Origin of the sequence: Flavipsychrobacter sp. (assembly GCA_041392855.1) — a bacterium.
In the GTDB taxonomy this organism is placed as follows: domain Bacteria; phylum Bacteroidota; class Bacteroidia; order Chitinophagales; family Chitinophagaceae; genus UBA5543.
The window spans coordinates 1-57,671 of sequence record JAWKLD010000002.1 but is presented as its reverse complement, the minus strand read 5'-3'; the positions used below and the strand labels follow the sequence as shown (position 1 = coordinate 57,671).

The following is a 57,671-nucleotide window of genomic DNA, read 5'->3' as shown; positions in this document are numbered from 1 at the left end:
CTTTCAAGCTGGCCGATATGAAGGTGAAGATAGAAGCTGCTGAAGCGCTTATCTATCAAGCTTCTGATATGAAGAATAGAGGGGTGAAAATGACAAAAGAATCAGCAATGGCTAAATATTATGCATCTGAAATTTGTGTAGAGATAGCTACAGATGCGGTACAGATATTTGGTGGTTACGGTTATACTAAAGACTTTCCTGTAGAGAAATTCTACCGCGACAGTAAGTTGTGTACTATTGGAGAAGGAACTTCAGAAATACAGAAACTGGTTATCTCCAGAGATATTCTAAAATAAATTATAGCCTCGCATTGCGAGGCTATTTTATGTTGTAGGTATCACGGATTTATATGTTTATTTTTAATGTATGAGAGCGGTTGCCATATCCTTAATTATTAGCGGAAGCTTATTGTGGTCTGCTTGTGGCACACCCTCTAGGTTTCCACTTACGGAGGTTAGCATGTCTCCATCAGATGATCTTATAGTTGGTAATTGGAAAATGGAAGAAGACACGAATAAACATAACTTTTATGAGATTACTCAAAGTGTAGAAGAAGGTAAGTACCATGTGCGTTTTTTCAACCGTGGAGGTACTAACCCTACTTTCGAGGCTAATATATTCTTCTCTGAACTAGAAGCTGCTGATAAATCTAAGGTGAAGTTTCTCAATGTTCCTTACTGGGAAAAGACACTTGGTAAGTGGGGTGATATGGGTTATTTCTTTGTAAGAATATTAGAAACATCAGCTGAATTCAGTCATATTACAACTGCTACAGTTAATAATACTGAAATCTACAATAAGCATACAGGAAGTGAGGTTAGAGCGTATGTGCTTGAAAATATTGATAATCCAGAGATATACTCTGATACAGTACACTTTTATAAAGTCAATAAGACTACTGCGGAGTTAAGACAACCGTATAAACAATAAAGCCTCGCATTGCGAGGCTTTTATTTATTTGATATTTGTAAAGTCAGATTAGTAATCACCAAGTGTTTCAGCAACTTGACCAAGTGCATTTGCTAATTGCTCATCGTTAGGTGCAATGCCATGCCATTCGTGCGTGCCTTCCATAAAGTCTATACCACTACCCATTTCGGTATGCATAAGTATTACAACCGGCTTGCCTTTGCCAGTTTCCGCCTTAGCAGCTTCAAGTGTCTTTACAACTTCTGCCATGTCATTACCTTTCTCAAGAGTAATGGTATGCCAGCCGAATGTATCAAACTTAGCTTTTAGATCGCCAAGGTTCATTACATCTTTGGTTGCACCATCTATTTGCTGACCATTCCAGTCTACTGTAGCTATAAGGTTGTCTATTTTATGATGAGCTGCAAATAGTATTGCTTCCCAGTTTTGTCCTTCTTGCAATTCACCATCGCCATGAAGTGAGAATACAAGTCTGTCATCACCATTCATTTTTTTACTTAATGCAGCACCTGCAGCAACACTAAGCCCTTGTCCTAAAGAACCGCTTGCTATACGCACACCAGGCAGTCCTTCGTGAGTGGTAGGGTGCCCTTGCAAACGAGTGTTAAGCTTTCTAAAAGTGTTTAATTCCTCTATTGGGAAGTAGCCGGAACGAGCTAATACACTATAAAATACCGGAGATATATGACCATTAGACAAGAAGAAAATATCTTCACCTTTGCCATCCATGTCAAACTCTGGATTACGTTTCATGATGTGGAAATACAAGGCTACAAGGTATTCTGTACAGCCTAGAGAACCTCCTGGGTGTCCGCTTTGTACAGCATGAACCATACGTACTATATCTCTGCGCACTTGAGACGCAGTGTCTTTTAGTTGTTGCAACTCCATATCAATAGTATAATTATGCTGCAAAAGTAGGGTATCTCATAGACTTTTTATAACGTAAAATAATGCTCGTTGATTTCATGTGTATATTGCAGCATAATGAAGTTGACCGCTCAAAAAACTAAATATTTCACAGAGCAACTCATGCATTGGCATGAGTATGAGAATGATAGATCGCTACCTTGGAAGGAAGAGCGTAACCCTTATAAAGTGTGGCTCTCAGAAATAATATTGCAACAAACAAGAGCAGAGCAGGGATTGCCGTATTTTTTAAGGTTTACAGAGCAGTATCCCACTATAGGTAGCCTAGCTGCAGCCAAAGATGACGATGTGTTTAAACTTTGGCAGGGGCTAGGGTATTATAACAGGTGTAAGAATATGCTGGTAGCAGCAAGGTATATAACAGCGGAGCTGGGTGGTGTATTCCCTAACACATATGAAGAGTTGTTGCAATTAAAAGGGGTGGGGGCATATACTGCAGCCGCTATCAGCTCCTTTGCTTTTGGACTGCCTCAAGCAGTTGTAGATGGCAATGTATATAGAGTGCTATCCAGATTTTGGGCTATTGATACTCCTATAGATACTACTGAAGGGAAAAAACTATTTACAAACCTTGCAGAGCAACTGCTGGACAAAAAAAATAGCGCTAAATATAATCAAGCGATAATGGATTTTGGGGCAACTGTCTGCACTCCTAAGCTTCCAAACTGTGCTCTTTGTCCACTGGCTGGTAAGTGCGCAGCCCAAAAACAAAGTATGATTCACTTATTACCTATAAAATCTAAAAAGGTAAAAGTGAAGAACCGCTTTTTTCATTATGTGATTTTTCACCACCAAGATGATATATGGATAACTAAAAGAGGTACAGGTGATATATGGGAGAATCTATATGAACCCTATTTAATAGAAGGTGCTAAAATACTGGATGAGAAAGAAGTTGTAGCAGCACTAAATAAAGGTAAAATAAAGGTAGGTGACTTGGTGTATGAAGGCACTTTAAAACAAAGGTTGACACATCAGTTGATACAGTTTCAATTCTACACCTGTAGGGTTGCCAAAAAAGAAAATATAGAAGACGGGGTATGGGTTAAAAAAGAAGAACTCAAAGCCTATTCTTTTCCTAAAACCTTGGTTTCTTTTTTTGAAAAAAAGTTATATTTTTAAAGTTACCATAGGTGAATTTGTATTAAACTGAGTAAACTAGAAAACTGAAATGAGAGGAGTTAATAAAGTAGTATTGATTGGCAATTTAGGTCGCGACCCGGAATTACAATATTTAGAGGGTAATATAGCAGTAGCAAAATTCCCATTGGCTACTACAGAGACGTTTAAAGACAAGAACGGTAATCTAGTTTCACAAACAGAGTGGCACACTGTGGTTTTATGGAGAGGGCTCGCAGAATTGGCCCAGAAATATCTACACAAAGGAAGTTTAGTATATATAGAAGGGAAGTTAAGAACGAGAAATTGGGAGGATAAGGATAAAAACAAGCGATTTAGTACTGAGATAGTGGGAGATAATCTGGTAATGCTGGATAAAAGGAAAGATGGGCATAGCGAGCATGGGGATAGTTCCTATAAAACCGATGCTCCTGACATGGATGGCGATGACGATAAAGATCTGCCATTTTAAATTATATTGAAATATTTGTAGTTGGAATTGTTACTATCATTTCACTTTGATATTTTTGATACATAAATAAAAACCTACAGTATTGGACAGTCCATCAGACGGAGAGGTCGGATTCTCGACATTATTATTACAAGCGTCAGTTGAAGCATTTTCGGCTTCCAATATGACTATTCTTATTATTGTAGTGCTATTGCTTCTTTTGATGACAGCAATAACCGCAGGTGCCGAAACGGCTTATTTCTCCCTAACAGGAAAGGATGTTAATTATCTAAAGACGAAGGATCAAGCTTCGGCAAGGCAGGTCATACGTTTACTGGAAAGACCTAAAATGTTGCTGGCTACCATTGTCGTAGCTAATAACTTTATCAATATTGCTATCGTTATTACTACTAATTTGATGGTCAGTCAAATTGTATCGCCAGACGTGAGCCCTGTGATGTGGTTCTCTATACAGATAGTAGCAGTAACATTTTTATTAGTGCTTTTTGGTGAGGTATTACCTAAGGTGTATGCTACGCAAAATAATATGCGTATGGCCTTGTTCTCTGCACCCGTACTAAACGTCTTGCAGAGTATTTTTCGCCCTGTGAGTAATATGTTGGTGTCTTCTACAAATTATATAGAAAAGAGACTGGGTAATAAACCAGCCAGCAATATAAGTAATGAAGATTTTGAACACGCTATAGAACTGACGGTAGGTCATACAGCTACTAAGCAAGAAGTAGATATATTTAAAGGTATACTCAAGTTTGGTAACATTACTGTTACTCAGATCATGCGTACAAGGCTTGATGTAGGTGGTATCCCTAATGATATTAATTTCGGCGAAGTGCAAAAAATGGCGATTGAATTAGGTTATTCAAGATTGCCTGTATATCAAGATAGTTTAGATAAAATTGTGGGTGTCATCCATACCAAAGATTTCTTGCCGCATGGAGAAGATGACAATTTTGACTGGCACAAACTTATAAGACCTGCCTACTTTGTGCATGAAGGGAAATTTATTGAAGACTTGTTGAAGGAGTTTCAACAAAAGCGTATGCACATGGCTATTGTTGTAGATGAGTTTGGTGGTACTTCGGGTATTGTTACCCTAGAAGATATAATGGAGGAGATAATAGGGGATATACGTGATGAGTTTGATGAAGAAGATGCATTACACAAAAAAATTGATGACAATAACTATATAGTAGAGGGTAAGACCTTGATCAATGATGTTTGTCGTCTTATGGGGTTATCTCCCGATACTTTTGATGATATAAGAGATGAAAGTGATTCGGTAGCAGGGCTGATACTAGAGATATCAGGCAAGTTTCCTTCTGTAAATGAGGTAGTCTCTTATAAGAATTTTGACTTTACAGTACTCAACTTAGATAAGATGCGTATACAAAGAGTAAAGGTGACCATCAATCAGGTTGAAGAAGAGGAGGAGTAATACTTAAATTGAAAATATGGAAATACACCTCAAAATAATAGGAGCTTGTTTACTCTTATTAGGTATTGCCCATATTGGTTTCCCAAGGTATTTTAAATGGAAGCAAGAGTTAATGAAACTAAGCCTTATTAATAGGCAGATGTTTGGTTCGCACACATTTTTCATTGCCCTTACCGTGACATTGATAGGTGCCCTTTGTTTAACTTATGCTGACGATCTGATACATACGGCTTTAGGTAATGTATTGTCACTTGGCTTGGGTATATTTTGGTTATTACGTTTATACTTCCAGTTGTTTGTTTATTCCTCGGCTTTATGGAAAGGAAAGGCTTTTGAAACACTAACACACATCGTATTCTCTTTGTTTTGGGGATATATGAGCTTTGTTTTTCTGTCCATATATTTTCAATAATAGTAAAGGCTACCTAATAGGTAGTAGTAAAGTACAAATGTAGAGACTCTATTGCTATGTATATCATATGCAAAAAAATCTTTAATTTAGTATTACCATGCTAAAGAAACCCCTATCATTATTACTCTTATTATTCATTACTTCTATGGCATGTGGGCAAAATTTGGTGCCTAACGGAAATTTTGAATATTATACTAGGTGCCCGGCGCATTTCAGTCAGATAGCAGATGTGCCTGCGTGGAGGCAGTATCATAAAGGTACAGCCGACTTTTATCATGAATGTGGTATATGGCCAGTATCGGCACCTTATTCTGTACATGGATACCAAATGCCAGCAAGCGGAAAAGGATATAGTGGTATAATATCTTTTACAAACGTTGGTGGAGTATTAGATACCTTTAGTTATACAGAGTATATCACCACTCCAATTACCCCAATGGTCAAAGGCAATTTCTATAAGGTTTCTATGTCCGTGTCACTAGCCAATATTTCAAAGTGGGCCTCAGATGGGCTTGGAGTTTTCTTTTATGATGTAGGGCCTTCTGCAACTGTAGCTGGTTCGGCTGCATTTTTACAAAATAAACCACAGGTCTATTTTGATACATATGGTCCAATAGCAGACACTCAAAATTGGGTGCGTTTATCCTCTATTGTTTATGCAGACTCTGCATACGATAATATTGTTATAGGAACTTTTATTCCCCAAGGAGGCCTTAAAGTGCAATATGTTAGTATTGCTGGGTCTCCTATGAGTTATTATTTTATAGATTCGGTAGTTGTAGCAGAATTTAAAGAACCTACTCTAGAGTTATCTGGTAAAGATTCTTATTGTGAAGGAGAGTTGTTTAATTTAAATTATACTACAAATGAGCCATACTCTCTTGGAAATATATTTACAGTAGAGCTGTCTGATTATAATGGAAGCTTTGCTAATAATACAAAAATTATTGGCTCAAAGTTAGCTACAACAAGTGGTAGTATAAAATGTACAATTCCTACATCTATTATACCTAGTACAAATTATAGATTGCGATTATTATCCAGTAGCCCTTCTTACAAAACACCACATAATAACAAAAAAATAAGTATAGGTATTTATCCCCAAGGGTTAAAAGCTACTGTGAATTCACCTTTGTGTTCTGGAGAAGTCATAAAAATGAATGTGAATTCGAATACACAAGATGTTATTTATACATGGACTGGACCTGTTAATTTTATAGGGTACGGATCTTATGTTTCTATTGCTAATGCACAAACAGTCAATGCTGGTAAATATACGGCCACGGCCTCGGTATTGGGGTGTGAGGCTAGCAAAGTACTTGATGTTTTAGTTAATAGCTACCCCGAGATTAATGTCAGCAAAGATAGCTTTGTATGTATTGATGACTCATTAGCATTGATAGCTACTACTAATATATCATCAGCAACATCTGAATGGAAGGGGCCAGCAAACTTTATAGCTTCTGGTCTTGTTGCAATTATTCCAAACGTTACAAAAAAAGACGCAGGAAGGTATATTGTAACCGTTGATAATTTTGGTTGTAAGACAAGCAAGAAGGTCAATATGAGTGTTATAGATTTGAATATTGATATAGGTAATGATATAGTATTATGTAATGGTGAAGAAAAAATATTGAATGCAGAAGTCCCCTCACAAGTAGATCCATTTTATCGTTGGCAAGATGGTAGTAGTAATAGTGAATATCTAGTAATGCATTCAGGCATGTTCCATGTTTCAATATCGACAATGTGTGGTTTTTATTCAGACACTATTAATATTGATTATCAAGTTTGTAAATGTACCCCCTTTATTCCAACTGCATTTACACCCAATAATGATGGACGTAATGATAAAATTGGTGTGACATATATTGATTGCGATGTTAGTCAATATAAGTTCCTGATAGTAAACCGTTTTGGTGAAGTAGTATTTGAGTCCACCGATGTAAAGCAAAAATGGGATGGGGTTTATAAAGGTGTAGAAGCTGAATTAGGAACATACTATTACCTTTTGCAACTAACAGGACCTTTTGAAAAGAAGTATTTATTTAAGGGGGATATTGTATTAATAAGATAAAAACTCCCTGCTAAAATAATAGCAGGGAGTACTCTATATTTTTAAAATCAGTTGATTAAAACTCTGCGTTACCCGGAGTACGAGGGAAAGGTATTACGTCGCGGATATTGGTCATGCCAGTAACAAATAGTACCATACGCTCAAAACCTAACCCAAAACCGGCATGTGGTGCAGTACCAAATTTGCGAGTGTCTAAATACCAGTACATCTCGTCCGTTGGTATGTCCATCTCATTCATACGTTGGGTTAGTTTATCTAAACGCTCCTCACGTTGAGAGCCTCCTACTATTTCACCAATGCCAGGTGCTAATATATCCATTGCAGCTACAGTTTTACCATCATCGTTTTGGCGCATGTAGAATGCTTTGATGTCTTTAGGATAGTCGGTAACTACAACGGGCTTTTTAAAGTGTTTTTCAACAAGGTAGCGCTCATGCTCACTTTGCATATCTATACCCCATTTCACTTCGTATTTAAACTTCTTTTTCTTGTATGGTTTTGATTGCATCAATACATCTATTGCTTCTGTGTAAGTAATGCGCTCAAAATCATTGTTCAATACAAATTCCAGCTTCTCGATCAAAGCCATTTCACTACGCTCTGCTTCAGGTTTGCCCTTTTCTTCATTAGCCAAACGCTCTTGTAAGAATTCTAGATCCTCACGGTTGTTATCCAGCGTGTATTTTATCAAATACTTCAGAAGGTCTTCCGCTAAGTCAGCATTGTCATTCAGGTCGTTAAACGCCACCTCTGGTTCTATCATCCAAAACTCTGCCAAGTGGCGGGTAGTATTAGAGTTCTCTGCACGGAAGGTTGGTCCGAAAGTATATACCTCACCCAATGCCATAGCGGCTAGCTCTGCTTCCAGCTGCCCGCTAACGGTTAGGTTAGTAGCGCGTTCGAAAAAGTCTTCCTTGAAATTTACAGCACCATCGTCATTACGAGGGGTATTGTCGAATGGTAGCGTCGTTACTTTAAACATTTCACCTGCACCCTCTGCATCACTGGCAGTTACTATAGGGGTGTGTAAATACACAAAACCTCTATCGTTGAAAAACTTATGAATAGCATAGGCTAAAGAGTGACGTACACGGAATACTGCTCCGAAAGTATTGGTACGGAAACGTAAATGTGCGATCTCGCGCAGATATTCTAAGCTTGGCCTATTCTTTAATTGTAGCGGATATTCTTCAGCATCACAAGTGCCTAGTATTTCTATACTATCAGCTTTTACCTCTACTTTTTGCCCTTTACCTTGAGATGCGATAACAGTACCATTAACATTAATAGCAGCACCTGTAGTTATATTATTAAGAACAGCATCGTCTGTCTGTTCCATATCTATTACCACTTGTACATTGCTCATGCAAGAGCCATCATTTAAAGCAATAAACTGATTATTACGAAAAGAGCGAACCCACCCTTTTACATTGATCGCATAATCTGTTTTCTCGCTTTGTAAGATGTCTTTAATCTTTGTGCGTGCCATTATTGTTTATTATTTATCAAAAAATAGATATTTAAGGGCTATTACCATTAATAATATGCCGAAAAACTTTTTTAATACTGCTGGGCTTATGCCCAAAGCTACTTTGCTGCCAAAGAAGCCTCCAATTACAAAGGTGCTGGCCAGCATTAGGGCAATTTTCCAGTTGACCTCGCCAGCCTTATAATAATTAAATGCGCCAATGAATGCTACAGGAAGTGCTAGCATGGCAAAAGAGGTTCCTTGTGCCATCTTTTGATTGAAGCCGAATAAGAATACCAAAGCGGGTACAATAACAATACCGCCGCCTACGCCAGCCATGCTCGATAAGAACCCGGCAGCAAGCCCTATTAGTAGTACCCCTATAATATATCCTGTACTCATACGCATTTGTTTTAGTTATTAGCCGCTATCATAGTTTTATAGTCGTTGATGCTGTGCTGTAATATCTTTTTAGCCAAACGCTCTCCTTGAAAGTCTTCGATCTTTACCACCTTTTGTTCCAATGTTTTATACTCTTCAAAGAAATGGCGCATTTCTTTAATGAAATACGAAGGTAGCTCACTAATATCATTAATATGTGCAACACTCATATCATTGGCACATACTGCTATTAGCTTATCATCAGCCTCACCTTGGTCTAGCATTCGCATTACACCTATTATTTTGGCTTCTACCAAAGTCATAGGTTGCATAGTTATCTGAGATAGTACTAATATGTCTAGCGGGTCTTTATCATCACAATAGGTTTGTGGTATAAAGCCATAATTAGCTGGGTAATAAAGAGATGAGTATAATACTCTGTCTAGTTTCAGCATACCTGTCTCCTTATCAAGCTCATATTTAGCTCTTGATCCTTTAGGTATCTCAATTATTGCATTTACGGTTTCCGGTACATTATCTCCATAGCTAACCGTATGCCATGGGTTGAAATATTGGTGTTTTTTGCTCATTGGCTGCAAAGGTAAATCTTAAATATTTCATAAACTCCATAGATTTCATAAATAGCTGATACTAATTTGAAGGTTTCCCTGTTTCTTTGCTACCCAATACAATTGAGCGCTTTAGAAGGTTGTCAGAGAGTTGTCACGCCTGTGTAAACGTCTATTAACTTTACAATAAAAAACTAAAACGCTGGTTGTTTTTTTAAAGTGTACTTATATCTTTGTAGGCACACATTGTTCATATTATAGTAATTAATAAACTAAACCAAAAACAATAAAAACAGAGTTATGGCAGATGTTAAAACAGCCGCAAAGAAACCTCAAGGTTCAAAAGCAGGTGCACCTAAGAAGGCGAACGATTTGATGAAGAACTTTTTAGTGATTGTACTTCTAATAACAATAGCAGAGCTTATTTTCCATGTTATCTTCGGAAGTGCATCTAACTTTAAAGATGCAGAAATGCACACACCAGCAAACCTTATGGGTACTATGTATCAAGGTGGATGGGTTGTACCTATATTGATGTCAACTTTCTTAGTATTGTTGTATTTCGTTATTGAGCGTGGTTTGACCGTGTTCAAAGCAAAAGGAAAAGTAAATGGTGGTGAGTTTGTACGTAGAGTACAATACCATCTTGCAAATAAAAACATCGATGCTGCAAAAGCTGAGTGCGATAAGCAAGCAGGTTCTGTAGGTAATGTAATGCGTAACGGTCTTAACAAGTATGAAGAGATGATCAAGGATACTGAGCTGGAAACAGAGCAAAAAATTGCTAGTATCCAAAAAGAGATCGAAGAAGCTACAGCGCTTGAGTTACCAATTTTGGAGAAGAACATGGTATTCTTATCTACAATTGCATCAGTAGCAACACTTATCGGTCTATTCGGTACGGTATTGGGTATGATCCGTGCATTCTCGGCAATGGCAGAAGCAGGTGCTCCAGATGGTGCTGCACTAGCTGCAGGTATCTCTGAGGCACTTATTAATACTGCATTAGGTATTGGTACTTCAGCTATCGCAATTATTGCATATAACTTCTACACTACTATTATAGATAACATCACATTTGGTATTGACGAAAGTGGTTTCACTTTAACTCAAAACTTCGCATCTAACTATAAGTAATAGTTTTTTGCGAAAATGTTGTGGAAAAAAGGCGGAATCCCGTCTTCATATTTATAACAGGTAGAAATTATATACAATGGGAAAGCATAAAATGCCACGGAAGAGTACGAATGTAGACATGACAGCGATGTGTGATGTTGCGTTTCTACTACTTACTTTCTTCATGTTGGCTACACAATTTAAGCCCGATGAGCCTGTAACGGTTGTTACCCCGAATTCAATTTCGGAAATTCCGATACCTGATAATGACATCATGCTGATCACAGTAGACCCTGATGGTCGTGTATTCTTTACGATCGATAATAAGCTTGTACGTAAAGAACTGATAGAGAAGCTTGATGAGCAGAAAGGATTAAACCTAACGGAACAAGAAAAAACCAATTTCGCAATTGGTGCTTCTATAGGTGTGCCTTTCAATAAATTGAAAGCTTATCTAGGATCGGACGGTAACCAGCAAACTGAAATAGACAAAGTAACTGCTGGTATCCCTACAGATACTACCAATTACTCTGACAGAAATGAGCTGGCGTTATGGATCAAAGAAGCTAGATATTCAAATCCTAAATTGCGTATCACTATCAAGGCAGACGGTAAAGCGGCTTACCCTGATATCGCAAAAGTGATCAATACACTTAAAGGATGGAAGATATTTAAATTCAACTTGATCACAGGTCTAAAAGCTGTGCCTGAAGGGTCTGCAGCTTATAGAAAGCAGCAAGGCGAGGGCTAGTTGAAATATTAGATTAGAAAAAACTATTTATAAAACTTAAAACTTAGTTCCATGGCAGAAATGGAAGTCGCCGATAAGGGCGGGAAGAAAGGTCCTGGGGTCAAAAAGTCGAAAAAGCTGTCTACGCGTGTTGACTTAACACCGATGGTGGATTTAGGTTTCTTGTTGATCACGTTCTTTATGTTTACGACAACGTTGTCTAAACCAAAGACGATGCAGATCAACATGCCGTTTGACGATGAGAAGATTGAAGAAGACGACCAAACTAAGATCAAAGAAAGTACAGCCTTAACAGTTTTGTTAAGTAAGAAACATAGAGTGTATTACTACGAGGGAATGGGAACAGACCCTGAAACTGCACCGGATGTTCAGGTGACTAACTTTGATCCTAATGATGGTATCAGAAAGGTAATTATTGATAAACAAGAGAAAGTAGAAAAACTAAGACGTCAAGGACAACTGGGCGAAAAAGATAAAACTACTATTCTTATCAAACCTGACAGTACCAGTACTTATGAAGACATGGTAAACATACTTGACGAAATGGCTATCAATGACGTTAGGGTATATGCTATTGTTGACATTACTGATGTAGATAGGGAGTTTATCAGCGCTACCGAGCAAGGGGCTGGAGAATAACAAGATTTATGGAAAATCTTGTTTTAAACATCTTTAAATAAAATATTATAAACAATGGATATCAATAAAATACTATCCAGCGATTACTTAGATATAGTCTACGAAGGTCGTAATAAGCAATATGGTGCTTATGAGCTTCGTAAGAATTATCCGAAAAGGATGATGAGGGCGCTCTATGTAATACTTGGTTTAGGTGTTATAGCTGCGGGTACTGCTGTTGTTGCTAGTATGAAGCCTGCTGAAAAGGTGAAGGTAGCAATGACACAGGAGGTTACTTTAGCAGAGCCACCGCCAATAGATCCTAATGAGCCACCACCACCGCCGCCACCACCACCACCGCCGCCACCGGTGAAACCAACGGTAAAATTCACTCCTCCTGTAATTAAGAAGGATGAGGAAGTGGCAGAGGAGGAGAAACCACCAGAACAAGAAGATCTTAAAGATGCTTCTGCTGGTTTGGAAACAGTGGAAGGTGATCCAGATGCAATTGATCCAGGTATAGTAGATGAAGGAGATGGTGTAGTTGAAGCTCCGCCACCACCACAGATATTGAAGTACGTGGAACAAATGCCGGAATCTCCATACGATGTGACGGCTTACTTAAGCAAGAATATTAATTATCCACCTCAAGCAAAGGAGAATAATATCTCAGGTCGTGTTATCGTACAGTTCGTTGTTAACGAAGACGGAGGTATCTCAGGAGCTAAGATCATGGGTAATCGTAGACTAGGTGGAGGGCTTGAAGAAGAAGCACTACGTGTGGTTAATAAGATGCCAAAATGGAAGCCTGGAAAACAAAATGGACGTGCAGTAAAGGTTTACTTTACATTGCCGATCTCTTTCCGCTTAGAATAATTTGAAATAACAATTTTGATATAAAAGGCTACTCAATAGAGTAGCCTTTTTGCATTTGTGATGTAAAAGTGAAATGATAGTTTGATGACAAAAAATGTATAGAAATGCTATGTAATATTCTTTTTCGTGCATCTTATTTACAAAGACCTTATTATGAAAAAGAACAAAATTTTGCAAAGCGATTACTTAGACATTTTATTTGATGGTCGTAATAAAGGCTATGGTGGCTATGCGTTACGAAAAAGCCAAGACAAGCGATATGCAAGATCTATGGCTGTCATACTAGGTTTGTGTATCTCTATTATTACCTACTCTGTTATAGGTAAAACGCCAGTTGAAGTAAAAGATAACCCAAGGATGATAGAGACTACTATTTGTGATTTAATAGTTTCTATTCCTGAAGTAAAACCTCCAGTAAAAGAAGTGAAACCTCCAGCGCAAAAGAAACAAGAAGTGAAGACGGTTAAAAATACCCCTCCTGTAATAACTAAGGATAATGAAGTGAAAGAAGATGAAAAACCACCAGAGCAAGATGAATTGAAAAATGCTGTAGTAGGTAATAAAAATATTGACGGTGATAGTACAGATATAGATGTATCAATAGTAGGTACAGGTAAGGGAGAAGTGCTTGGTACGGAGACAAAGGAGGTAGAAATTCCTAAATATGTAGCCAATATGCCTGCTGCTGAGTATGATTTAATGGCATATCTAAACAAGCATATTAGTTACCCAACTATGGCTAGAGATAACAATATAGATGGACGTGTAATGGTAGAGTTCGTAGTTAATGAAGATGGTAGTATATCAAGTGCTAAAGCTGTGGGTAACAGAGTGTTGGGCGGAGGGCTTGAAGAAGAAGCCGTAAGAGTGGTAAGCGCTATGCCTAAATGGAAACCAGGTAGCCAAAATGGAACTCCAGTAAAGGTTTATTTTACACTGCCAATCAGTTTTCAACTGCAGTAAATGCTCCTACATGAAATGTAATAAGTGGGTAATCTTTAGGATTACCCATACTTTTTAAGAAACTATTATAGATATGCTAGTTAATAGATATTACTTTTGTGTCAACCTTGTAATTATCAGTAAACATTAAATAGATGAAAAATATCTCAACAATATTAAGCGCTTTAGCCTTTGTTGGTGTTATCGTACTCTTTGGTATGAAATTCTCTGGAGGAGAAAAAGCTACGGTAAATACCTCTAATGAAGATAAAGGCGGCTTGACGATCGCTTTTGTTAATATAGACTCTTTGGAGGCACAAGACGTATACTTAAAAGCTAAAATGGAAGACCTTGAGCAGCGCCAAGAGAAAATGAGTGCTGAACTTCGTAAGTCTCAGCAAAAATTACAAGATAAATATGTTGCTTTCCAACGTAAAGCTCAGTCTGGGGCATTTACAAGTCAGGCAGAAGCTGAGGCAGCAGAAAAACAGATCTATCAAATGGATCAGAGTTTGAAGACTAGAGAAGCCTCTATGACAGAAGAGTTGTTGAAAGATCAGGAGAAGTTTCAGAAAGGTTTTCAGAAAAGATTAGACGATTTCTTTGCAGCATATAATAAAGACCATAAATACGATTATATCCTTCCGTATAGCAACTCTGTAAAGACTATCCTATGGGCAGATGGTGCGCATGACATCACCAACGATGTGATAGAAGGGTTGAATAAAATCACAGAAAAGGAAGGAACGACTGAGCAGAAGGAAAAATAAATAGTATTTTTCTAGAAAATCTCTCTTCGTGGAAAATAATAAAGAAGAATTTCATAGGTCACTCACATTACTCGATGGCACATTGTTGGTCATAGGTTCTATGATCGGCTCTGGTATATTTATTGTTAGTTCTGATATCGCACGCAATGTAGGTAGTGTAGGTTGGCTTATTGCAGTTTGGTTGATATCAGGTTTTATCACCTTGTCAGCAGCACTAAGTTATGGAGAGCTTAGTGGTATGTATCCCAAAGCTGGCGGACAGTATGTATACCTTAGAGAAGCCTTTGGTAAGATATGGGGTTTCTTGTATGGCTGGGCTTTTTTTGCAGTAATACAAACTGGTACAATAGCAGCAGTAGGCGTAGCCTTTGCCAAGTTTACAGGCTATTTCATCCCTGCCCTTGGAGAGGGAAATATTATAATAGGTAGTGCCGATGGTTTTAGCATATCGGCAGCACAGCTATTAGGTATTGGTATGATCGCTCTACTTACCTATATCAATAGTAGAGGAGTGGAAAATGGTAAGTGGATACAATTCTTCTTCACCTTTGCTAAGGTTGCTGCCTTGGTAGGGCTTATTGTGTTTGGTGTGCTCATGTTTGACGATGGTAGTGTGTGGACAAACAATTGGGCGGACGCATGGAATGCTAGTAAGCTGAATATTACTGCTGAAATGATCTCTCGTGAGAGTCTTACAGGGTTGACATTGGCAGCAGGAGTAGGTGTAGCCATGGTGGGAGCTCTGTTTTCAAGCGATGCATGGAACAATGTAACTTTCATAGCAGGAGAAATAAAAAAGCCGGAGCGTAATATAGGTTTAAGCTTGTTCATAGGTACAATGGTAGTAACACTGTTGTATGTATGTATGAACCTAATGTATGTGAATACGCTGACCATAAATGAGATGGCAACAGCACCTTCGGATAGAATAGCAGTGGCTGCGGCAGAAAAAGTATTTGGAGGTATTGGTGCTGGTATTATTGCAGGCTTGATCATGGTATCAACTTTTGGTTGTAATAATGGTTTGATACTATCAGGTGCTAGAGTGTATTATACAATGGCAAAAGATGGCTTCTTTGTGCCATCGGCTGGTAAACTGAATAAAAAGGGAGTGCCTGCCAGAGCATTATGGATGCAACTGATATGGGCATCTATTCTTTGCTTAAGCGGTACATATGGTCAGCTATTAGACTATCTGGTATTTACAGCATTGCTGTTTTATATATTGACTATCTCAGGCATATTTGTATTAAGAAAGAAGCAGCCGGATATGGCCAGACCATATAAAGCCTTTGGCTATCCTTTTATACCAATGCTTTACATTATTATGGCGGCAGTTATCTGTGTTATACTTTTGATATATCGTACAGAAACAGCAGGAATGGGCTTGATTATAGTGCTAATTGGTATTCCAATATATTTCTACTTAAAAAAGCGTGGATTACAAACCGATGAATAAGGAAGAGTTGATAAAGATGTTCGACAAGATGAACCAACTACATGTAGTAGTTGTGGGAGATGTAATGTTGGATAATTACTGGGTGGGTGATGTAGATAGAATATCTCCAGAGGCACCTGTGCCTGTTATTAGGTTGAAGACAAGAGAAAGCAGACTTGGAGGAGCAGCTAACGTTGCAGTAAACTGCAAGGCTTTAGGCGCAAGGGTAACTTTAGCAAGTATTGTAGGTAATGACCATGAAGGCAACCAGCTGAAAGAGCTGGCTAAAGAAGCCGGTGTAGGTACGGAGCTGCTAGTGAAGAGCAAGGATAGGATAACGACCTCGAAGACAAGAATTATTAGCAGAAGTCAGCAAATAGTGCGTTTGGATGATGAGCAGACAAATGATATTAGTACAGAAGAAGAACATCCGTTTTTAGAAAAGGTGCTGAAGTTTTTACAAATTGAAAAACCAGATGTACTCATTTTTGAAGACTACAATAAAGGTATATTAAAGCCTAATGTGATAGAGCGTATTACCAGCCATTGCAAAGAAATTGGTACTATAACATCAGTAGATCCTAAAAAGAATCATTTCTTGGATTATAAGTCTGTAGATATTTTCAAACCTAACCTCAAAGAAGTAAGAGAAGGGTTAAATATCCGGTTAGATAAGGTGGATGTGTCGGGAATGGACGAAGTGCACCAAAAGCTGAAAGGTATATTGGGCCATCAGGTTACGTTTGTAACATTGTCAGAGCTAGGAGTTTATTATAATAATGGTAATTCTGCTATTATTCCATCGCATTATAGAAGAATAGCTGATGTGTCAGGCGCAGGAGATACTGTTATTGCTACAGCAAGTATGGTTTACGCATTGACTAAAGACGCAGCGCTTATGGCAGCTATCTCTAATATTGCTGGCGGTTTGGTTTGTGAATCAGTAGGTGTAGTCTCTATTGATAAAGAACAGCTGGAAAAAGAAGCAGTCAAGGTCTTGAACGCTCAATAGTTTAGACCTTTTTTACATTCTCTTTTAGCCAGTTTTCCCATTTTTCAAGTGCTTCTCCTTTTAGTACTCTAGGAAACTTATTCATACCTCCATGCTTGCCAATAGCGCGCATGTAGTCATAGAACGTCTCGTTAGGAATTACTTCCACGAATACTTCTTTAAGAGCAGAAGTACGTTCTACAGCATAGTCGTCGTTCAGCTCACTTAAAGTATCGTCTAGTAGCTTCTTTATGGCCAATGGGTCTGCATCACTATCTGTACCTATATACCATCTATGAGCAAATAGGTTTTCGTATTTGAAACCAGCTACAGTAAACTCATTGATCTCAATGTTCAGCTTTTGACCAACTAGATCTATAGCCTTATTCATATTGTCTACAGACAAGTGCTCACCACACAGGCTTAAGAACTGCTTAGTACGCCCTACTATAGCTATTTCATATTCTTTGGCGTTCGTAAAACGGATAACATCTCCGATGATATAACGCCAAGCACCGGCACATGTACTTATCATTACTGCGTAGTTGGTGGTTTCATCCACCTCATGTATCATGCATGATTCTGCATTAGGGTTCGGCATGCCGTCTTCATCAAAGTTCTCTTTGTTGAATGGAATGAACTCATAGAAGATGCCGTTGTTTAATACCAGCTTGATACCATGCCCTCCAGGACGAGCCTGAAAGCCAAAAGAACCCTCGGAAGCCATATAGGTTTCTATATAGGTAATCTTTTTGCCTAATAGCTTTTTAAAACTTTCTCTGTAAGGTTCAAAAGCTACACCTCCATGAATATATACGTGCAGGTTAGGCCATATTTCATGTATGTCTTTTACACCATGATATTTTATCACCTCCTCCATTACTATTTGTACCCATGCAGGTACACCACATACAGTACCTACATCCCATTGTTTCGCTTTGCGAACAATTAGTTTGATACGATCTTCCCAAAGAGGTTTTTTTGATATTTTTTGTCCGGGTTTGTAAAATAGTGAAGATAGCCAGCGGGGCATATTCTTAGCACTAATACCACTCATGTCTCCTTCATAGTATTCCCCTTTCTCAAAAAGAGAGGTAGTGCCACCTAACATGAGCACTCCTTTTTCGAAGGCAACAGAAGGTATATCAAAATCAGTCATGCTGTAGAGTTGTTTGAACCCTACTTTTTTGACTGCCTTTATCATGTCCTGAGTAACGGGTATATGCTTACTAGCCGACTCTGATGTACCAGAGCTAAGCGCAAAGTATTTAACCTTGCCTGGCCATGTTACATTTTCCTCCCCATTATGGCAACGGTGCCACCATTCTTTATGAATGTCATTGTAGGTATGTATAGGTACATGGTCTCTAAAGGTCTTTACAAAGTCAAAATCTTCACTCAACATCTCTGAAAAGCCATAATGCTTGCCAAAGCTTGTGTATTGACCTCGCTCCAGTAGCTGGTGTAATGTATAGCGCTGATATGTTTCAGGGCTAGCTACAGCTAGTTTGAACTGTTTCCTAATACGAAGTGAGCGTGATATAAGATTACCCAACAATGCCATTACAGAATAAGGTAGTTATTTTATGCCGTTAGTAGCTAAGCTATTGTCGGCATTTCTTGTTTTTAAATGTTTATGAAGCAGTTACAGATAACTAGCACTGCTATTTGATATCAGGTTGCCTCCTATATCAGGTGCAATTTAATCACAATTTTGTACTATTTCTACGTTAATTAATTCCCAAATATTACTACTACAGCAAAATGGTACGTAAGGGACATCCTTAGAGTGATAGTTTTTAATAAAGGGTTATTACCTTTGCGCAGCGTATGACTAAGATAAATATCGTTAATAAGTCTCCTCATCAACTACCGGCATATCAAACTGTAGGGTCTGCAGGTATGGATATAAGAGTTTGGTTGCCAGAGCCTATGACGCTACAGCCTATGGAGCGTAGACTAGTGCCGACGGGTTTGTATATGGCACTACCTGTGGGGTACGAAGCTCAAATACGCCCGAGAAGTGGTATGGCAATAAAAAAAGGAATTACTTTGGTCAATAGTCCCGGTACTATTGATAGTGATTACAGAGGAGAGGTAATGTTGCCTGTTATCAATTTATCTCAGGAAGTGCAAACTTTAGAAGATGGGGAAAGGGTAGCACAAATGGTAATAGCTCAATACGCACAAATAGAGTGGACGGAAGTAGAAGTATTAGACGATACAGAAAGAGGAGCTGGTGGTTTTGGACATTCAGGAACTAAATAGCATTTTAAAACATAGAAAAATAAAAATATGAACATCATTATACCAATGGCAGGAATGGGAAAACGTATGAGACCTCATACGCTTAAAACAGCAAAGCCATTATTGCCAATAGCTGGTAAGCCAATAGTACAGAGACTAGTGGAAGACATTATAGCTACTTGCAACGAAAAAGTAGAGGAGATAGCATTTATCATCAACCCTGCTTTTGGTAAAGATGTTGAAGAGCATTTGGTAAAAGTAGCGGAGAGCCTTGGTGCAAAAGGTAGAATTTGTTATCAAGAAGAGGCGTTGGGTACGGCTCATGCTATCCTTTGTGCTTCTGAAAGCTTAACGGGTAATGTGTTTATTGCATTTGCAGATACATTATTTAAAGCTAGCTTTAGTATTGATACCAGTAAAGATGCAATTGTTTGGACACAAAAGATCGAAGACCCTTCGGCTTTTGGTGTAGTAAAGTTGATGGGCGATGATCAAATAGAAGCTTTTGTTGAAAAGCCTACAGAGTTTGTGTCTGACCTAGCCATTATAGGGGTGTATTATTTTAGAGATGGAGATCGTCTTAAGAAGGAGTTGCAAAGATTGATCGACGAAGACATTAAACAAAAAGGAGAATATCAGATCACAGATGCTATGGACAATATGTTAAAGCATGATGTGAAATTCTACACAGACCAAGTAGAAGAATGGCTAGACTGTGGTAATAAAAATGCAACGGTATATACCAACCAAAGAATACTGGCTATTAAACATGGTAAGGAAGAACTAAGAGCTGCTACAGCCAAAATAGAGAACTCTGTTATCATAGAGCCGTGCTTTTTGGGAGAAGGTGTTGTTGTTAAAAATTCTGTAGTTGGTCCTTATGTATCCTTAGAAGCTGGTGTGACTATTGAAGATGCTAGAATTACAAATAGTATTATCCAAGAAGATACTGTTGTTAAAAATGCATGCTTGGAAAACACCATGTTAGGGAAATCCGTAAATTACGTAGAAAATCCGCAGGTATTAAGCCTGGGAGATTACTCTACTAAATAATGACAATCATCGGTACCAGAACCAATTTTGTATATATACTTGCCTTACTATTATTAGTAAGTAGTAATAGCTATGCCCAAAAAGACAAAACAGAGTATGCTGATAATAAAATATTAGAAGCTCAGTTTGTTTATTTTGATGCTACACGTGCTAAGCTGAAAGGGGATGTTGAGGAGGCCGAAGATCTATTACTAAAAGTAATAGATATGGATCCTAAAGCGGGAGGAGCTTATTATGATCTAGCATATATAGAAGTGCAGAAGAGTAATATACCCAAAGCCAAGGAGTATATAAAAAAGGCTATGGCTGTAGATGAGGATAACAAATGGTATCAAGAGCGTTATGGGCAAATTCTTATCCAGCAGAATAAATATAAGGAAGCCGCAGAAGTTTTTAAAGCTTTAGCAGCTAAAGAAAGACGCAATAGAGATTATCTGGAACTTGTGGTTCAGTTATATCAGTCAGCCAATATGCATGATGAGGCTATGGCTGTGCTTGATGAACTCATGGAGTTTCACGCCAATGATGAAGAGTTATTGTTAAGAAAACAGCAATTATATCTTAAAACAAATCAATTAGATAAAGCTGCAGAAATTGCAGATCAGCTAATAAAGAACAATCCCGAAGACGGTAGATATTATGTGCAGTTGGCAGAATTGTATGCCAACAATAAAGAGGATGAAAAAGCAATAGCCCTTTACGAAAAAGCTGAAAAGCTATTTCCCAACGACCCAGGCTTGAAATTGAGCATGGCGGAGTTTTATAAAAGAAAAGGGAATAAGGAAAAGTATAATGAATATGTAGGTAAGATATTTGATATTGAAGATATCTCTGCCGAAACTCAGATCGCTGTATTAGCAGCTTTTTTACAGTCTGCAGTAGATTTTGAAAGTATAAAGGAGCAAGCCATAGACTATGCAGGCAAAATAGCAAAGAAAAGTCCTGATAATGCGGCAGCACTCGCAGTGTATGGTGATATGTTGGCTCAAGATAATCAGAAAGAGCTGGCGGCAATACAATATAAAAAGTCGTTGGAAATAGATCCTGCAAAATATATTGTGTGGCAAAACCTGTTGTTCACTTATAGTGGGCCGAATGATTCGGATTCGTTACTGAAGTATAGCGAAAAGGCCCTGCAATTATTCCCTAACCAAGCAATACTACATTATATGAGTGCGTTAGGTTATGTTAATAAAAAGAACTTTAAAAAAGCAATAGCTGCGGGCAACAGAGCAGTAGAAATGCAGCCTGAAGAAAATGTGCAATTGCTTTCCGATATGCATGCACTATTGGCTGATGCTTATAATAGTGATAAGCAGTATAAACTATCTGATGAGAATTTTGACAGAGCTCTGGAATTAACACCTGATAATGCAACCACGCTGAATAACTATAGTTACTATTTGTCGGAAAGGGGAGAGCAATTGGCGAAGGCAGAGCAGATGTCTAAGAAGTCATTAGAACTAAGCCCTGATCAACCCACTTTCTTAGATACTTATGGATGGATACGCTACAAGCAAGGTAAGTATGAGGAAGCCAAGGAGTATGTTCAAAAAGCAATAGATGCTATGGGTGCTGCTGCTGATGGTACCCTATGGGATCATCTTGGAGACATACAATATAAATTAAAGGATATCAACGGCGCTGTATCGAGCTGGAAAAAAGCCAAGCTGAAAGGTGCTGATGCTATAGAAATTGATAAGAAAATAAAAGCATGTACATCGTAATGAATAGAAGTAGCAGAATTCTACTCTTATTACTGGCGGGAATGGTGCTTTTTGCTTCTTGTCGTACAGGTAAGAAGGTAAAAGGTGGTAATGAACCTATTGAAGATAGCACTACTGTTGCGGCAGTAGATACGGTTGCAGCGCCTGCAGTACCCCCTCCAAGTTTCCCTAAGCCCATTATAGGTAAGGATAAACAGGCTATGATAGCAAATGCTATGCCTTATTGGGAAAGGATATTGCAGTACAGTACATTTTCGGGCAAGGCAAAAATGCACTATGAGGACGATGGGCAGAAACAAGATTTTATTGCCAATTTCAGAATGGTGAAAGATAGTGCCATATGGGTATCGGTAAGTGCTCTGGGGGGTATTGTTACCGTAGCACGAGCTTTGGTAAGGCCTGATAGTATTTTTGTATTGAACTATTTACAGAAGGATGCTTATGTGATGAGTGCTGCCCAGGCAGGTGAGTTACTACCTGTGCAAATGGATTTTAGTGTATTGCAAAACTTAATAATAGGAGAAGCATTGAGTAGAGATGGTATGGTGGTAGATGTTGCAGATTTTGGTTCTGCCATCAACTTGCATGTAATGGATGCCAGAACGATACAACAGATCAACTATTCTAAAGCAGATAGTGCTTTACGTACTTTACAGATGATCGCTAACACAGGTAATGGTAGTGTGGCAGCTTATATACAATATGGTAGTTATGAGGAAGTGAAGCAACGTTACTTCGCCAATAAAAGAGCGATAAATATTAACAATAACGGCAAGCTTATATATATGGATATGAGTTTTAGCAATGTTGATTTTGATGAAGAATTGTCTCTGCCATTTAGAATACCAAAGAGTTATACACTCAATCCCCCAATGAGATAACCTAAATGCCTGTTTTGAGGCAGTTTTTAGCATCTTAACTTTTAATTATTTGATATAAAACCTAAATTGCCTAGCAATATGAAAGTAGTAATATTTGCAGGCGGAAGAGGTACTAGAATAGCGGAAGAGTCGGCACTAAGACCTAAGCCTATGATAGAAATTGGTGGTAAGCCTATCTTATGGCATATCATGAAGATATATGCGGCTTATGGGCATACAGAATTTATCATCTGTTGTGGCTACAAAGGGTGGATGATAAAAGAGTACTTTACCAATTATTTCCTTCACAATGCTGATGTTACGGTAGACCTCTCTAAAAACTCCATGGAGGTGCACCAGAATAATGCAGAGCCTTTTAAAATATCTATGATAGACACAGGCTTGGATACTATGACTGCTGGTAGACTGAAAAGAGTACTTCAGTATACGAATAACGAGCCTTTTATGCTGACTTATGGTGATGGCGTAAGCGATGTGGATCTGGATGAACTACTAAAGTTTCATAAAGAGAGTGGTAAGATATGTACCATGACTGCGATACAGGCTACAAGTCGTTTTGGTGTTATTAAAATGGAAGGCGACGGAACTATTAACAGTTTTGAAGAAAAGCCTGCAGATTCTGGAACTTGGATCAATGGTGGCTTCTTCGTTATAGAGCCTGAAATAAAAGATTACCTGCCTGACGATGCCGACGATATTATGTGGGAGCGTTATCCTATGGATAAATTGGCGGCAGACAGACAAATTACAGCATACAAGCATAATAACTTCTGGAAGTGTATGGATACACTTAGAGACAAGGAAGACTTGGAGCATCTTTGGGCTACAAAACCTCATTGGAAGAAATGGTAACGGCAACTTATCTACAGTCTATATTTAAAGATAAGCGAGTATTTGTAACAGGGCATACGGGCTTTAAAGGCTCTTGGCTGATACAAATACTAAAATGGCTGGGTGCAGATGTAAAGGGTTATGCATTAGCTCCTGAAAAGGATAATGACCTATACCGTCTGATCAATGGAGATGAGCAATGCTATGCATCAGTTATAGCTGATATAAAAGATATTAAGCAGTTGAGAGGAGAGATGGTGCGTTTTGAGCCGCATTTTGTGTTTCACTTAGCAGCACAAGCATTGGTGCGCAAGAGTTATGATGAACCTGTAGATACTTTCATGGTCAATGCGCAGGGTACAGCTCATGTGCTGGATGCTATAAGAAGCTTAGAGCAGCCATGCGTTGGGGTGATGATAACCACAGATAAGGTATATGAAAATCCTGAGCGTGGTATAGCCTTTAAAGAAGATGATAAGCTAGGTGGATATGATCCATACTCGGCAAGTAAAGCAGCTGCGGAGATTGTGATAGAGTCTTACATTCGTTCGTTCTTCAATAATGATAGCTACGACAATCATCATAAATCTATTGCAGCCGCAAGAGCAGGTAATGTAATAGGTGGTGGCGACTATGCAGATGACAGGATAATCCCTGATATAGTACGAGCGCTTGATAGAGGAGAGAACGTAGGTCTTAGAAACCCTAATTCTATCCGCCCTTGGCAGCATGTATTAGAGCCATTGAGTGCCTACTTGCTTTTGGCAGCTAAGATGAGTGAAGCGCCCACAAAATATAATACTGCATTTAACTTCGGGCCCGATGTGGCAGATAAGAAAACGGTTGAAGAGCTAACGCAGATATTCTTAGATAGATACCAACAGGGTAGCTATACAATAGTAGAGCAAGAAGGTGCGCTGCATGAAGCTAAGTTGTTGATGCTGGATAGTAACAAAGCTAAAGAGCAACTAGGCTGGGTACCTCAACTATCGGCTAAGGAAGCAATAGAGTGGACGGCAGACTGGTATGTCAATAAGGAAGAAGACGCAGGCACTAAGTGCTTGAATCAAATAAAAAAATACTTTGGAGATATAGTATAATGTGGCAGTTTGAATCCATACTGAACGGAGCATACATCATTACACTTCCCGCTTTTTATGATGAAAGGGGTATTTTTGTAAAGACATTTCATGATACAACCTTGAAGGATAATGGTGTTGACTTTCAATTAAAAGAAAGTTACTTCTCCTTCTCAAAAAAAGATGTGATTCGTGGTATGCACTTTCAAACACCACCACACCAGCATGCAAAAATTGTATCCTGTCCGCAAGGGGCAATTCTTGATGTGATAATAGATTTGAGAAAAGAGTCTGCAAGTTTTGGGCAGTATATAGCTACAGAGTTGAGTGCGGATAATCATAAAGCGTATTATATACCAGAAGGTTTTGCACATGGTTTTAAGTCTTTGACTGATGATGCTATTACGTATTATTTAGTATCATCAGAATATAGTCAAGGGCATGATACAGGTGTTATTTATAATAGTTTTGGTTTCGATTGGGAAACGGAACAACCAATAATATCTGCAAGAGATCTATCCTTCCCTAGCATTAAAGAATTTGAAAGTCCATTTTAAATAAATTGATAAAAACAGTTTATGAAACTGAATAGAAATGTCCTAACAAAATTGGGCGTCAACAAAGAAAACGAAGGTGTATTTACAGGCACTAAATGGAGAAAAGCAAAAGGTGAGAAGATCACTTCTTTTTCTCCGGTAGATGGTAAAGCTATAGCTGCTGTAAATGCGGTAAACAGAAGAAATTACGATGATGTAATAGAGAAAGCTCAAGAAGCTTTTGAAGAGTGGCGCATGTGGCCTGCCCCTAAGCGCGGCGAGGTGGTAAGACAAATAGGCGAAGCGCTTCGTAAAGAGAAAGATGCGCTTGGTCGTTTGGTGTCTTTTGAGATGGGTAAAAGCCTGCAAGAGGGACTAGGTGAAGTGCAAGAAATGATAGACATTGCTGATTTTGCAGTAGGTCTATCTCGTCAGCTATATGGTTTAACCATACATAGTGAGCGCCCTAATCACCGTATGTATGAGCAATGGCATCCACTAGGTGTTGTGGGCATCATTAGCGCTTTCAACTTTCCTGTAGCGGTATGGAGCTGGAATGCTTTCATCGCTTGGGTATGTGGTGATACTTGTGTTTGGAAACCGTCGGAAAAAGCACCACTATCGGCTGTGGCTTGTATGAATATTGTGGCAGATGTATTTAAAACCAATAAAGTACCGGAAGGAGTTTGTGGGCTTGTAGTGGGCGGTAGAGAGACAGGAGAGTGGATGAGTAATGACGAGCGTATTCCTTTAGTATCAGCAACAGGATCTACCCGTATGGGTAAAGCGGTGGGTGCTGCAGTAGGCGCGCGTTTAGGCAAGTCTTTATTAGAACTTGGTGGTAATAATGCAATTATTATTACAGAGAAAGCAGATATGGATATTGCTTTATTAGCTGCCGTATTTGGTGCTGTGGGTACTTGTGGTCAGCGCTGTACGTCTACTCGTCGATTGATCATACACGAGAGTATGTATGAAGACATGAAGAAGAAATTGGTAGCAGGCTATAAGCAACTGAATATCGGTAACCCCCTTGATGAAAAAAATCATGTTGGTCCATTGATAGATACTGATGCCGTTGATAACTACTTGAATGCCATTGCCGCTGTGAAAGAGCAAGGAGGTAAGGCTGTAGTTGCAGGAGGTGTTTTAAAGGGTAAAGGTTATGAAAGTGGCTGCTATGTGAAACCATGTATTTACGAAGCTAGCAATGATATGGATATTGTTCAAGATGAGACATTTGCGCCAATACTATACATTATGAAGTACAGTACAATGGAAGAGGCCATTGCGATGCAAAATGGTGTGAAGCAAGGTTTATCTTCTTCTGTAATGACGCTAGATATGCGCCAGGCAGAGCAGTTCTTGTCGCATAAAGGTAGCGACTGTGGTATCGCCAATGTGAACATAGGTACTAGTGGTGCAGAGATCGGAGGAGCTTTTGGTGGTGAGAAAGAAACAGGTGGTGGTAGAGAAAGTGGCTCTGATAGTTGGAAAGCTTATATGCGTAGACAAACGAATACTATCAACTGGAGTACTGAGCTTCCATTAGCACAGGGCATTAAGTTCAATTTGAAATAAGTAACTATAGTTTAAAAACGAGAAAGGGTAGCCATTGGCTACCCTTTCTTATAATGCATTAATGAGAGTCCGTCTGCATATACTTTGTGGTGTATAAGTTGAAGCTTTTCCATTTTTTTTAGGTTGGGGAAGAGCTCAATACCTGCTCCTAATATTACAGGTACATAGGATATTATATATTCGTCAATTAGATCTGCATCATGTAGTTGTTGGATAATATTACCACCACCAACCAGCCATATATCACCTCCTTCTTTTGCTTTCAGCTCTTTAGTGAATTGTACAATATCGCTGGTGACGAGGCTAGCATCCTCTACTACGCTTTTAGACGAGTCTCTTGTAAATACATGAGTGGGTTTGCCTTTGTAAGGCCAGTCGCCAAGGCTGATGCATATTTCATATGTTTTATATCCCATTACTAGCTCATCTATAGAATCGTAAAAGCTGTAATAGCCATAATCTTCTCCTTCAGGCGGATGGGGCAGCCAGTCTACATTTCCGTCTATTCCTGCTATTTTGCCGTCAATGCTGCAGGCTATATATAGTTTTACTTGTCGCATAGTTTTTAGGATGGTTAACTTGTGAAGTATAAGACTAAGCTAAAATAATGTAACCTTAAGCTTAAAAGCACACATTATAATAATATTTCCGTAGGTTTGAGGGTAATATTATTGTTTTAATAAGTAGATATGAACCTTTTTATAGGTAATGTAAGTCCCGAAACGACGGAAGCAAGCTTGGAAAATCTTTTCTCAGAGTTTGGTGAAATTTTATCAGTGAAGATACCTGTTGATACTGCCACAGGTATGCCAAGAGGATTCGCATTTGTAGAGATGGCAGATAGGTTTGAAAGTTTTGATGCAATTGACAATATTGATCAGACTTATTTCGAAGGTACTGTGATCACAGTAAAAGAGTCAAAGCCTAAGAATCAAGGCGGCGGTGGCGGTCATCGTGGTGGTGGTAACAGACGTTTCTCTGGCGGTAGTGGCAACTACAATAGTGGTGGTGGTAGCCAAAGACAAAGAAGACCAAGAATAGACAGAAGTGGCAATCGCCCACCTGCTGATGATGATTTCAACAGACTGTAATTCAAGTCTATTGTACTTCTAGTACAAATCCCATTCGAAACACCAAACACAAGCTTCTGTATTTTAGTAGTCCCTTCTGCTAAGTGATTCTTTATGCCTTCTAATGAATAGTTGCTAACTTGAAAGCATATTTTATCGAATGCAAGTAGCTGTAACACCTAGTATATTAAATGGTACAATAAAAGTGCCCGCATCAAAGAGTATGATGCAACGTGTATGTGCCGCAGCATTATTACACAAAGGAACATGTACGATCAGTAATATAGGTACATCAAATGATGATAAGGCAGCAGTAAATATTATAGAGCAACTTGGGGCAATTGTAAAGGATGTATCAACATCTACTATAGAGATAACTTCAGATGGAAGGATAATACCTCAAGGTAATATCGATTGCGGAGAAAGTGGTCTTTCTGCCCGCTTGTTTACAGTAGTAGCGGCACTGTCTTCTTATGAAATTACAATAACAGGGTCAGGTAGTTTACTGAACAGGTCTATGACTCCTTTTGAAGATCTATTCCAACAGTTAGATGTTACCATAAAGGATTTTTCAGGCAAGCTACCCATAACCATAAAAGGACCTCTCAAGCCAAAAACTATCCAGGTCGATGGTAGTCTTAGTTCTCAGTTTTTATCAGGGTTGCTGATTGCATATTCTTTTACAGCAAAAAACAAGGTGAGTATAAAGGTTACTGATCTAGTTAGCCGCCCTTATATTGATATGACGCTTGAAGTGCTGCAGCATTTTGGTTGTCAAGTGGTTAACCATAATTATGAGGAGTTTGTGGTGACACCTGTTGCAACTACAGAAAATTTGACCTTTGATGTAGAAGGCGATTGGAGTAGTGCTTCTTTTTGGTTGGTTGCTGCAGCAATAAACGGAGTGGTAGAGTTAAAAGGTCTAAACAAGAACTCTGCACAAGCCGATAAGGCAATACTGAAAGTGCTTAAGGATACTGGGGTGGATTATATAGTTGAAGGCGGTGCGGTATCTGTAAGATCGTTATCTAGTCGGCCCAATAGTTTTTCTTTTGATGCTACACATGCGCCCGATCTTTTTCCCATACTCGCAATATATGCCGCGTTGTGTAATGGAGAAAGTGCAATAAAAGGGTTGCGTCGCTTGAGTCAAAAAGAGAGTGATAGGGTTGTTTCTATAACCGCCATGTTAGAAAGGTTTGGCGTGTCTTTCTCCATTAAAGAAGACGTGTTGCATATAAAAGGGCAACAGGTATTGAGTGCTGCAACTATTGATAGCTATAACGACCATCGCATAGCTATGGCTGCAACAATAGGTGCACTGAATGCTGATGGGGCATGTGTAATAACAGGTGCAGAAGCAGTGAATAAATCATATACTGATTTTTATAAGAATTTAATTGCTTTGGGTGGCAATTGTACTATTGAGATGGAAGCAGGTAAGTAGTTTCTTGTTATCTTTAAGTTTACAATGAATTCATTCGGCAGACTTTTTCGAGTACATATTTTTGGGGAATCTCATGGTCAGGTAGTTGGTGTTACTGTCGATGGTTGTCCTGCGGGTATCAGTTTGTCTGAAGAAGATTTTTTTGCTGATATAGCCAGAAGAAAACCTGGAGGGAAGGGTACTACTCCAAGAGTAGAAGCCGATAGCCCCAATATAGTAACAGGGGTATTTAATGGAAAAACAACTGGTGCTCCTATTACTATACTGTTTGAAAATACTAATACACGATCGAAAGACTACGAAAAAATAAAAGATACACCACGCCCCGGTCATGCGGATTTTGTGTTGAAGGAGAAGTATAAAGGGTTTAATGATTATAGAGGGGGAGGACATTCTAGCGGTAGGCTTACCGTTTGCTTAGTGGCAGCAGGTGTCATTGCAAAAAAGATAATTAAAGGAATAGAAGTACAAGCCACACTTACCGAAGCTGGTGGTATTGAAGACATAGAGCTAGCCATCGAAAAAGCAATAAAAGATAAGGATAGTATAGGAGGAATAGTTACTTGTAAAGTACAAGGGCTACCCATAGGGCTGGGAGAGCCTTTTTTTGATTCCATGGAGTCTGCCATTAGCCATGCCGTATTTGCCATACCAGCAATAAAGGGAATAGAGTTTGGTAGTGGTTTTGCAGCTGCCAAAATGAAAGGTAGCCAGCATAATGATGCTATTCTTGATGCCAGTGGTACTACAGAAACCAATAATGCTGGTGGTATTAACGGAGGAGTTACGAATGGTAACGATATGTTTTTTAGAGTTGCCGTAAAGCCAACAAGTAGTACTCCTCAACAACAAACATCTTGGAATGAGGCGACTAACCAACAGGAAGATTTTGTTGTAAAAGGACGTCACGACTTGTGCATAGCACTAAGAGTGCCTGTTGTAGTTGAGGCCGTTACAGCAATGGTAATAGCTGATATGCAATTAGTACAAAACGCGTATTTATAAGCTGGCAGGTTTGTAAGGGTTAGCGTTAGGTGTTGGCGTTAATAGTGTGCTGTCCCAAATGCTAAAAGACTCTTCCTTTACAGGAGCTGCGTAGTATGGATGTCCTATTTTATATCCTTTAGACTTCAATTCTATTTTTCCACTAGCATATACATTTATAGTAGTGTAGCCAAAAAAAGTAGCTTGACCAGGACTCCCACCATTACCCGCTATTATTTGGTAGGTGCTATCTCCCATTGGTTGCATTCTTTGGTAGTCATGTACATGTGCAGACAGCATGGCAACAACATTATTTTTTCTTAAAGCTGGCCATAATACAGGTCCCTCAGGTAATCCATTATGTCCTGTTTCTGCTTTGTGATATACATAATAAGGTTTATGTCCTAGCACAAATATGTGTTTTATAGTAGAGTCTTTTCTGTATTCCTCTATTTTTTGAGTAATCCATTTGGTAGGTATCAATCCCTCCATGCCATGTTTATATTTAGCAGAAGAAGGGTTGTATGTGTCGGTATTCATCACAATGAAACCAATGTTTTTTCTCACAAAAGAAAATGTAGAACGGTTAGCCATGCTATCAGCTCCTGTTATAATGTCTCTGTCTTTAGGCATATAAGGAGCCATATGTTCTATCCATACATCTTCGGCTCCATCTAGCGGCCATTCGTCATGATGTGGTACTCCGTAGTTTGCATAATAAAGCATCTCATGATTCCCAGGTAGTGCCACTAGTTCTATTCCTGAAGTGCTAATATCGCTAAAGCCAGTACTGTCATATAGTTCTACCCATGCTTTTAGTTGGCTTTTTAGGTCATCAAGGTTTTCCTGTTCAGCTACTACCAGATCGCCTAGAAAGAAGAATGCATCTGGCTTTCTCTTTTCTTCGCATAAGTTGTCATATATCCTTTTAAGGGCATAAACATTTGCAGAAGAAGCATTTGTAGCCTTCGCTTTCCCTTTATCATTTCTGTCTACACGGTTGCATCCCATAAAGGCAAAGCTATATATCACGGAGTCTGTTGTATGGGGTGTTCCTATTATTGGTAATGGTGCTTTATTGTCTTCTTTAGTGTTGTTGGAGTTGTCGCAGCCTAACATAAATATAGAAGAGCAAATAACTAATGCTATAGCGAAGGTGATATTAGTTTTCATCTTTTGATATGGATCGTTTATATAAAAGTAATAAAATTATATTCCTGTCATAGTTGTGGTTCTTACTATTTTATGATGCTTATAGTGTGGGGGATAGAAGCCGATATTAACATTATAGTTACTAAGGTGGATAAACATCATTTATAGATTCTATACACTGAAATACATTTGTTAGTAGAAATGTTTTTTGTGGTCAACTAGAACAGTTATGGTTAACATAGTAGGTATATCAGGTAGCTTAAGAAAAGACTCCTCAAATACGGCAGTATTGAAAGCTATCAGTAAAGTAGCAGGTAAGGGAGTTGAAATGAATATTTATGAGGACTTAGGTACTATTCCTCATTTCGACCCTACTATAGCTGTAGAAGACAGTCCTGATGCTGTGAAAAATTTAAGGACTCTATTAAAGGAGGCTAATGCAGTCATTATCTGTACACCCGAATATGCTTTTGGTGTACCTGGTGTGTTGAAAAATGCCCTTGATTGGTTAGTGTCTTCAGGGGAAATGAATGAAAAACCTGTAGGGATAATTAGTGCATCACCATTGCATCGAGGGGGCAACCATGCTCATGCTTCATTAGTACTTACGCTTACTGCGCTGGGTACAAAAATGAGTGAACATGCCAAGCTGATGATAGGCAACGTCTACAATAAAATGAATGATAAGAAAGAAGTTGTGGATGAGGAGACCGTTAAAGAGTTACGGAGTTTAGTCCACTCTCTAACAGATGGCTTAGTGTAAGGGGGGGGGTATTTATAGACCAACTTGTTGACATAAGGTTGTCACTTGCACATTTTAGTTTTGTGTAAAACCTGTTTTATGAAACATGAATGGAGGAAACAAGAATCGTCAATATACTTGCCAAAAGCCAAACCAGAGTTAATTACAATACCAACCTATAAATATGTCGTGATAGATGGCGAAGGAAACCCTAATAGTGATGCTTTTGCAGCGTGTATAGAAGTTTTGTACTCAGTGTCGTATGCTATAAAAATGACGCTAAAAAAAATGGATAGTACTCCAAAGTTTTATGAGGACTATACCGTATATCCACTAGAAGGGGTATGGGATATTACAGATGAAGCTAAAAAAACTTTCACACAGGAGAATCTTAATAAAGATGATCTGGTCTATCGCTTGATGATACGCCAGCCCGATTTTATACATAATGATTTTTTTGAAGAAATGGTAGCCATCACTAAAAAGAAGAAGCCGAACATTTTATTAGACTCACTTAAATTCGAATCATTAACAGATGGGGCTTGTATTCAAATGATGCATATTGGTAGTTTTGATAATGAGCCTCAAAGCTTCAAGGTTATGGAAGCTTATGCTAAAGAGCAAGGCGTTGAACGTGTGTCAAAAATACATAGAGAGATATACTTGAGTGATTTTAGAAAAGTGCCTGAAGAGGAGCTAAAGACGGTATTAAGATTTCAAGTAAAGTAATACGATAAAAAGAGGAGCAATTAAATTGCTCCTCTTTTTATAAATGAACTGATTGCACAATAGTGAAAAATAGAGGTAACCCAACTGTTATATTTATAGGGAATGTAACGGCTAATGCCATTGGTAGAAATATGCCAGGGTTTGCTTTAGGAGCGGCTATCTTCATAGCAGCAGGAACTGCAATATAAGATGCACTGGCCGCCAAAACAGCGAAAATAAACCTGTTGCTGACATCATCTGTTACAAGTGAGCTAAGCAATGCTACAATACAACCGTTTACAAGAGGGGCAATAGCAGCGAAGGCAACAGGGAAAATCCCTTCACTCACAAGGGATTTTAGTTTCCGACCGCTAACTATACCCATGTCCAATAAGAAAATAGCAAGAAACCCTTTGAATATATCATTAGTAAAAGGCTTTATGCCTTCGGCCTGTTCAGCGCTAGCCATGTAGCCTATAGCAAGGCTGCCTAATATTAATAGAACACTACCGTTGGTTAAAGAGTGCTTGAGTGCTACTGTTCTATTGAGGTTTGTTTTGGTGTCTTTGTTGTAAAGGGATATCAAAATTAACCCTGCAATAATTGCCGGAGATTCCATTAAAGCCATAATAGCTACCATATGCCCATGAAGTTTGAGGGCATTGGCTTCTAAGAAAGAAACAGCCGTAACAAATGTTACGGCACTAACAGATCCATAAGCAGCAGCTACAGCTCCTGCGTCGTATATGTTGAGTTTCTTCTTAAGGATAAAAAAGGAGTATAATGGTATAGCCGCAGCTATCGTTAATCCAAAACATATAGACCACATGATCTCACTCGTTAAGTGCTCATGAGATAATTCTTGTCCGCCTTTGAAACCAATGGCAAACAGGAGGTATAATGAAATGAATTTAGAAGAACCGGGAGGTATCTCAAGGTCGCTCTTCAATGCTACAGCTATTATGCCTAGCAAAAAGAACAGTAATGCAGGATTAGTAAGATTATCAATTAGAAGATTTAAATTCATTACAGTTAGTTTGTTAGTATATGGATGTTGGAGTGAATACGTAGTTTCTGGTCACTATTATGATATTGATCTAAGTATTCTATTAAACGTTCTTTTATTTCCAGTAGTTGTGCTTTTCTTGCAAGTGTTTCAGCATTAGCTTTTCCAAACCGTTCTTCTTGACTGAAGATTTTATAATCATGAAACTTGATCTTATCATTTATTAATGTTGTAAGTATTTCTTTAGCTTCTACAGCACTAAAGATGCCTTCTATAAGATTGAACTCTTTTTTTTCTTTGTTCATATTTGCTTTTTTACTGTGAATGAAAGGTTTATTGGCCCTGCCCTAAAGAGTAGCCACGAATGTTGTCGAAACTGTACAGGTTTTCAGTTTTAATTATGTCGACATCGTTTTCTTGTGCAGATGACATCAGATTGATAATGTCTTTTTTGGAGATGTTATTTGTTACATCATTTGTGAAGCGACACCTCCAGTGGTCAGTACAAAATGTTTCCTCAAATCCATTGGGCCATACTTTTACACCTCTGTTGGTGATCATTTGCAGTTGAACGCCGTTTTGTTCCAGTCTGTTTAGCTTAGTTGCTAGTTCTTCAGGTTTAGTACCACTCCAGTGTACAAACACGTCGACCCCTTCCAGTGTTTTGTCTTGTGCAGCCTTGCGTTTATACTCCGGCATTTTGAAAGAACTATCTCCTTTGTATTCTACAGGTACTAGTCTTTTAGGAGTTTGTCCTAAGTTGTCGATGACAGCATCTGCAAATGCAGTGGTACCTACTTTCTGCGTGCTTGTATTTTCTTTGAAGATGTCTGCTGTATGTATGCCGTCTTCTATTGTTTTGAGCCATGCGTTTTGAATCAGTTCTGCCGCTTTTGCTTCCCCAATATGTGTAAGTAACATGATCGCTGCATTGATCAGTCCCGATGGATTGGCAATGTCTTTCCCTGAAATATCGGGTGCTGAACCATGTATTGCTTCAAACATCGAGCAGCTATTGCCAATATTAGCGCTACCCGCTATACCAACGGAACCCGTAATTTGTGCTGCTATGTCCGACAGGACATCTCCATATAGATTTGGCATTACGATCACATCAAAGTATTCAGGAGTATCTGCTAGCTTGGCTGCTCCTATGTCAATGATCCAGTGTTCTTTTTCGATGTCTGGATATTCTGCACCCACTTCGTTAAAGACCTTGTGAAATAGCCCATCTGTTTGTTTCATTATATTGTCCTTGGTGAAGCAGGTAACCTTTTTTCTGTTGTATTGTTTGGCATATTCAAAAGCATAACGAACTATTTTTTCGCAACCAGGTCTGCTTATTAGTTTTAGGCATTGTACTACTTCTTCGGTTTGCTGATGCTCAATACCTGCATATAGGTCTTCTTCATTTTCTCTTATGATGACTACATCCATTATCGGATGTTTAGTAGCGATGAATGGAGCATAGCTTCTACATGGTCTTACATTGGCAAACAGTCCCAGTGTTTTTCGCATGGTTACATTAAGGCTCTTGTAGCCACCACCCTGTGGTGTTGTAATAGGAGCTTTTAGGAATATCTTGTTTTCCCTGATCGTATTCCATGCCTCTTTGGTAATGCCTGAGGTGTTCCCTGACAGATAGACTTGTTCGCCTACCTCAATCTCATCAAAAGCTACTTGTGCGCCCGAGGCTTTAATGATTCGCAATGTTGCGTCCATTATTTCGGGACCTATGCCGTCCCCTTTTGCAATTGTTATCCTTTTCATTTTTTTTCTTTTTGCAAAGGTGTAGTGATTTAATCATTTAATTTTATTTATATTTATAATGAAAATCATAACTTTTGTTTATGAATTATACATTGAATCAGTTACAGATATTTCTAAAAATTGCTCAGACACAGAGTGTTACAAAGGCAGCAGCAGAGTTGCATTTAACTCAACCTGCGGTTTCTATACAGCTGAAAAAATTCCAAGATCAATTTGATATTCCGCTAATTGAGAATATTGGCAGGAATATATACGTAACAGATTTTGGAATTGAGATTGCCGATGCTGCAGAAAAAATACTGGAGCAGGTATATGATATCAATTATAAGATGCATGCTTTTAGAGGGCAGTTGGTAGGTAAGCTGAAAATTTCGGTAGTTTCTACAGGGAAGTATGTGATGCCATATTTCCTGACAGATTTTATGAAGCTAAATGATGGGGTAGATCTAACACTTGATGTTACGAATAAAAGTAAGGTGATAGAAAGTTTAGATAATAATGAAGTGGATTTCGCTTTAGTATCTGTATTGCCTAAAAAACTCAAAGTAGAAAAGGTGGACTTGATCGCTAATAAGCTCTACTTGGTAGGTAATGCTAATAATAAACTGAAGAGAAGAGTATATGACGCAGAGTTGTTAAAAGAACTGCCTCTTATATTTAGAGAAAAGGGATCGGGTACTCGAGATACAATGTCTGGTTTTTTTAAGGAGAAAAAAATGAGTGTACTTAAAAAAATGGAGCTGACTTCAAATGAAGCGGTGAAGCAAGCTGTAGTTGCAGGTCTGGGTTATTCGGTAATGCCTTTGATCGGGATAAAAAATGAACTACATAATAAACAGCTGTCAATAATTCCTGTAAAGGGGTTACCCATACAAACTACATGGTCTCTTATATGGCTTAAGGACAAAGAACATACGAATGTTGCAGCCTCTTTCCTAAGCTTTATAAAAGAGAAAAAGGAAGGCATTATTCATGACCATTTTAAATGGTATGAGGAGTATAAATAAAAAAGCGGCTACTTTATGTAACCGCTTGTACAGTATTATACTATGAGATAATCATTACTTAGAGAACTGCAACTGTTCATTCTTTGAGCTATTATCATCTTTAAGGGATATAAACTTTTCATCTTTACTTACAAGAGCCCAGTCGTCATTAAGTTCCAGTAAATTATTATTTGTAGTATTAAGACTGATCGCAAACTTAGTAATACCGTCATCCTGATATTGCTTCCATGTTCCTGTTACAACTTGCCCACTACCTTGTGCTGACATAGAACCATCTGTTGCAAAATCGAAACTATATTCGCTATAATTGCTTGTCTTATTTTCACTTTGTTCCGAAAATAATGAGACATGCCAGCCAGAACCAGGTGTTATATTTGAACTATTACTTGGATTTACATTATCATCGTCTTTCTTACAAGAGCTTGATGTTAGTATTATATATCCGATCGCAACTATTGCTATATGAAGTATTTTTTTCATTGTTAATTGTATTAAATAATAAATAATTGTCAGGCACATGGTGTTATAAGAACCCTATGCGCTGAACTGATTGTCATTTAAATATATAGCCACTTAATGTGCAACTATATTGATGAAATAATTTATGTTGCTTGCGGAGGTTTAAGCATAGCATCATCATAGAATTGCCTATAACGTTGATGACAGTATAAACAAAAGGAAGTTGCTACTGCTGTAATACACTTAGTTGTAGGTATAGATGCAAATGTTAAGCTATATAAATCTTGTAATGTATTACGCTCAACTTTTTTAAATGGTAATTGCATATCAGTTACGTCATCTTCTGAAACGCCATCATCACCTATGTAATGCATAAATATATAATCAAACACAGAGATGTCAGGGTTATTGACTTTATGTTCGAAATAATGAGTATATAATATTGGGGTTTTAAAAAGCTGGTATAGAGGTGTTGCAGACATAAGAAATGCCAGAAAGAAAAGACATGTACAGGTATGTTTTACTATAATTCTGTGCATCATTAATTCCAAGTTACCCTGAAATTAATACAACGAAATATAATAAAGTATCTCAATGTGATGAAGGAGGAATATACATAGCTGAATAGGAGTTTTTAGAGAATCAGAATAATATTCCGTCTATGGTTATATTTGAATATGGTACAGAGCATTCAACTTAATACACTTGATAAAAACACAGCAGTTTTTATTGGACAATATAATGTATCGTTAGCCAAAATTTGGCAAGCGATCTCTACAGATGAAGGATTGGCTAAATGGTTTATGAAGTCAAAAATGGATGTCGAGGTAGGTGGTGTATTTCAGTTCGAAGGTGGTTGGGAAGGGTGGATAGCCGCATTGAAAGAGTTGGAATATATTCAATTCAATAGCTCGGAAGTATCGTATACTCGGTTTGAATTAAGACCTACTACTGTTGGTGTTGAACTTCGTTTAGTAGATAAACTTCCTCCAGCTATTGAAGCTCAGGGTGATAGTGATATTCAGAATTTCCAACCTAATGGAAAGGGAACACATTGGGTAGGGCTTTTAGCAGGTTGGCATGACTTTCTTTTAGCATTGGAGTCGTATTTAGCTAAGAAAGAAATCGCAGATAATTATAAAGAGTTATGCGATGTATATAAAGACCTCCTAGACAAACAACGTCAAAAAATATAGTGTTGTAGTTTAGGGAGGGAGGCTTTGCTAATTCTAAGCTCTCACTACTAGATCTAAAGCCACATTCATTAAGGCTTATATTGTTTTATATTTTAGAATTTTGGCCAAAAGAAAAGCCGATCTGTTAAGATCGGCTTTTTAAGTGCCCCAGGGGGGAATCGAACCCCCACTCCCGTGAAGAAACCAGATTTTGAGTCGCGCTAAGAAATGCTCTAAAACGCTCTAAATGAGCATTCAATAATTATAATATTTTATGTATTTAGCTTTAAGATGCCTAATCAGCAGGTACAGTTCAGTGCAAAATTTAGTGCAATTTTTATGACACCAGACTGTTTTATCAAAAACATAACTGAAATACCTCCTATGTATACCAAAGCCTTATAAAACAAGTATAAGCTCTCGCTACTTATGATTATTGTAATTTTCTGAAGAAGTTAAGACTTTTCTCTACTATTATAATATTCAAGATGCTTTAATCAATATACTGTATGGCACATGTAATTACCTCTCGGAAGAAAACGACCAAGAAAAAATCCATAGAAACTATCAAGCTAAAAGACATTAATGAAACTTGGGGTGCAATACAACATGCGAACAAGGTTATAAAGGCAGGTCTCTCCAGGCATTTCATTTTTAATGAAGACCAACTGTTAATAACATACCATAGCCTAAGAATATTCAGTTTTGGCAGAAAAAAATACGACCCTGATGACAGGGAAAGTATTGAAAAACAATGCATTGTAATACTTCAAAAATATGGTATCTACAGCAATGGCAAAGTTGAAGATACTTTCTATGATAAAGACAAATATGCCGATAACACTCCAATAGGACACTTCATTAAATACATTGTCGGATTACATGAAATGCCATTTCATATTCTAAGTCAATTGGAAACACAAGTAAAAAGTAACCTTAAAGAATTACTTTCTTTGATAGCTTTTTATGAAGCAGACGCCATTATTATTTCATATAAAAAAGGTGTTCATAGACGAGAACATAAATCGAAGTTGATAATTGATTTCTACGAAAGATGTATAGCCGAAAAAGATGTAATAATAAAGTATTTAATAAATGACTTAGAAGACAGAGCCATTATAAAGGCATCACAGGATAAGAGTTTAAAAGATTTTGGATTAATGTGGTTTGAAGGATATTGGGATAGACCTTACAGGTGGTGGCAATATCGTAGTATCGAGTATTTTGATTATCGCCAGATAAATGTTTGTCGACACCGTTTGGATGAGGTAAGTGTTAGAGATATTCCCCAAATGGAGGACTTATATAAAACAAATAAAAAACTCTTTTATCATAAGCTAAAAAAATATCTTTCTGTTGAACAGATATTTCATGAGATTGAGAACTTTTACATTCCAACTTTACCAAAGGTAATAGAGCGTAAACCGGTATTCGATGAGCTCAAAAAACTTATAAAAGCCAGACGTTGGTATGCGTTTACAGCACTTGCTTTAACACAAGTTGAAGGTGTTTTTTCCGATATGTTATATATACTATATCCTCAAAAAAATTACAGCTCTTTATCCACTAAGGTATTTGCGGTACGACCACACTACACACATGAGGAAAGAAACTTTGATTATTTCGAGTATCATCTGCCATTTTTAAGAAATAGCTTTTTGCATTCCGGGAATATAAAAGATAAAGATTTTGGTTTACTCTCCAAGGACTTAATTTATGACCTGCATTATCTTTTAAGGGTATTTCATGTGATAAGCGATGCGCATATGGAACTGCACAAAATGCTTAAAAAAAACAGCACTGAAATAATAAGTGGAATAAAATCTTTCAATCACATATTTGGGTTAGTTGCAGAAGTACAAGAACGTTCTAAAAAGAATTCTACTCATAAAGAACTGAAAGAAACATTAAAGGCTTGGTTTGATTTTGAGAAGGACATTCTTAAGCCCTCAACTGAATTAGAGTATTATCTTAACTTAGAAACGGGAGATTTTGATAATAAGCTTGTAGGTTTTTTTGAAACAATAAAAGCTCAAACTTCCTATCATGGTCAAGAACTCGATATAGCTGCTGTTGACATGAAATATATAACAACTAATCTTGAAAAAATAAAACAGACTCATGGAGAGACCTTATCGTCTTTTAGAGAGGAATACGAGAACATAATGGACATCTTAGAATTTATTGAACAATACAAAAAATTCCTACCCAGCACCTCCCTTGACGTAGTCAACTACTTGACTGATATTAAGAAGCGGCATAAGTCTAACTTTACAAAGCTCACGAAACTGAAACCTGTTTTTCATCCGGAATAATTAGCTGCCTTACCTCCGCATCTTTAGTGCTTATATTACAATTATGTGAACGCTTGAGAATGAATTATATAATCAAAACACGGAATAAACCATCGTGGAGTAAACGCTAAAATTTGTAAACCAGACCTTTTATTCGCTGGAATCTGCTACACTCGCTTTATAATTATTTATAAAGCATGACCAAACGAGTAAAGACTAAAAAGAGTAGCGTATATCCCTTTCTGGATAAGAGAACACCAATGGCTGATGGCATAAACTGGCCGGTCAAATTGACCGTTTTTCTCAACGGTGAGCAATTCAGAGTTAACATTAAGATTTATACCACAGAAGAAATATTTAATAAGGCGGTATATGGTAAAGGTTCGATGCCTAAAGAGGCTCGTTACATTAAAGAAGAAATAGAGAATTATCTTGAAAAAGCTAAGACAATATTAAACAGCTATCCTAATATTAACAGAGCAAAATTTCGTAAGTTATTTAACTCTACCGCTGACCTGGTACGCTCTGACAAAACACCAATATCTATATTATTTCAGAAAAAGATAGATGAACTCACCGAAGAAGACAGGGCCGGTTCTATTGAGTTTTATAAACAGGCCAATTCAGTATTTTCAAAATTCAGAAAGAACCCATGTCTTGAAGATATAGATGTACAATGGTTAAAAGCATTTCGTACGTGGTATATGGCTCAAGGTAATTCCCATGCTACAGTTCAAATACATTTCAGAAGTTTAAGGCATATCTACAACAGAGCAATAAAGGATAACGTAATTGCTATCGGATTATATCCTTTCAATGAATATAAGATTGGTACTGCTTCAAAATCAAAAGATGTTTTGTACCCGGATGAGATAGAGAAGCTGTGGAACTACAAGACAAATATATATGCGGAAAAAAGAGCAAAGGACTACTGGTTTTTCTTATATCTGAGTTCAGGCATGAATATCAAAGACGCACTGAGTTTAAAAGGAACCAATGTAAAAGGGAATGTTATCACATTTGTCCGTTCTAAAACATCAAGTACTAAACAAGATGTTGAGGAAATCATTGTATTTATTCATGATGAAGCTAAGAGAGTTATGCAGACTTGGGGTAAGCTTGAAACTGACGACTATATTTTTCCTGCATTCAGAGGCAGTAAAACAGAAATACAACGATTAAAAATAAAAGCGGTTACAGCAAGGAACCTGAACAGGTCTTTGAGAGAGATTGGTGAAAAATTAGGCTTTAATGTAAACCTAACTTTGAACCTTGCCCGCCACTCCTTCGCAACCAAATTAAACATTGACGGTGTAAATACATCAGTAATCAAAGATGCTCTTGGCCACTCAAGCGCTAAGACAACTGAGCACTACATGAAGACTTTGCCTATTGATAACTACAGAAAAATATCAGATAACCTACTCAATTTTAAGAAGGATAAGTAATATGATACAGACGATAAAAACTATTGATGATGTAAAGGTTTTCTTTCAACAACTATTAGAGGAGTCTCTTAATTTTCATCCAGATGAGGATTTTACAAACTATATTAACTGTGAGACAAGAGAAGATACATATACTAAGGAAGAGTCTGAATTAAGAAATAAGCTCATGGATGAAGCATTTGTTGTTTGTGAACACAACAAGAAGTGTATTTATGAACTCGGCAATGATATGACCCTAAAATATACAGGGTTAGACAAACTGTTTAAAGAGTAGTCAATATTCTTATCTAATACCAAACATAGTTTTCCATTCATCACTGCCATATACGATTTCCTCACCTGTTATTTCATAATGTATTTCTTCTATTTCTTCTTCTGCAACTTTCTGACCTTTATAGTACATCGTCTCTGTGAATACAAAATCTTTAGTTTCAGCTTTACATACTATGGGGTCAGAAATGAAATCTTCTTCTTCACGGGAATAATATTGATTGTCAAAATCAAACCCGTATAATCTTTTTTGAGCGATAAAGGAACCGTAGTGACACCTTTCAGGGGTGGGGGTAATAATTAGCTTATAAAACTGCGTAATATCCCACTCATATAAATGACAGAACACTTCTATTAACCTCTCGTAAGAGGTTGCTTTCTCTTCTTTAACACTTAATGGGATTCTTTCATTAATCCTGTCAAGAAATTTAATTATGGTTGATTCCTCAATACTATATTTTGTCGATAGATTTTTTACAGAAGATTCCCTCCTATACTTGGCTATATATTTCTGAACTGTCTCTTCGGTAACAAACTTTTCAAAGTTTTGAACTCCTGCTTCTTCCACTTTTTTTCGTTCATCAATATAATGACCTAAATTTTCGTATTCCTTACCATTGTTGCCAATAATCTTTAGGTCTGTATCAAAGTATACCCTCGATACATTAAATATGTCAAGTAAGATATTACAGCCTATAGGTATAGGAATATTTAACCCATCAAACACCGTGTACTTCTTTAAGCTTTCTTCATATCGACACTTTGTATTCTTACATTTTCTTGAAAATTGGCTCTTCCCCTGAACATAAGAAGCGAATCCGCACTTAGCACAACAAAAAGAATTACCCCACTTCATTCCAACTAATTTTTCAAATATTTTTTTGTCCTCCATTCATTCAAGTAGTTGAGAGAAAAAAAATTATCCGCTACCACAGCAGCTTTCAGCGCAAAATAATAAAATCTGTTGACCAAACTAACCCTATTCTGGGGTGTGCCAAACGTAACTATGCACTGTGAAACGGACAATGAGTATTCTAAGATTATGACGATTTGAATACTTGTAAAGAAAAATAAAGCTCTTTGACATATTGGATTACCATTTAGAATCACATCATCAACGAATACGTAAAACACATTAACTAACCACGGTGCTACCATCCTAAAATTTAAAGGTGGCAATTATAGTATTATGAAAAAAGTAAAAATGGTATACACAACATCAACAAAAAGTGTAAAAATACAAGACTTAAAAGTGTCGGAATTCCTGGCCAAATATGGGATGTCTATTGTGGACGATTTTATTATCAACCAACTTAAAAAGTTTGGTTTAGGAGTTGGGCAGGTAATTGTTACTAAAGATAATTTAGTTATTCACAATGCTGAAGCATTAAAGGAAGCCAAAAAACTGAATTTAAAAGAGATAATCGTTACAGTTATCAATGAACTTGATACAGATGAAATCATTCAGGTGACATCTTTTAAAAACATTGGTAAAAAAATCTCCCGAAGGTCAATTGCTGAATTAATACTTGTACTACGAGAATATATAACTGATAACAGAAAAGGTATAAAATGGGCTAAAGAGATACCCGGCAGTAAACCAAATGAAAAGATAGCGTACTTGCTCGGGGTGAGTTACGGTAAGATTTTTTCAATTCTGGATATGTATAAGTATAACACAGACTTGTTGGATGAAATAGATGCAGGGGATAAGACAATTAGAGAGGCGGAAGAAGAAATCAAGGAGATAAAAAAGAAACTCTCCCAGGATGATGCGGGTTCTGGGAATTCTGACAACTCCTGCGACGACATAACAGAGGAGAGTCCAGCTGATGCAGAATCAGATGATACTGACAATCAAGAACAGGCTATAGAAGAGTCCGAAGATAGAACTTCTGAACCCTCTAAAGAGGATGATACAACAAATGTTCAGATAAACAGGAAAACCAAATGGATGTATTCGGGCGAAAAGGATATGAAGCCTTGTGAGAATATTTCAGGAATAACTGTGACATATGAATCCGGTAGAATTGAAGAGGTGTCTATATCAAACGGAGTAGCTTGCTTGAAAAGCGATGGCGTGAAAGTAAGAGAATACAGTTATAAACAGGGGTTGCTTCACGAATATGATGGCAGTGAAATCCACTGCATTAATACAAATGATTATAATCATACTATTCAGTTAATCATCACAAATAACAACAACAATAAAGCAGCATAAAATGAAAAGAACTCGATACACAGGAGGCGGATTTTTCTCTAACATATTAGGTACAGAAAGAGGAGCTCATAATGCCGGCCTTGACATTATTTTGTCTACAGATATAGATGATACCGCTGAAGAAGCACATCCATATCTTAAAACGTCACCTTCCGAGCTGTTTATAAGAGAGGATATATACAATTTACATTGGGGAGACATAAGACGAGACAAATTAAAAGACATACAACGAATACTGAGCAAAAATGGCATTTATATGCGACGCGGTGAGCTTGATGTTCTGATGGGTGGTCCACCTTGTTTTGGTATTACGCTCTTAAGCAACAACAGGAGCCTTTTCAGCCATTTCAATTTCTTAATGCTACAGATGTTGCGGCTTATAAAAGAGATGCAACCCAAGGTAGTCCTGATGGAACAGGTACCGATGCTGCTCTCACAGCAAATGAAACCATTCTTCTACCTGTTAGTTGATGCCATTAACAAGCTGGGCAATTATGAGTGGAGTTGTAAGACACTCAACGCAAAAAACTTTGGTTGCAACCAATCCAGAGAAAGGGTAATATTTATTCTCGTTAGAAAAGACCTCGGTGTAAAACCTTCATTTCCTGAACCTCAAGCTGTTGACTTAAATAAACAATCAGCTTATAATGTAATAGGAGCAGAATTAATAAAATACAAAGAGAGGCCTAACCATGAAGGCAAAAGAGTACAGAGAATTATCAACGGTAAAACTAATCTGTTCCCTACACTTACAAGCGGACGTGTTGAGATTTTCAGAAATGGTATATGGCAGGATTTAACTGTCGAGGACAGAAAGGCAGTTGCACATATGCAGCATTTCCCCCAAAATACTCCGTTTAGTGATAGTTGGATTGCTGAAAGGTTAGGGCTAATTGTTCTTCCTCCATTTGCTGAAGCGCTTTGTCGTCACATTATTACAGAGATTCTGGATAAAAGCGCATATGCAATACAGCCAAATAATAAAGCAGCGTAAACTAATAGAAGTGCGGTCATTTTGACCGCACTATACTATTTAAAGAATAAACAGGAAGTAATGTCAAATTTTATTAAACGAATAATGTACGAGGCAAAATATAACAGACACATAGATGATTATACAATGGCTTTGATTGGCAAAGAGTCCAACTATGACCTTCTTGAATTATCACCTGTTGTGGTAACAGATGAAGCAGACTGTATAGACGATGATAGGCTAAACGACTTAATCAAATACCGTAAAAATGATATAGGTATCAAAGTTGATAAGGATTATTACTCTCTGCTCCAGGAAGCTGTTAGAAGCCCGCATATAAGGAAGCAGTATGTTCTTGTTGATTTAGGTTACAGTATGGCTAAAATCACTACAGAGAGTTTATATAACGCTATAAGTGATGAAATACGCGGTCGTTCATTCCATCGTACTCCAGATGGTGATGGTTTGTTTGTACGAATAAACAGACAATTACTTCTGGACAATGATATATCGTTCCAGGAACGCAATGAAATTGATTGGAAGAATGAAGAATGGGAAGATTAAGGCTCTGTTACGTCTTGAGTGTAGGAATGTTATTTTCTTCAAGCCAATGTTTAAACTCTTCTGGATGGGCGGGTGTATAGTGAATTGTTTGTTTGTTATGCTTTAGTAAAATTGTAAAGAGCCCTAAAGCAGGAGAATATAAGTATTTAGAGAGTTCATGCGCAGTGTATTCGAAGCCTTCAAATTTCTGATTGTTCATGGATAATAATTTTACGGTAAATATAATTCTAAAAATAAGTAAAAAGCCCGCCTGAGAACAGACGAGCCCCTATAAACCCTATCACCATGAAAACCCTTATTATATGAGTGCTTATTTTATATTACTATAAGCGTATATAGTACAACTTCAACTACACTGATATTTTCTTTATAAAAGTCTGCATTTTCTTTTCTTTGACCCAAAGCTTCTTTGTCCTGTTCCAGTAGTCGTATGCTTCTTGTTTACTTCCCATAGGTATCCCCATAGGCTGTGGGTCAAACTCATCGTAGGGGAATGTATGAATGTCTTTCATTAACTCCAATGCGACATTTGGAAAGTGTTGTTGCGCGACTTTGAATTGTTCCTTAGCCTTACCAAACTCTTCTAACTTATATAATGCGTAAAACAATGCAAAGTCATATTCTATTGAATGTCCCTCGTCAGGTGAATTTATAAGTTCATTATATAACCTAATAAACTCATGATATTTTTTCAAGTAAAGAAGACATTCTGGAAGTAAGTAACGTACACCTTGATTATCCCACTTATTCACGGACAATACAAAATTGAACTTTTCTATCGCTTTTTCATATTGGCCTTCATTCATGTACTCCAAGCCAACAGCATGATACGTTCTTAAAAATGGGCGATTCTCAAGTATACTCCAAATTATTGTGTCTTGCTCTTTATTGAAGTCCTTTGGAATTGCTTGTAATGCAATCAGGTGCGCTTTATGAATTAATGCGTTTCCCTCAATTGGTTTGTTTATGTCATTATATAGTAAGCCAAGATGAAGAATAGCATCAACATGACCATTGCCGCAATTTTTGATGATTTTCTTAAACTTAGATTCTGCTTTTACTGGAATCGAATCCATTAATTCAACCGCATTCCAGTAGTCATCAAAGTATTTTTCTGTCTTTTGTGGCTGAATAAATACCCAGCTATTATTTCCTTCATGATATAAATAAGGTTGTTCTTGCATTGATGACTAATTAGTCTTTAAAAATAATAAGTCCGTTATAATTATAGGCTATTCATCATGATATTTCTTAGTTCTTGAAAATTTATTATTATTATTTTATTCCTTAATCCATTTCAATGCCGCTTCCTTGTCTGCAAACTCAAAAAAAAGAAGTTCAGCAGGAGTAAAAGGTTTCATTATGTCAGTCAGCCACTTTTGCCATTCTTTTTCTCCAACCATGGCAATTTTCTCAAAATCATTGGCATGTTTAATATCAAATTGCAGGTCTTTCCAGAGGGCAACCGGTTCCCAGCCAGTAAAGTCTTCCATTGAAAAAAACCACCTGATTTTTTCATGTTTTTCGAGTAATAGCTTTAATACAGGTAGTAATTTTTCGTAGTCTTCTTTAATTAAAGTTCCAGTTGCTTGTGTATAAATGATATTATCTTGTATTTGATTAATATTCATCATAACTATTGTTTTTTTTGTCTATTAATAATTATAGTTTCAGAAATAATAAATCTTAAGAAAGTATCTATTTAGCCTTCCAATTGAGTTTTATAACTTCATTCTTTGTATTCTAATTGCATTCAATATTGCAAGTAGGGCTACACCAACATCTGCAATTACAGCCTCCCAGAGAGTAGCTATACCACCTGCACCTAATATTAAAACTGTAACTTTTACTACCATAGCCAGAATGATATTTTGCCAGACAACACTCGTCGTTAATTTCCCAATTTTAATCGCTGTAGGAATCTTTGAAGGTTGGTCATTTTGAATAACAATATCAGCAGTTTCTATTGCTGCATCACTGCCTAAGCCTCCCATTGCAATACCTGCATCAGCTAATGCGATTACAGGTGCATCATTGATGCCATCTCCAGCAAATGCAATTCTTAATCCCTTGTTTTTATATTCCTGCACCTTTTCCACTTTATCTTCTGGCAGGAGGGCACCAAAAGCTTCATCTATTTGCAACTCTTCTGCGACTTGGTCAACTACCGCCTGTTTGTCACCAGATAACATCACGGTTCTGATGTTCAGTTGATGAAGTAAGTCTATAGCTTGTTTTGCATCCTCTTTTATCTCATCTGCAACTAATATATATCCCGCATATTCATTATCTATAGATACAACAACAATTGTATCCGTTATTTCGTTTAAAGATTGAGGATAATCAACTTCATACTTCTTTAATAACTTGGTATTTCCAGCCAAAACATTTTTGTTATCAACTATACCTGCCAGGCCATGGCCGTGAATTTCCTTGACGCCTGATGCTTGAAGCCGCTTATGACTTCCATCCGAATATTCTATTACAGCCTGTGCTATGGGGTGCGTAGAGTGCTGTTCCAGTGCAGCAGTAATCATGACAAGTTCACTCTCATTAATATTATTGGCTTTAACGTTCTGTACTTTAAACACACCCTTTGTTAAAGTGCCTGTTTTATCCATTACAATGGTATTGACTTGTGTCATTACATCCAGAAAGTTTCCACCTTTGAAAAGTATCCCACTTCTTGATGCAAGTCCTATTCCTCCAAAATAACCGAGCGGGATAGAAACCACTAAAGCACACGGACAGCTAATGACGAGAAACACTAATGCCCTGTAAAACCAGGTCTGAAAAACGTACTCGTCTACTATGAAATATGGGACAAGACAAACAGCTAAAGCTAAGAAGAACACTATTGGAGTATATACTTTGGCAAATCTTGAGATAAACAACTGTGTTTGAGACTTTCTTGCTGTAGCATCCTGAACCATTTCAAGGATGCGGCTCAATTTACTGTCTTTGAATAAAGCTGTGACCTTAACCTCTATACTACTGTTTACGCTTATCATACCGGCAAATACTTTATCTCCCATTTGTTTTGTTTCAGGCACACTTTCACCTGTCAATGCAGAAGTATTAAAAGTCGCGGCATCCGATAACAGCTTTCCATCAAGAGCTATTTTCTCCCCAGGCTTTACTTTAATGACTTGACCGACTTCTACCTCTGATGGAGGAATTTTTATGTCATTACCGTCTTTAATAATTGTTACTATGTCTGGACGAATATCTAACAGTGCTTTGATGCTGCGCTTTGCATTATTCACAGCAATATCCTGGAACCATTCCCCAATCTGGTAAAAAACCATGACAGCTACACCTTCTTCATACTCTCCTATTATAAAAGCTCCGATTGTAGCTATGCTCATTAAGACAAACTCATTAAAGAAATCTCCTCTTGAAGATTTACGAATAGCAAGCCTTAAAACACTGTGACCTGCAAGCAAATATGCCAGCAAATTAATTGGCAGTAATACATATACTGGAACTTCTATTTGAAGCCCATATTCCATAATAAGCAGTACAAGTAGTATGACCAAGGATAGAAGCAGGTCAATATGCTCTTTCAAACTATTGTTTTTTATTATTCCCTTTTTCATGTTATCTCTTGATGTAATAATTAATGACTATGTTCCGCTTCTCCTTTTTTCATCTCTGCCATCAGGTAATAGGCACTTCCAAAGGCTACCTTTGTGGTTTGGGTTATAGCTTTTAAGGGCTTTATTTCAACCCATCCATTATCTCTGCTTCCTGTAGTTACCTCCATTGGGTAAAATATCCACGACGTGTCATTATCATGAAGTTCAACTTCTGCTGTGAATATATAATACCTATTGTTTTCCTTGACTATGGCATCTTCAGGCAAAGCGTATCCGTAATTGTCATCGGTTACAATTTGACCTCTCACATACATACCCGGTATCAACAATCCTGATTTCTCTTCAATATCAGCATGAATATGTACAGCTTTAGGATCGTCTTCAAAAGCCTTACCTACGGCATATATATTTGCTTGTAAGGTTTGATTGTCAAGGCTCTCTATAAATAGGTTTACTTTCTGTCCAACTTTCACTTTGTGCATGTCTTTTTCAAAAACCATCAGGTCAGCATGTATATGGTCGTTACTTACTATTTCAAATATTTCACTTTGTGGTGATACATACTGCCCTGTTTTCACTTCTACTAATCGTACATAGCCATCAATAGGACTGTGAACCGGAACTTGTTCGTAGAGGTTGTTGCTTCTGATGCGTGTCAGGTTCAAGCCAAATTGCTTTAGTTGAGCTTCAAGTCCGGTTACAATACCTTTCAAAGACAAATAATCTGCTTTAGTTTTTTGAAATTGTTTACCTGAACCTACTTTTTCTTCATACAGTTTTTGCTGTCTTTGATACTCCTGTCCCAGATACTGTAATTGATTATATTCATTTATATAATCTGATTGCATTTTAATAAGGTCAGGGTGGCTAAGGTAGGCTAAGGGTTCACCTTTTCTTACCTTATCGCCTTCAATAACCTTAATAGAGACAACGTTTGCTCCAATAATGGCTGTAACCGTAGCTTCGTTTTGTGGGGGTACTTCCAGTTTTCCATTTGCTTCAACATAGGATGCTATACTTCGTAAGGGGATGGTATCTATCTGTATTGAAAGAGCATCAAGTTGTACACTTGTTAAATGCACGGATTCTTGTGTATGACTATGCTCAATATCTTTATGATTGGATGCATTATCATCGCGCCCATTGCCATTGCATGATAGTAAAACAACGCATGATGCAAAAAACATGATATATATATTAAACCGATTTCTCATTGTTTAGTTTTTTATTTACCGAAAAAATATTCCAATTCGATGATGGATTGATTGTAAGTATTTAATGTTTTTAAGTAACCAGACTTAATGTCTATTGCCTGGTTGAGATTCCTGAAGTATTCGATATATCCAATAGCACCGTTCTCAAAACTTTTTTGTGCATACTCAATCAATAGGTCTGCCTGTTTAAGTGCTTTATCGTTATAATAATCCAGACTGGCTTCTTGTTTAAATACTTCTTGTAATTGTTGTTTAACTGAACTGAATAATCTAACCTCAAAGTAATCTGCCCTTGTTTGTGCCATTTGCTCGGCGAGTTTAGCTTCTTTTATTTGGGCAGTATACGAGCCAAAAAACAGAGGTATGGTCACTCCTACCTGAACTCCTGTGAAGCGATTATTAATAGTCGCAATATCACCACTTGATGTTGGGCTACCTATAAGCGATTGGTTGAAATAACCTATGGAAAATCCCGGTAGCATTTCAGAGGTTTTAAGCTTCTTTTCTGTTTCTGCAATTTCTATTTGTTGTTTTACATATTTGTTCGTTGGATTATCCATAGGCAGTGAACTCCTATCAACAGTTAATGAAACTCTTTTCTTCAAGCTTTCCGTATTAAAGGTTATATCGACTGTCGTATTCAATAAAGCCTTCAGCTTTTGCTCTTGTATAAAAATTTCAGAATGGTTTATCTTAATCTGATTTTCTATCTCCATAACTTCTGTCTCCACCGATGACTTTTCAAGGAAAGTACTTTCTTCTGTTTCATACCGGATAGTTGCTGCGTAAAGAAAACGTTTGTATAAGGTGTCCTGGTATAACAATAGTTTTTGTTGTTCCTGCAGATAGGCAAGTGTATACCAAGTCTTGCGTATTTCTTTTTTCAACTCATTTTTTTCAACATCCAGAGTTATATTGCTTTTTGTAACTCGTTTTTTAGCTAATGAATGTTGATTGATATAGACTGATGGAAAATCAAAATTTTGTACTACGTTGAATGAAAGGTCATTCTCAAAACTATTATATTGCCCATACTGAAAGCCTAATTGTGTTTTTGCTACATCAAATGCAGTTTTCTTTTTTTGTTGCTGAATTTGTATATCTGTTTCCGCAGCTTTAATATTCCCGTTGTTTTTTATTGCGACCTCAATTGCTTCTTCCACTGATGTGATTTCATGGGTCTCAGTTTCTTGTGCTGACGCACTGAATGGAATACTTGTTGATAGAATACAGGCAAATATTACAATTGCAGGCAGACTATTTTTATGTATATTATTCTTACGGTTTTCAAGCCAGTTGTATAAAACAGGCATGACAAAGAGTGTTAGAAGTGTTGCAGAAATCATACCCCCAATTACGACTGTAGCCAACGGTTGCTGAACTTCAGCACCAGCAGACGTAGATATAGCCATCGGTAAAAAACCTAATACATCTGTAAGTGCCGTGAGCATAATAGGGCGGATTCTTCTTTTAGCACCCAGGATAATCCGCTCATAAATATTTGTCTTACCTTCATCTTTCAATTCATTCCAGCCATTTATCAATACGAGTCCGTTCAGTACTGCAACACCAAATAAAACAATAAAACCAACACCAGCTGATATACTGAACGGCATATCTCGCAACCATAAAGAGAATATCCCACCAATAGCTGCAAGTGGTATAGCCATATATATCATCACTGTTTGTGAAATTGATTTGAGCGCAAAAAATACCAGTATAAAAATCAATACCAATGCTATGGGTACTACTATTTGCAAACGCTTGCTGGCACGTTCGAGGTTTTCAAATGCGCCACCATACCTTATATAATATCCCGGTGGTAGTTGAAGTTCATTATCCAGTTTGTTTTTAATGTCCTCAACAAGCGATTTAACATCACGGTTCCTTACATTGATACCTACATATATTCTTCTGTTGGTATTGTCCCTGCTGATTTGCATGGGGCCCGGGACGTAGCTTATATCTGCTACTTCCTTAAGTGGAATCTGATTGTTGTTAGGAGTTGGTATATAGAGTGTTTTAACATCATCAATATTTTTTCTTCCCTGTTCCTGAAGCCTTACGACAAGGTCAAATCTTTTTTCACCCTCAAATATGACACCTGCTTTACCTCCGGAAAATGCTGACATTATTATCTTATTCAGTTCATTTATTTTGAGACCATATTGTGCGAGTTTGACCCTGTCATACCTAACCGTCATTTGAGGCAGCCCACTTGTAGCTTCTACCTTCATATCTCCGACACCAGGTATAGTGCTGATAATTCTCCCCATTTCTTCGGCCTTATCGGCAAGAATGTCCAAATCTTCTCCAAACAGTTTTACTGCAACATCCTCACGGACGCCTGACAGCAATTCATTAAAACGCATTTCGATGGGTTGTGTAAATTCATAGTTTATTCCAGGTATAACACTCACTGCTTGTTTGATTTTATGAATGAGTTCTTCCTTGCTGTCGGTTGTCACCCATTCATCTTTTGGCTTTAGGATAATAAAGCAATCGCCTATATCCATCGGCATTGGGTCTGTAGGTACATCAGCTACGCCAAATCTTGTCATGGCATGTTCTACTTCGGGAAATTTTTCCAATAATAATTGCTCAATCTTAGTTGAACTCTCAATAGCTTCCGAAAGCGAACTACCTGGCTTAAGGATAACATGAAACGCAATATCACCTTCATCCAGTTGTGGAATGAACTCCCCACCAAGTTTGGAGAATGCAAACCCAGCAGCCCCTAAGAGACATACTGACAGGATAATCACCAATTTTGATTTCTTTAGCGTTTTTCTTAACAGGGACTCATAGACGCGTTCAATCTTAGCAACAATTTTATCTCCCCAGGATTTTGTATCCGTATTATTGACGCGAAGGAATAGTGCAGACATCATAGGGATGTATGTCAGACACAGCACCATTACCCCTATCATAGCAAACATGAATGTTAAGGCCATAGGCTGAAACATTTTGCCTTCTACGCCTTCCAAAGCAAGTATAGGGATAAACACTATTAAGATTATCAACTGTCCGAAAAACGCTGAATTCATCATCTTGCTGGACGCATCATAAGCTAACTCATCATGTAGTTGTTGGTTGATAATTTTCTTCTTTATAATTTTCTCATGTAACAGGAAAACGGTGCTTTCAACAATGATAACTGCACCGTCTACTATGATTCCAAAATCTATAGCCCCCAGGCTCATCAGGTTGGCCCATACGCCGAAAATATTCATGAGAATAAACGCAAACAGTAATGAAAGTGGTATCGCAGAAGCAACTATTAGACCACCCCTCCAGTTCCCGAGGAGTAGTACTAATACAAATATTACAATCAATGCACCTTCAAGTAAGTTTTTACTGACTGTACTGGTGGTATCTTTAATTAAAGTGCTCCTGTCAAGAAAAGACTCTATATGTACTCCTGGTGGTAATGTTTGTTGTATTTGTATTATGCGTTCTTTTACACGTTCTATGACATCATTCGAGTTGGCGCCCTTTAACATGAGAATCATGCCGCCAACTGCTTCACCTTGTCCGTCTTTGGTAAAAGCACCATATCGTACGGCTTCCCCAAACCTTACTTTGGCAATGTCGCCAATAGTAATGGGTAATCCATTCTTATTAACCACAACTGTTTTTCGTATGTCATCTAAATTACGGGCAAGACCTTCTCCTCTGATAAAATTTGCATAGTGGTCTTTCTCAATATAAGCGCCTCCAGTATTCTGATTATTTTGTTCAAGTGCGTTAAATATATCTGTGATAGTCAGGCCGATTGCATTCAATTCATCAGTGGCAACAGCGACCTCATATTGTTTTACCTTGCCGCCAAAGGCGTTGACCTCAACCACGCCGGGCACCATAGCCATTTGCCTGCGAATAATCCAGTCCTGAATAGTCCTTAGTTCGGTAATTGAGTATTCATCTTTATAAGTTGAATCAACTTCAAGTGTATATTGGTATATCTCACCAAGACCTGTGGAAATAGGCCCCATTTCCGGTTCTCCAAAACCCTCGGGTATGTTTTTGCCTATGTCATTGAGCTTTTCAGAGACTAATTGCCTTGGCACATATGTCCCCATATCTTCTTCAAAGACGATTGTTACTACAGATAGCCCAAACCTGGAAACAGAACGGATTTCCGATACACCCGGCAGGTTGGCCATAGCCACTTCTACGGGATAAGTAACAAATTGCTCAATGTCCTCTGTACTAAGATTTGGAGACTGCGTAATTACTTGTACCTGATTATTTGTTATATCGGGAACTGCATCAACCGGTACTTCTTTTAAGCTCCATATTCCGCCTATGATTAATGCAATTGTAAACAACCCGATAATCAGCTTATTCTTTACAGAATAGCGAATTATACTATTTAGCATGTAATTTTTTTAAAAACAACAATAGATTAAACCTGACCCGCTTCGTAAGCAGGTACTCAAGATTATTAACCTATTTTAGGCGGTTGCCAAATGCTTGTAAATACATCAGGAGGGAGTGAGAAAATATACATCCCATTTTTGATGGCAGAAATCTGAATTAATTGATACGTAGATGGATTATCCCCTGATGAAAAAACCTTATGAACTGTAAAAAAGCAATCTCCTGAACAACTATGTTGATGGATAGGAGTGTGATTGCTGTCATGTTCTGAATTGTCCGGGCATTTTTCAGGTGTAGTAAAGTGTTGTTTTAAATAATCAATCACTCCTATTTTATGATGCAATTCGTTATGATGGGTATAGTGTTTAATTATTACTGGTATTTCAAATACCTCAATAAGGTAATCCTTGGGCACTATCATTGTTAATGATACCGATAAGACTACTATGTATTTTAAGATATTCAGTGTTTGTGTTTGGTGCAAATATATGAAGAATAATTACACTCGTAACAAATACCGATTTTAAAAAGAAAGATTGAGTGAATATATGCTTTTCAAAACACCATATACTTGCTCATTTATAATCTATCTTTCTAAAAAATTCAGTTAGTGTAATGTCGAAGTAATCACACAACTTTGATAAGGTGCTAACCGATACATTGACTTTCCCTACCTCTATTCGAGCAATATGCACGTCCAATTCATTATAAACCTTCTCTTGGGACAAACCTCTTTCTTCACGTAGGTCTTTCAACCTCGCAGCGATTTTATCCAATAATTTCTGGTCTCTGAACTGTGCCATTTACAGGCAGCAAAGTCCAAATCATTAGCGATAATATTAATGACATATTTGTCAGTGTTTGTTATATTCGTCCTTACAGGGTAGCTGAAAACTGCACAGAGTAAGCATTACATAAACAAAAGACATGAAAAGAATCATTATCGCTATTGGAGTATTATTATTTGGATTAACAGCAAATGCACAAATGACCCTTGAGAAAGACTATCTGAACGTAAACTCAGATGTATTGAATGATGCAGATGTATCAATGGAAATAGTAAATCTGTCAAAGTCAGGTAGGAAATACCTTGTAAGGGATATGAAAGCCGGACAATTAAGGATTTACGACCTTAACCATTCTTTATGGAAAACAATTAATCTACCTAACATAAATAACTATGAACCTACTTATGCTGCCTATACTTCAGAAGAATTATTCAACTTAGATGCACAAGTAGAAGTAGCGGTATACTATAGTAACACCTTACCATCAGTGTATGTGAAAAAGTTAGTAATAGTTAATGAAGCTGGCAACATCCTAAATAATATTGACAGTGCAGGAGTACTAAAAATCTACTCGACTGGAACTAATTCATATAATGCAATTTTACAAACAGGTAAAGAGAAATATACTATCTACAAACTCCCTGGCACTATACCTTGTGATAAATGCGGAAACGGCCTGGGGCTGGCAAAGATTGGAAGAAATAACCCAATAGGTAACATAAGTAATCCTATACCTAATCCATCTAACACTCAAACTACTGTTGATTATACTCTCCCGATAGGAGCTACAAGCGGAATCCTCGATATCTATAACATGAATGGTCAAAAAGTAAAATCATATAACGTAGATAACACTTTCAATAGCCTGCTTATAGATAATACAGAACTGAGTTCAGGTACTTACTATTATCACTTGACAGCAAATGGAGAAAGCAGTGAAACAAAGAAAATGGTTGTTATAAAATAAGTTAGATGAAAAGACTAAGTAACTATAGTGAAGACAATGTTACGCTGCCAGTTTCAAGAGATGTCGCTTTCCACATATTAAAGTCAGCTATTGAAAAACATGGCAAAATAAAAGAAGTATCATCAGGACAGGACGTTATTTCAGCTAAAGCAAGATATGGACTCCAATTGACGAAGTTAGAGTTTGAGCTAACTGAAATT

The 57,671-nt window shown here is 37.6% G+C and carries 58 protein-coding genes (1 of these 58 running past the window's edge); 38 read left to right on the top strand and 20 right to left on the bottom strand.

Features of this window, described 5'->3' with window-relative positions; translation table 11 throughout:
• Positions 1-296, top strand: the end of a protein-coding gene (locus tag R2800_13920) for an acyl-CoA dehydrogenase family protein (protein ID MEZ5018152.1). The gene continues 844 nt to the left of window position 1, outside the view; 296 of the gene's 1,140 nt are visible here — the last part of the coding sequence; its start codon lies beyond the left edge, outside the window; the stop codon is at positions 294-296.
• A gap of 70 nt (positions 297-366) precedes the next feature.
• Complete coding sequence (locus R2800_13915) at positions 367-930, top strand: hypothetical protein (GenBank protein ID MEZ5018151.1); 564 nt, start codon at positions 367-369, stop codon at positions 928-930.
• A 48-nt stretch (positions 931-978) separates the two neighbouring features.
• Here the strand turns inward: R2800_13915 and R2800_13910 are convergent, their stop codons facing one another.
• On the bottom strand, positions 979-1,821 hold the full coding sequence (locus R2800_13910) for a transketolase (protein MEZ5018150.1): 843 nt from the start codon (positions 1,819-1,821) through the stop codon (positions 979-981).
• Between the two features lie 96 nt (positions 1,822-1,917).
• Between R2800_13910 and mutY the strand changes: the two genes are divergently transcribed.
• From mutY to R2800_13885, 5 genes are all read left to right on the top strand, one after another.
• The gene (gene mutY, locus R2800_13905) at positions 1,918-2,982 is read left to right on the top strand and encodes an A/G-specific adenine glycosylase (GenBank protein MEZ5018149.1); all 1,065 of its coding nucleotides are present in this window, start codon (positions 1,918-1,920) and stop codon (positions 2,980-2,982) included.
• Positions 2,983-3,031: 49 nt separating this feature from the next.
• Entirely contained in the window at positions 3,032-3,451 is a 420-nt protein-coding gene (locus tag R2800_13900) for a single-stranded DNA-binding protein (protein ID MEZ5018148.1), read from the top strand.
• A gap of 82 nt (positions 3,452-3,533) precedes the next feature.
• Positions 3,534-4,886 (top strand): gliding motility-associated protein GldE, encoded by a 1,353-nt coding sequence (gldE, locus tag R2800_13895; protein MEZ5018147.1) that lies wholly within the window; start codon positions 3,534-3,536, stop codon positions 4,884-4,886.
• 16 nt (positions 4,887-4,902) lie between these two features.
• A complete protein-coding gene (locus tag R2800_13890) occupies positions 4,903-5,298 on the top strand; it encodes a hypothetical protein (GenBank protein ID MEZ5018146.1) in 396 nt (131 codons plus the stop codon).
• Positions 5,299-5,395: 97 nt separating this feature from the next.
• Positions 5,396-7,375, top strand: coding sequence for a gliding motility-associated C-terminal domain-containing protein (locus R2800_13885; GenBank protein ID MEZ5018145.1), 1,980 nt, complete (start codon positions 5,396-5,398; stop codon positions 7,373-7,375).
• A gap of 55 nt (positions 7,376-7,430) precedes the next feature.
• On the opposite strand, the gene asnS is transcribed toward R2800_13885, so the two are convergent.
• The 3 genes from asnS to R2800_13870 are packed head-to-tail and all read right to left on the bottom strand — an operon-like array spanning position 7,431 to position 9,814.
• Positions 7,431-8,864, bottom strand: coding sequence for an asparagine--tRNA ligase (asnS, locus tag R2800_13880; protein MEZ5018144.1), 1,434 nt, complete (start codon positions 8,862-8,864; stop codon positions 7,431-7,433).
• Between the two features lie 9 nt (positions 8,865-8,873).
• Positions 8,874-9,245, bottom strand: coding sequence for a sulfite exporter TauE/SafE family protein (locus R2800_13875; protein ID MEZ5018143.1), 372 nt, complete (start codon positions 9,243-9,245; stop codon positions 8,874-8,876).
• Positions 9,246-9,256: 11 nt separating this feature from the next.
• A complete protein-coding gene (locus R2800_13870; GenBank protein MEZ5018142.1) occupies positions 9,257-9,814 on the bottom strand; it encodes an inorganic diphosphatase in 558 nt (185 codons plus the stop codon).
• 279 nt (positions 9,815-10,093) lie between these two features.
• On the opposite strand from R2800_13870, the gene R2800_13865 reads away from it, so the two are divergent.
• From R2800_13865 to R2800_13830, 8 genes are all read left to right on the top strand, one after another.
• Positions 10,094-10,930 carry a MotA/TolQ/ExbB proton channel family protein gene (locus R2800_13865; protein ID MEZ5018141.1) on the top strand — a complete coding sequence of 279 codons (837 nt, stop codon included), beginning with the start codon at positions 10,094-10,096 and terminating at the stop codon, positions 10,928-10,930.
• Between the two features lie 76 nt (positions 10,931-11,006).
• Positions 11,007-11,660 carry a biopolymer transporter ExbD gene (locus R2800_13860; GenBank protein MEZ5018140.1) on the top strand — a complete coding sequence of 218 codons (654 nt, stop codon included), beginning with the start codon at positions 11,007-11,009 and terminating at the stop codon, positions 11,658-11,660.
• Between the two features lie 51 nt (positions 11,661-11,711).
• Positions 11,712-12,299 (top strand): biopolymer transporter ExbD, encoded by a 588-nt coding sequence (locus R2800_13855; protein MEZ5018139.1) that lies wholly within the window; start codon positions 11,712-11,714, stop codon positions 12,297-12,299.
• 54 nt (positions 12,300-12,353) lie between these two features.
• On the top strand, positions 12,354-13,154 hold the full coding sequence (locus R2800_13850; GenBank protein MEZ5018138.1) for a TonB family protein: 801 nt from the start codon (positions 12,354-12,356) through the stop codon (positions 13,152-13,154).
• 153 nt (positions 13,155-13,307) lie between these two features.
• Positions 13,308-14,117 carry a TonB family protein gene (locus tag R2800_13845; GenBank protein ID MEZ5018137.1) on the top strand — a complete coding sequence of 270 codons (810 nt, stop codon included), beginning with the start codon at positions 13,308-13,310 and terminating at the stop codon, positions 14,115-14,117.
• 134 nt (positions 14,118-14,251) lie between these two features.
• Complete coding sequence (locus R2800_13840) at positions 14,252-14,866, top strand: OmpH family outer membrane protein (GenBank protein MEZ5018136.1); 615 nt, start codon at positions 14,252-14,254, stop codon at positions 14,864-14,866.
• Positions 14,867-14,894: 28 nt separating this feature from the next.
• A complete protein-coding gene (locus R2800_13835; protein ID MEZ5018135.1) occupies positions 14,895-16,325 on the top strand; it encodes an amino acid permease in 1,431 nt (476 codons plus the stop codon).
• The gene (locus tag R2800_13830; GenBank protein MEZ5018134.1) at positions 16,303-17,316 is read left to right on the top strand and encodes a bifunctional ADP-heptose synthase; all 1,014 of its coding nucleotides are present in this window, start codon (positions 16,303-16,305) and stop codon (positions 17,314-17,316) included. Before R2800_13835 ends, R2800_13830 begins: the two co-directional genes overlap by 23 nt.
• Before the next feature lies 1 nt (position 17,317).
• Here R2800_13830 and R2800_13825 read toward each other — a convergent pair whose 3' ends face one another.
• Positions 17,318-18,859: a GH3 auxin-responsive promoter family protein gene (locus tag R2800_13825; GenBank protein ID MEZ5018133.1), complete on the bottom strand. Its 1,542-nt coding sequence runs from the start codon at positions 18,857-18,859 to the stop codon at positions 17,318-17,320.
• Positions 18,860-19,125: 266 nt separating this feature from the next.
• On the opposite strand from R2800_13825, the gene dut reads away from it, so the two are divergent.
• The 8 genes from dut to R2800_13785 all read left to right on the top strand — a co-directional run bounded on the left by dut (position 19,126) and on the right by R2800_13785 (position 27,230).
• Positions 19,126-19,563 (top strand): dUTP diphosphatase, encoded by a 438-nt coding sequence (dut, locus tag R2800_13820; GenBank protein MEZ5018132.1) that lies wholly within the window; start codon positions 19,126-19,128, stop codon positions 19,561-19,563.
• Positions 19,564-19,590: 27 nt separating this feature from the next.
• Positions 19,591-20,595 carry a sugar phosphate nucleotidyltransferase gene (locus R2800_13815; protein MEZ5018131.1) on the top strand — a complete coding sequence of 335 codons (1,005 nt, stop codon included), beginning with the start codon at positions 19,591-19,593 and terminating at the stop codon, positions 20,593-20,595.
• Positions 20,595-22,322 carry a tetratricopeptide repeat protein gene (locus R2800_13810; protein MEZ5018130.1) on the top strand — a complete coding sequence of 576 codons (1,728 nt, stop codon included), beginning with the start codon at positions 20,595-20,597 and terminating at the stop codon, positions 22,320-22,322. Before R2800_13815 ends, R2800_13810 begins: the two co-directional genes overlap by 1 nt.
• A complete protein-coding gene (locus tag R2800_13805) occupies positions 22,310-23,203 on the top strand; it encodes a DUF4292 domain-containing protein (GenBank protein ID MEZ5018129.1) in 894 nt (297 codons plus the stop codon). Before R2800_13810 ends, R2800_13805 begins: the two co-directional genes overlap by 13 nt.
• A gap of 78 nt (positions 23,204-23,281) precedes the next feature.
• The gene (rfbF, locus tag R2800_13800; protein MEZ5018128.1) at positions 23,282-24,055 is read left to right on the top strand and encodes a glucose-1-phosphate cytidylyltransferase; all 774 of its coding nucleotides are present in this window, start codon (positions 23,282-23,284) and stop codon (positions 24,053-24,055) included.
• Positions 24,022-25,134 carry a CDP-glucose 4,6-dehydratase gene (rfbG, locus tag R2800_13795; protein MEZ5018127.1) on the top strand — a complete coding sequence of 371 codons (1,113 nt, stop codon included), beginning with the start codon at positions 24,022-24,024 and terminating at the stop codon, positions 25,132-25,134. Before rfbF ends, rfbG begins: the two co-directional genes overlap by 34 nt.
• Positions 25,134-25,670: a dTDP-4-dehydrorhamnose 3,5-epimerase family protein gene (locus R2800_13790; GenBank protein MEZ5018126.1), complete on the top strand. Its 537-nt coding sequence runs from the start codon at positions 25,134-25,136 to the stop codon at positions 25,668-25,670. The genes rfbG and R2800_13790 overlap by 1 nt, the downstream gene beginning before the upstream one ends.
• Positions 25,671-25,691: 21 nt before the next feature.
• Positions 25,692-27,230 (top strand): aldehyde dehydrogenase family protein, encoded by a 1,539-nt coding sequence (locus R2800_13785; protein MEZ5018125.1) that lies wholly within the window; start codon positions 25,692-25,694, stop codon positions 27,228-27,230.
• A 38-nt stretch (positions 27,231-27,268) separates the two neighbouring features.
• Here R2800_13785 and R2800_13780 read toward each other — a convergent pair whose 3' ends face one another.
• Positions 27,269-27,790: a dihydrofolate reductase family protein gene (locus tag R2800_13780; protein ID MEZ5018124.1), complete on the bottom strand. Its 522-nt coding sequence runs from the start codon at positions 27,788-27,790 to the stop codon at positions 27,269-27,271.
• A gap of 129 nt (positions 27,791-27,919) precedes the next feature.
• On the opposite strand from R2800_13780, the gene R2800_13775 reads away from it, so the two are divergent.
• The 3 genes from R2800_13775 (at position 27,920) to R2800_13765 (ending at position 30,752) form a co-directional block, all read left to right on the top strand.
• On the top strand, positions 27,920-28,321 hold the full coding sequence (locus R2800_13775; protein MEZ5018123.1) for an RNA-binding protein: 402 nt from the start codon (positions 27,920-27,922) through the stop codon (positions 28,319-28,321).
• Positions 28,322-28,460: 139 nt separating this feature from the next.
• Positions 28,461-29,747, top strand: coding sequence for a 3-phosphoshikimate 1-carboxyvinyltransferase (gene aroA, locus R2800_13770; protein ID MEZ5018122.1), 1,287 nt, complete (start codon positions 28,461-28,463; stop codon positions 29,745-29,747).
• Between the two features lie 24 nt (positions 29,748-29,771).
• On the top strand, positions 29,772-30,752 hold the full coding sequence (locus R2800_13765) for a chorismate synthase (GenBank protein ID MEZ5018121.1): 981 nt from the start codon (positions 29,772-29,774) through the stop codon (positions 30,750-30,752).
• Here R2800_13765 and R2800_13760 read toward each other — a convergent pair.
• Positions 30,747-31,904 (bottom strand): metallophosphoesterase, encoded by a 1,158-nt coding sequence (locus tag R2800_13760; protein MEZ5018120.1) that lies wholly within the window; start codon positions 31,902-31,904, stop codon positions 30,747-30,749. The genes R2800_13765 and R2800_13760 overlap by 6 nt on opposite strands.
• 208 nt (positions 31,905-32,112) lie before the next feature.
• Here R2800_13760 and R2800_13755 point away from each other — a divergent pair, with 208 nt between their 5' ends.
• Positions 32,113-32,646: an NAD(P)H-dependent oxidoreductase gene (locus R2800_13755; protein ID MEZ5018119.1), complete on the top strand. Its 534-nt coding sequence runs from the start codon at positions 32,113-32,115 to the stop codon at positions 32,644-32,646.
• A gap of 78 nt (positions 32,647-32,724) precedes the next feature.
• Entirely contained in the window at positions 32,725-33,354 is a 630-nt protein-coding gene (locus R2800_13750; GenBank protein MEZ5018118.1) for a GyrI-like domain-containing protein, read from the top strand.
• A gap of 37 nt (positions 33,355-33,391) precedes the next feature.
• Here the strand turns inward: R2800_13750 and R2800_13745 are convergent, their stop codons facing one another.
• From R2800_13745 to R2800_13735, 3 genes are read right to left on the bottom strand one after another with little or no spacing between them, the layout of a single operon-like run.
• The gene (locus R2800_13745; protein MEZ5018117.1) at positions 33,392-34,360 is read right to left on the bottom strand and encodes a sodium-dependent bicarbonate transport family permease; all 969 of its coding nucleotides are present in this window, start codon (positions 34,358-34,360) and stop codon (positions 33,392-33,394) included.
• A gap of 5 nt (positions 34,361-34,365) precedes the next feature.
• Complete coding sequence (locus R2800_13740; GenBank protein MEZ5018116.1) at positions 34,366-34,644, bottom strand: hypothetical protein; 279 nt, start codon at positions 34,642-34,644, stop codon at positions 34,366-34,368.
• Positions 34,645-34,672: 28 nt separating this feature from the next.
• A complete protein-coding gene (locus tag R2800_13735) occupies positions 34,673-36,109 on the bottom strand; it encodes an NADP-dependent isocitrate dehydrogenase (GenBank protein MEZ5018115.1) in 1,437 nt (478 codons plus the stop codon).
• Positions 36,110-36,189: 80 nt separating this feature from the next.
• Here R2800_13735 and R2800_13730 point away from each other — a divergent pair, with 80 nt between their 5' ends.
• Positions 36,190-37,116: a LysR family transcriptional regulator gene (locus tag R2800_13730; GenBank protein ID MEZ5018114.1), complete on the top strand. Its 927-nt coding sequence runs from the start codon at positions 36,190-36,192 to the stop codon at positions 37,114-37,116.
• A 54-nt stretch (positions 37,117-37,170) separates the two neighbouring features.
• Here R2800_13730 and R2800_13725 read toward each other — a convergent pair whose 3' ends face one another.
• On the bottom strand, positions 37,171-37,596 hold the full coding sequence (locus R2800_13725) for a hypothetical protein (protein ID MEZ5018113.1): 426 nt from the start codon (positions 37,594-37,596) through the stop codon (positions 37,171-37,173).
• Positions 37,597-37,718: 122 nt separating this feature from the next.
• Positions 37,719-38,117: a hypothetical protein gene (locus tag R2800_13720; GenBank protein MEZ5018112.1), complete on the bottom strand. Its 399-nt coding sequence runs from the start codon at positions 38,115-38,117 to the stop codon at positions 37,719-37,721.
• Between the two features lie 135 nt (positions 38,118-38,252).
• On the opposite strand from R2800_13720, the gene R2800_13715 reads away from it, so the two are divergent.
• The 4 genes from R2800_13715 (at position 38,253) to R2800_13700 (ending at position 42,766) form a co-directional block, all read left to right on the top strand.
• Positions 38,253-38,771, top strand: a complete 519-nt coding sequence (locus R2800_13715) for an SRPBCC domain-containing protein (protein MEZ5018111.1) — start codon at positions 38,253-38,255, stop codon at positions 38,769-38,771.
• A gap of 488 nt (positions 38,772-39,259) precedes the next feature.
• Positions 39,260-41,065 carry a hypothetical protein gene (locus R2800_13710; protein ID MEZ5018110.1) on the top strand — a complete coding sequence of 602 codons (1,806 nt, stop codon included), beginning with the start codon at positions 39,260-39,262 and terminating at the stop codon, positions 41,063-41,065.
• 176 nt (positions 41,066-41,241) lie between these two features.
• Entirely contained in the window at positions 41,242-42,492 is a 1,251-nt protein-coding gene (locus tag R2800_13705; GenBank protein ID MEZ5018109.1) for a site-specific integrase, read from the top strand.
• Position 42,493: 1 nt separating this feature from the next.
• The gene (locus R2800_13700) at positions 42,494-42,766 is read left to right on the top strand and encodes a hypothetical protein (protein MEZ5018108.1); all 273 of its coding nucleotides are present in this window, start codon (positions 42,494-42,496) and stop codon (positions 42,764-42,766) included.
• A gap of 9 nt (positions 42,767-42,775) precedes the next feature.
• Here R2800_13700 and R2800_13695 read toward each other — a convergent pair whose 3' ends face one another.
• Positions 42,776-43,654, bottom strand: a complete 879-nt coding sequence (locus tag R2800_13695; protein MEZ5018107.1) for a hypothetical protein — start codon at positions 43,652-43,654, stop codon at positions 42,776-42,778.
• Positions 43,655-43,951: 297 nt separating this feature from the next.
• On the opposite strand from R2800_13695, the gene R2800_13690 reads away from it, so the two are divergent.
• The 3 genes from R2800_13690 to R2800_13680 are packed head-to-tail and all read left to right on the top strand — an operon-like array spanning position 43,952 to position 46,520.
• Positions 43,952-44,983 (top strand): hypothetical protein, encoded by a 1,032-nt coding sequence (locus tag R2800_13690; GenBank protein MEZ5018106.1) that lies wholly within the window; start codon positions 43,952-43,954, stop codon positions 44,981-44,983.
• A gap of 1 nt (position 44,984) precedes the next feature.
• The gene (locus R2800_13685) at positions 44,985-45,977 is read left to right on the top strand and encodes a DNA cytosine methyltransferase (protein ID MEZ5018105.1); all 993 of its coding nucleotides are present in this window, start codon (positions 44,985-44,987) and stop codon (positions 45,975-45,977) included.
• 60 nt (positions 45,978-46,037) lie between these two features.
• The gene (locus R2800_13680; GenBank protein MEZ5018104.1) at positions 46,038-46,520 is read left to right on the top strand and encodes a hypothetical protein; all 483 of its coding nucleotides are present in this window, start codon (positions 46,038-46,040) and stop codon (positions 46,518-46,520) included.
• A gap of 350 nt (positions 46,521-46,870) precedes the next feature.
• On the opposite strand, the gene R2800_13675 is transcribed toward R2800_13680, so the two are convergent.
• The 7 genes from R2800_13675 to R2800_13645 all read right to left on the bottom strand — a co-directional run bounded on the left by R2800_13675 (position 46,871) and on the right by R2800_13645 (position 56,519).
• Positions 46,871-47,704 (bottom strand): hypothetical protein, encoded by an 834-nt coding sequence (locus R2800_13675; GenBank protein ID MEZ5018103.1) that lies wholly within the window; start codon positions 47,702-47,704, stop codon positions 46,871-46,873.
• Positions 47,705-47,800: 96 nt separating this feature from the next.
• Positions 47,801-48,154, bottom strand: coding sequence for an STAS/SEC14 domain-containing protein (locus tag R2800_13670; protein MEZ5018102.1), 354 nt, complete (start codon positions 48,152-48,154; stop codon positions 47,801-47,803).
• Between the two features lie 87 nt (positions 48,155-48,241).
• Positions 48,242-50,119, bottom strand: a complete 1,878-nt coding sequence (locus R2800_13665) for a heavy metal translocating P-type ATPase (GenBank protein MEZ5018101.1) — start codon at positions 50,117-50,119, stop codon at positions 48,242-48,244.
• A gap of 20 nt (positions 50,120-50,139) precedes the next feature.
• Positions 50,140-51,333, bottom strand: coding sequence for an efflux RND transporter periplasmic adaptor subunit (locus tag R2800_13660; protein ID MEZ5018100.1), 1,194 nt, complete (start codon positions 51,331-51,333; stop codon positions 50,140-50,142).
• 11 nt (positions 51,334-51,344) lie between these two features.
• A complete protein-coding gene (locus tag R2800_13655; protein ID MEZ5018099.1) occupies positions 51,345-55,715 on the bottom strand; it encodes a CusA/CzcA family heavy metal efflux RND transporter in 4,371 nt (1,456 codons plus the stop codon).
• 65 nt (positions 55,716-55,780) lie between these two features.
• A complete protein-coding gene (locus R2800_13650; GenBank protein ID MEZ5018098.1) occupies positions 55,781-56,131 on the bottom strand; it encodes a hypothetical protein in 351 nt (116 codons plus the stop codon).
• Positions 56,132-56,291: 160 nt separating this feature from the next.
• Positions 56,292-56,519 (bottom strand): helix-turn-helix transcriptional regulator, encoded by a 228-nt coding sequence (locus R2800_13645; GenBank protein MEZ5018097.1) that lies wholly within the window; start codon positions 56,517-56,519, stop codon positions 56,292-56,294.
• Positions 56,520-56,643: 124 nt separating this feature from the next.
• Between R2800_13645 and R2800_13640 the strand changes: the two genes are divergently transcribed.
• Both R2800_13640 and R2800_13635 read left to right on the top strand, forming a co-directional pair.
• Positions 56,644-57,471, top strand: a complete 828-nt coding sequence (locus R2800_13640) for a T9SS type A sorting domain-containing protein (GenBank protein ID MEZ5018096.1) — start codon at positions 56,644-56,646, stop codon at positions 57,469-57,471.
• A gap of 5 nt (positions 57,472-57,476) precedes the next feature.
• The coding region (locus R2800_13635) for a hypothetical protein (protein MEZ5018095.1) at positions 57,477-57,671 on the top strand (195 nt) is incomplete at its 3' end.

Coding starts and splice junctions, on each gene's coding strand:
- R2800_13915 (MEZ5018151.1), top strand. CDS start 367: ATGAGAGCGGTTGCCATATCCTTAATTATTAGCGGAAGCTTATTGTGG.
- R2800_13910 (MEZ5018150.1), bottom strand. CDS start 1,821: ATGGAGTTGCAACAACTAAAAGACACTGCGTCTCAAGTGCGCAGAGAT.
- mutY (MEZ5018149.1), top strand. CDS start 1,918: ATGAAGTTGACCGCTCAAAAAACTAAATATTTCACAGAGCAACTCATG.
- R2800_13900 (MEZ5018148.1), top strand. CDS start 3,032: ATGAGAGGAGTTAATAAAGTAGTATTGATTGGCAATTTAGGTCGCGAC.
- R2800_13890 (MEZ5018146.1), top strand. CDS start 4,903: ATGGAAATACACCTCAAAATAATAGGAGCTTGTTTACTCTTATTAGGT.
- R2800_13885 (MEZ5018145.1), top strand. CDS start 5,396: ATGCTAAAGAAACCCCTATCATTATTACTCTTATTATTCATTACTTCT.
- asnS (MEZ5018144.1), bottom strand. CDS start 8,864: ATGGCACGCACAAAGATTAAAGACATCTTACAAAGCGAGAAAACAGAT.
- R2800_13875 (MEZ5018143.1), bottom strand. CDS start 9,245: ATGAGTACAGGATATATTATAGGGGTACTACTAATAGGGCTTGCTGCC.
- R2800_13870 (MEZ5018142.1), bottom strand. CDS start 9,814: ATGAGCAAAAAACACCAATATTTCAACCCATGGCATACGGTTAGCTAT.
- R2800_13865 (MEZ5018141.1), top strand. CDS start 10,094: ATGGCAGATGTTAAAACAGCCGCAAAGAAACCTCAAGGTTCAAAAGCA.
- R2800_13860 (MEZ5018140.1), top strand. CDS start 11,007: ATGGGAAAGCATAAAATGCCACGGAAGAGTACGAATGTAGACATGACA.
- R2800_13855 (MEZ5018139.1), top strand. CDS start 11,712: ATGGCAGAAATGGAAGTCGCCGATAAGGGCGGGAAGAAAGGTCCTGGG.
- R2800_13850 (MEZ5018138.1), top strand. CDS start 12,354: ATGGATATCAATAAAATACTATCCAGCGATTACTTAGATATAGTCTAC.
- R2800_13845 (MEZ5018137.1), top strand. CDS start 13,308: ATGAAAAAGAACAAAATTTTGCAAAGCGATTACTTAGACATTTTATTT.
- R2800_13840 (MEZ5018136.1), top strand. CDS start 14,252: ATGAAAAATATCTCAACAATATTAAGCGCTTTAGCCTTTGTTGGTGTT.
- R2800_13825 (MEZ5018133.1), bottom strand. CDS start 18,859: ATGGCATTGTTGGGTAATCTTATATCACGCTCACTTCGTATTAGGAAA.
- dut (MEZ5018132.1), top strand. CDS start 19,126: ATGACTAAGATAAATATCGTTAATAAGTCTCCTCATCAACTACCGGCA.
- R2800_13815 (MEZ5018131.1), top strand. CDS start 19,591: ATGAACATCATTATACCAATGGCAGGAATGGGAAAACGTATGAGACCT.
- R2800_13810 (MEZ5018130.1), top strand. CDS start 20,595: ATGACAATCATCGGTACCAGAACCAATTTTGTATATATACTTGCCTTA.
- R2800_13805 (MEZ5018129.1), top strand. CDS start 22,310: ATGTACATCGTAATGAATAGAAGTAGCAGAATTCTACTCTTATTACTG.
- rfbF (MEZ5018128.1), top strand. CDS start 23,282: ATGAAAGTAGTAATATTTGCAGGCGGAAGAGGTACTAGAATAGCGGAA.
- R2800_13790 (MEZ5018126.1), top strand. CDS start 25,134: ATGTGGCAGTTTGAATCCATACTGAACGGAGCATACATCATTACACTT.
- R2800_13785 (MEZ5018125.1), top strand. CDS start 25,692: ATGAAACTGAATAGAAATGTCCTAACAAAATTGGGCGTCAACAAAGAA.
- R2800_13780 (MEZ5018124.1), bottom strand. CDS start 27,790: ATGCGACAAGTAAAACTATATATAGCCTGCAGCATTGACGGCAAAATA.
- R2800_13775 (MEZ5018123.1), top strand. CDS start 27,920: ATGAACCTTTTTATAGGTAATGTAAGTCCCGAAACGACGGAAGCAAGC.
- aroA (MEZ5018122.1), top strand. CDS start 28,461: ATGCAAGTAGCTGTAACACCTAGTATATTAAATGGTACAATAAAAGTG.
- R2800_13765 (MEZ5018121.1), top strand. CDS start 29,772: ATGAATTCATTCGGCAGACTTTTTCGAGTACATATTTTTGGGGAATCT.
- R2800_13760 (MEZ5018120.1), bottom strand. CDS start 31,904: ATGAAAACTAATATCACCTTCGCTATAGCATTAGTTATTTGCTCTTCT.
- R2800_13755 (MEZ5018119.1), top strand. CDS start 32,113: ATGGTTAACATAGTAGGTATATCAGGTAGCTTAAGAAAAGACTCCTCA.
- R2800_13750 (MEZ5018118.1), top strand. CDS start 32,725: ATGAAACATGAATGGAGGAAACAAGAATCGTCAATATACTTGCCAAAA.
- R2800_13745 (MEZ5018117.1), bottom strand. CDS start 34,360: ATGAATTTAAATCTTCTAATTGATAATCTTACTAATCCTGCATTACTG.
- R2800_13740 (MEZ5018116.1), bottom strand. CDS start 34,644: ATGAACAAAGAAAAAAAAGAGTTCAATCTTATAGAAGGCATCTTTAGT.
- R2800_13735 (MEZ5018115.1), bottom strand. CDS start 36,109: ATGAAAAGGATAACAATTGCAAAAGGGGACGGCATAGGTCCCGAAATA.
- R2800_13730 (MEZ5018114.1), top strand. CDS start 36,190: ATGAATTATACATTGAATCAGTTACAGATATTTCTAAAAATTGCTCAG.
- R2800_13725 (MEZ5018113.1), bottom strand. CDS start 37,596: ATGAAAAAAATACTTCATATAGCAATAGTTGCGATCGGATATATAATA.
- R2800_13720 (MEZ5018112.1), bottom strand. CDS start 38,117: ATGATGCACAGAATTATAGTAAAACATACCTGTACATGTCTTTTCTTT.
- R2800_13715 (MEZ5018111.1), top strand. CDS start 38,253: ATGGTACAGAGCATTCAACTTAATACACTTGATAAAAACACAGCAGTT.
- R2800_13710 (MEZ5018110.1), top strand. CDS start 39,260: ATGGCACATGTAATTACCTCTCGGAAGAAAACGACCAAGAAAAAATCC.
- R2800_13705 (MEZ5018109.1), top strand. CDS start 41,242: ATGACCAAACGAGTAAAGACTAAAAAGAGTAGCGTATATCCCTTTCTG.
- R2800_13700 (MEZ5018108.1), top strand. CDS start 42,494: ATGATACAGACGATAAAAACTATTGATGATGTAAAGGTTTTCTTTCAA.
- R2800_13695 (MEZ5018107.1), bottom strand. CDS start 43,654: ATGGAGGACAAAAAAATATTTGAAAAATTAGTTGGAATGAAGTGGGGT.
- R2800_13690 (MEZ5018106.1), top strand. CDS start 43,952: ATGAAAAAAGTAAAAATGGTATACACAACATCAACAAAAAGTGTAAAA.
- R2800_13685 (MEZ5018105.1), top strand. CDS start 44,985: ATGAAAAGAACTCGATACACAGGAGGCGGATTTTTCTCTAACATATTA.
- R2800_13680 (MEZ5018104.1), top strand. CDS start 46,038: ATGTCAAATTTTATTAAACGAATAATGTACGAGGCAAAATATAACAGA.
- R2800_13675 (MEZ5018103.1), bottom strand. CDS start 47,704: ATGCAAGAACAACCTTATTTATATCATGAAGGAAATAATAGCTGGGTA.
- R2800_13670 (MEZ5018102.1), bottom strand. CDS start 48,154: ATGATGAATATTAATCAAATACAAGATAATATCATTTATACACAAGCA.
- R2800_13665 (MEZ5018101.1), bottom strand. CDS start 50,119: ATGAAAAAGGGAATAATAAAAAACAATAGTTTGAAAGAGCATATTGAC.
- R2800_13660 (MEZ5018100.1), bottom strand. CDS start 51,333: ATGAGAAATCGGTTTAATATATATATCATGTTTTTTGCATCATGCGTT.
- R2800_13655 (MEZ5018099.1), bottom strand. CDS start 55,715: ATGCTAAATAGTATAATTCGCTATTCTGTAAAGAATAAGCTGATTATC.
- R2800_13645 (MEZ5018097.1), bottom strand. CDS start 56,519: ATGGCACAGTTCAGAGACCAGAAATTATTGGATAAAATCGCTGCGAGG.
- R2800_13640 (MEZ5018096.1), top strand. CDS start 56,644: ATGAAAAGAATCATTATCGCTATTGGAGTATTATTATTTGGATTAACA.